The sequence below is a fragment of the Microbacterium sp. NPDC077391 genome, from assembly GCF_040686955.1.
Classification (GTDB): domain Bacteria; phylum Actinomycetota; class Actinomycetes; order Actinomycetales; family Microbacteriaceae; genus Microbacterium; species Microbacterium commune.
Map to the genome: position 1 here is coordinate 107,896 of NZ_JBFBMI010000004.1, position 54,750 is coordinate 162,645.

General features: G+C 67.9%; 64 protein-coding genes and 1 pseudogene (2 of these 65 cut by a window edge). 54 read left to right on the plus strand and 11 right to left on the minus strand.

The features are described from left to right. A protein-coding gene (locus AB0O65_RS11405) for an alpha/beta hydrolase (protein WP_363385242.1) crosses the window boundary here: on the plus strand, positions 1–689 show its 3' portion. 397 nt of this gene lie to the left of the window's left edge; the window shows 689 of its 1,086 coding nt (coding positions 398–1,086); its start codon lies off the left edge, out of view; it ends in the stop codon at positions 687–689. Here the strand turns inward: AB0O65_RS11405 and AB0O65_RS11410 are convergent. From AB0O65_RS11410 to AB0O65_RS11420, 3 genes are all read right to left on the minus strand, one after another. Continuing rightward, the gene (locus AB0O65_RS11410) at positions 598–1,242 is read right to left on the minus strand and encodes a GntR family transcriptional regulator (RefSeq protein WP_363385245.1); all 645 of its coding nucleotides are present in this window, start codon (positions 1,240–1,242) and stop codon (positions 598–600) included. The genes AB0O65_RS11405 and AB0O65_RS11410 overlap by 92 nt on opposite strands. 215 nt (positions 1,243–1,457) lie before the next feature. Then, positions 1,458–1,946 (minus strand): YajQ family cyclic di-GMP-binding protein, encoded by a 489-nt coding sequence (locus AB0O65_RS11415; protein WP_071640312.1) that lies wholly within the window; start codon positions 1,944–1,946, stop codon positions 1,458–1,460. 45 nt (positions 1,947–1,991) lie between these two features. Continuing rightward, a complete protein-coding gene (locus AB0O65_RS11420) occupies positions 1,992–3,344 on the minus strand; it encodes a protein kinase (RefSeq protein ID WP_363385248.1) in 1,353 nt (450 codons plus the stop codon). A 269-nt stretch (positions 3,345–3,613) separates the two neighbouring features. Between AB0O65_RS11420 and AB0O65_RS11425 the strand changes: the two genes are divergently transcribed. From AB0O65_RS11425 to map, 36 genes are all read left to right on the plus strand, one after another. After that, positions 3,614–4,867, plus strand: a complete 1,254-nt coding sequence (locus tag AB0O65_RS11425; protein ID WP_071640309.1) for a maltose ABC transporter substrate-binding protein — start codon at positions 3,614–3,616, stop codon at positions 4,865–4,867. A gap of 76 nt (positions 4,868–4,943) precedes the next feature. Beyond that, on the plus strand, positions 4,944–6,560 hold the full coding sequence (locus AB0O65_RS11430; protein WP_071640307.1) for an ABC transporter permease subunit: 1,617 nt from the start codon (positions 4,944–4,946) through the stop codon (positions 6,558–6,560). A gap of 1 nt (position 6,561) precedes the next feature. Next, positions 6,562–7,506: a sugar ABC transporter permease gene (locus tag AB0O65_RS11435; RefSeq protein ID WP_313480103.1), complete on the plus strand. Its 945-nt coding sequence runs from the start codon at positions 6,562–6,564 to the stop codon at positions 7,504–7,506. Between the two features lie 134 nt (positions 7,507–7,640). Beyond that, positions 7,641–9,560: a glycoside hydrolase family 13 protein gene (locus AB0O65_RS11440; protein WP_363385253.1), complete on the plus strand. Its 1,920-nt coding sequence runs from the start codon at positions 7,641–7,643 to the stop codon at positions 9,558–9,560. Continuing rightward, complete coding sequence (locus AB0O65_RS11445; RefSeq protein ID WP_071640301.1) at positions 9,557–10,342, plus strand: hypothetical protein; 786 nt, start codon at positions 9,557–9,559, stop codon at positions 10,340–10,342. The genes AB0O65_RS11440 and AB0O65_RS11445 overlap by 4 nt, the downstream gene beginning before the upstream one ends. A 73-nt stretch (positions 10,343–10,415) precedes the next feature. Continuing rightward, entirely contained in the window at positions 10,416–10,574 is a 159-nt protein-coding gene (locus AB0O65_RS11450; protein WP_177243762.1) for a hypothetical protein, read from the plus strand. 130 nt (positions 10,575–10,704) lie between these two features. Beyond that, positions 10,705–11,805, plus strand: a complete 1,101-nt coding sequence (locus AB0O65_RS11455; protein WP_363385256.1) for an ABC transporter — start codon at positions 10,705–10,707, stop codon at positions 11,803–11,805. 15 nt (positions 11,806–11,820) lie between these two features. After that, the gene (locus AB0O65_RS11460; RefSeq protein WP_071640297.1) at positions 11,821–12,312 is read left to right on the plus strand and encodes a hypothetical protein; all 492 of its coding nucleotides are present in this window, start codon (positions 11,821–11,823) and stop codon (positions 12,310–12,312) included. Between the two features lie 65 nt (positions 12,313–12,377). Continuing rightward, positions 12,378–13,025, plus strand: coding sequence for a spermidine/putrescine ABC transporter substrate-binding protein (locus tag AB0O65_RS11465; RefSeq protein ID WP_071640295.1), 648 nt, complete (start codon positions 12,378–12,380; stop codon positions 13,023–13,025). 211 nt (positions 13,026–13,236) lie between these two features. Beyond that, positions 13,237–13,605: a 30S ribosomal protein S12 gene (gene rpsL / locus AB0O65_RS11470; protein ID WP_018187369.1), complete on the plus strand. Its 369-nt coding sequence runs from the start codon at positions 13,237–13,239 to the stop codon at positions 13,603–13,605. 5 nt (positions 13,606–13,610) lie between these two features. Further along, a complete protein-coding gene (gene rpsG, locus AB0O65_RS11475; RefSeq protein WP_017201608.1) occupies positions 13,611–14,081 on the plus strand; it encodes a 30S ribosomal protein S7 in 471 nt (156 codons plus the stop codon). Positions 14,082–14,158: 77 nt separating this feature from the next. After that, positions 14,159–16,273 carry an elongation factor G gene (fusA, locus tag AB0O65_RS11480; protein WP_313480104.1) on the plus strand — a complete coding sequence of 705 codons (2,115 nt, stop codon included), beginning with the start codon at positions 14,159–14,161 and terminating at the stop codon, positions 16,271–16,273. 153 nt (positions 16,274–16,426) lie between these two features. Further along, the gene (tuf, locus tag AB0O65_RS11485; RefSeq protein ID WP_071640290.1) at positions 16,427–17,620 is read left to right on the plus strand and encodes an elongation factor Tu; all 1,194 of its coding nucleotides are present in this window, start codon (positions 16,427–16,429) and stop codon (positions 17,618–17,620) included. A gap of 445 nt (positions 17,621–18,065) precedes the next feature. Then, positions 18,066–18,374, plus strand: coding sequence for a 30S ribosomal protein S10 (rpsJ, locus tag AB0O65_RS11490; RefSeq protein ID WP_017201594.1), 309 nt, complete (start codon positions 18,066–18,068; stop codon positions 18,372–18,374). A gap of 8 nt (positions 18,375–18,382) precedes the next feature. After that, positions 18,383–19,042: a 50S ribosomal protein L3 gene (gene rplC / locus AB0O65_RS11495; protein WP_071640288.1), complete on the plus strand. Its 660-nt coding sequence runs from the start codon at positions 18,383–18,385 to the stop codon at positions 19,040–19,042. A gap of 4 nt (positions 19,043–19,046) precedes the next feature. Beyond that, positions 19,047–19,712, plus strand: a complete 666-nt coding sequence (gene rplD / locus AB0O65_RS11500) for a 50S ribosomal protein L4 (protein WP_363385262.1) — start codon at positions 19,047–19,049, stop codon at positions 19,710–19,712. After that, positions 19,709–20,029, plus strand: a complete 321-nt coding sequence (gene rplW, locus AB0O65_RS11505; protein ID WP_071640284.1) for a 50S ribosomal protein L23 — start codon at positions 19,709–19,711, stop codon at positions 20,027–20,029. Before rplD ends, rplW begins: the two co-directional genes overlap by 4 nt. Positions 20,030–20,049: 20 nt before the next feature. Next, positions 20,050–20,889 (plus strand): 50S ribosomal protein L2, encoded by an 840-nt coding sequence (rplB, locus tag AB0O65_RS11510; RefSeq protein WP_071640282.1) that lies wholly within the window; start codon positions 20,050–20,052, stop codon positions 20,887–20,889. Positions 20,890–20,901: 12 nt separating this feature from the next. Further along, positions 20,902–21,183 carry a 30S ribosomal protein S19 gene (rpsS, locus tag AB0O65_RS11515; RefSeq protein ID WP_071640280.1) on the plus strand — a complete coding sequence of 94 codons (282 nt, stop codon included), beginning with the start codon at positions 20,902–20,904 and terminating at the stop codon, positions 21,181–21,183. A gap of 38 nt (positions 21,184–21,221) precedes the next feature. After that, positions 21,222–21,623, plus strand: a complete 402-nt coding sequence (rplV, locus tag AB0O65_RS11520) for a 50S ribosomal protein L22 (protein WP_071640278.1) — start codon at positions 21,222–21,224, stop codon at positions 21,621–21,623. Beyond that, a complete protein-coding gene (gene rpsC, locus AB0O65_RS11525) occupies positions 21,623–22,387 on the plus strand; it encodes a 30S ribosomal protein S3 (RefSeq protein ID WP_071640276.1) in 765 nt (254 codons plus the stop codon). Before rplV ends, rpsC begins: the two co-directional genes overlap by 1 nt. Further along, positions 22,387–22,806, plus strand: coding sequence for a 50S ribosomal protein L16 (rplP, locus tag AB0O65_RS11530; RefSeq protein ID WP_071640274.1), 420 nt, complete (start codon positions 22,387–22,389; stop codon positions 22,804–22,806). The genes rpsC and rplP overlap by 1 nt, the downstream gene beginning before the upstream one ends. Continuing rightward, positions 22,806–23,120, plus strand: a complete 315-nt coding sequence (gene rpmC, locus AB0O65_RS11535) for a 50S ribosomal protein L29 (RefSeq protein WP_071640272.1) — start codon at positions 22,806–22,808, stop codon at positions 23,118–23,120. Before rplP ends, rpmC begins: the two co-directional genes overlap by 1 nt. Beyond that, a complete protein-coding gene (gene rpsQ / locus AB0O65_RS11540) occupies positions 23,120–23,434 on the plus strand; it encodes a 30S ribosomal protein S17 (RefSeq protein WP_071640270.1) in 315 nt (104 codons plus the stop codon). The genes rpmC and rpsQ overlap by 1 nt, the downstream gene beginning before the upstream one ends. Further along, positions 23,431–23,799, plus strand: coding sequence for a 50S ribosomal protein L14 (gene rplN / locus AB0O65_RS11545; protein ID WP_071640267.1), 369 nt, complete (start codon positions 23,431–23,433; stop codon positions 23,797–23,799). Before rpsQ ends, rplN begins: the two co-directional genes overlap by 4 nt. 2 nt (positions 23,800–23,801) lie before the next feature. Beyond that, positions 23,802–24,161 (plus strand): 50S ribosomal protein L24, encoded by a 360-nt coding sequence (gene rplX, locus AB0O65_RS11550; protein WP_191712775.1) that lies wholly within the window; start codon positions 23,802–23,804, stop codon positions 24,159–24,161. Then, positions 24,161–24,751 carry a 50S ribosomal protein L5 gene (gene rplE, locus AB0O65_RS11555; RefSeq protein WP_071640263.1) on the plus strand — a complete coding sequence of 197 codons (591 nt, stop codon included), beginning with the start codon at positions 24,161–24,163 and terminating at the stop codon, positions 24,749–24,751. The genes rplX and rplE overlap by 1 nt, the downstream gene beginning before the upstream one ends. A 162-nt stretch (positions 24,752–24,913) precedes the next feature. Further along, a complete protein-coding gene (gene rpsH / locus AB0O65_RS11560) occupies positions 24,914–25,312 on the plus strand; it encodes a 30S ribosomal protein S8 (protein ID WP_071640261.1) in 399 nt (132 codons plus the stop codon). Positions 25,313–25,318: 6 nt separating this feature from the next. After that, entirely contained in the window at positions 25,319–25,855 is a 537-nt protein-coding gene (gene rplF / locus AB0O65_RS11565; protein ID WP_071640259.1) for a 50S ribosomal protein L6, read from the plus strand. 2 nt (positions 25,856–25,857) lie between these two features. After that, entirely contained in the window at positions 25,858–26,217 is a 360-nt protein-coding gene (gene rplR, locus AB0O65_RS11570; protein WP_071640257.1) for a 50S ribosomal protein L18, read from the plus strand. Between the two features lie 20 nt (positions 26,218–26,237). Further along, positions 26,238–26,897, plus strand: a complete 660-nt coding sequence (gene rpsE, locus AB0O65_RS11575; RefSeq protein WP_256220971.1) for a 30S ribosomal protein S5 — start codon at positions 26,238–26,240, stop codon at positions 26,895–26,897. Next, positions 26,897–27,082: a 50S ribosomal protein L30 gene (gene rpmD / locus AB0O65_RS11580; RefSeq protein WP_071640253.1), complete on the plus strand. Its 186-nt coding sequence runs from the start codon at positions 26,897–26,899 to the stop codon at positions 27,080–27,082. The genes rpsE and rpmD overlap by 1 nt, the downstream gene beginning before the upstream one ends. After that, positions 27,082–27,663, plus strand: coding sequence for a 50S ribosomal protein L15 (gene rplO, locus AB0O65_RS11585; RefSeq protein ID WP_083428546.1), 582 nt, complete (start codon positions 27,082–27,084; stop codon positions 27,661–27,663). The genes rpmD and rplO overlap by 1 nt, the downstream gene beginning before the upstream one ends. Before the next feature lie 113 nt (positions 27,664–27,776). Next, a complete protein-coding gene (gene secY / locus AB0O65_RS11590) occupies positions 27,777–29,099 on the plus strand; it encodes a preprotein translocase subunit SecY (RefSeq protein ID WP_071640251.1) in 1,323 nt (440 codons plus the stop codon). Next, positions 29,096–29,716, plus strand: a complete 621-nt coding sequence (locus AB0O65_RS11595) for an adenylate kinase (protein ID WP_363385276.1) — start codon at positions 29,096–29,098, stop codon at positions 29,714–29,716. Before secY ends, AB0O65_RS11595 begins: the two co-directional genes overlap by 4 nt. A gap of 7 nt (positions 29,717–29,723) precedes the next feature. Further along, the gene (gene map / locus AB0O65_RS11600; RefSeq protein WP_313480170.1) at positions 29,724–30,572 is read left to right on the plus strand and encodes a type I methionyl aminopeptidase; all 849 of its coding nucleotides are present in this window, start codon (positions 29,724–29,726) and stop codon (positions 30,570–30,572) included. A 100-nt stretch (positions 30,573–30,672) separates the two neighbouring features. Here map and AB0O65_RS11605 read toward each other — a convergent pair whose 3' ends face one another. After that, positions 30,673–31,668, minus strand: coding sequence for a hypothetical protein (locus AB0O65_RS11605; RefSeq protein ID WP_363385279.1), 996 nt, complete (start codon positions 31,666–31,668; stop codon positions 30,673–30,675). Between the two features lie 381 nt (positions 31,669–32,049). On the opposite strand from AB0O65_RS11605, the gene AB0O65_RS11610 reads away from it, so the two are divergent. The 7 genes from AB0O65_RS11610 to rplQ all read left to right on the plus strand — a co-directional run bounded on the left by AB0O65_RS11610 (position 32,050) and on the right by rplQ (position 35,912). Then, on the plus strand, positions 32,050–32,709 hold the full coding sequence (locus tag AB0O65_RS11610; RefSeq protein ID WP_071644006.1) for a thioredoxin domain-containing protein: 660 nt from the start codon (positions 32,050–32,052) through the stop codon (positions 32,707–32,709). A gap of 152 nt (positions 32,710–32,861) precedes the next feature. Beyond that, entirely contained in the window at positions 32,862–33,083 is a 222-nt protein-coding gene (infA, locus tag AB0O65_RS11615) for a translation initiation factor IF-1 (RefSeq protein ID WP_017201569.1), read from the plus strand. A 65-nt stretch (positions 33,084–33,148) separates the two neighbouring features. Beyond that, the gene (gene rpmJ, locus AB0O65_RS11620; protein ID WP_071644008.1) at positions 33,149–33,265 is read left to right on the plus strand and encodes a 50S ribosomal protein L36; all 117 of its coding nucleotides are present in this window, start codon (positions 33,149–33,151) and stop codon (positions 33,263–33,265) included. A gap of 178 nt (positions 33,266–33,443) precedes the next feature. Then, on the plus strand, positions 33,444–33,818 hold the full coding sequence (gene rpsM / locus AB0O65_RS11625; RefSeq protein ID WP_071644010.1) for a 30S ribosomal protein S13: 375 nt from the start codon (positions 33,444–33,446) through the stop codon (positions 33,816–33,818). Positions 33,819–33,845: 27 nt separating this feature from the next. Then, positions 33,846–34,244 (plus strand): 30S ribosomal protein S11, encoded by a 399-nt coding sequence (rpsK, locus tag AB0O65_RS11630; RefSeq protein WP_071644012.1) that lies wholly within the window; start codon positions 33,846–33,848, stop codon positions 34,242–34,244. Between the two features lie 127 nt (positions 34,245–34,371). Beyond that, positions 34,372–35,361, plus strand: a complete 990-nt coding sequence (locus AB0O65_RS11635) for a DNA-directed RNA polymerase subunit alpha (RefSeq protein ID WP_271639530.1) — start codon at positions 34,372–34,374, stop codon at positions 35,359–35,361. A gap of 35 nt (positions 35,362–35,396) precedes the next feature. After that, positions 35,397–35,912, plus strand: a complete 516-nt coding sequence (gene rplQ, locus AB0O65_RS11640; protein ID WP_271639531.1) for a 50S ribosomal protein L17 — start codon at positions 35,397–35,399, stop codon at positions 35,910–35,912. A gap of 70 nt (positions 35,913–35,982) precedes the next feature. Here the strand turns inward: rplQ and AB0O65_RS11645 are convergent. Together AB0O65_RS11645 and AB0O65_RS11650 are read right to left on the minus strand one after the other, a co-directional pair. Continuing rightward, a pseudogene (locus AB0O65_RS11645) lies at positions 35,983–37,565 on the minus strand (AMP-binding protein). Positions 37,566–37,603: 38 nt separating this feature from the next. Further along, a complete protein-coding gene (locus AB0O65_RS11650; protein WP_363385284.1) occupies positions 37,604–38,872 on the minus strand; it encodes a PAS domain-containing protein in 1,269 nt (422 codons plus the stop codon). Between the two features lie 159 nt (positions 38,873–39,031). On the opposite strand from AB0O65_RS11650, the gene AB0O65_RS11655 reads away from it, so the two are divergent. The 8 genes from AB0O65_RS11655 (at position 39,032) to AB0O65_RS11690 (ending at position 45,511) form a co-directional block, all read left to right on the plus strand. After that, positions 39,032–40,048, plus strand: a complete 1,017-nt coding sequence (locus AB0O65_RS11655) for a tripartite tricarboxylate transporter substrate binding protein (protein ID WP_363385287.1) — start codon at positions 39,032–39,034, stop codon at positions 40,046–40,048. Position 40,049: 1 nt separating this feature from the next. Next, the gene (locus AB0O65_RS11660; protein ID WP_271639535.1) at positions 40,050–40,595 is read left to right on the plus strand and encodes a tripartite tricarboxylate transporter TctB family protein; all 546 of its coding nucleotides are present in this window, start codon (positions 40,050–40,052) and stop codon (positions 40,593–40,595) included. Beyond that, positions 40,595–42,142, plus strand: a complete 1,548-nt coding sequence (locus tag AB0O65_RS11665) for a tripartite tricarboxylate transporter permease (RefSeq protein WP_363385290.1) — start codon at positions 40,595–40,597, stop codon at positions 42,140–42,142. The genes AB0O65_RS11660 and AB0O65_RS11665 overlap by 1 nt, the downstream gene beginning before the upstream one ends. A gap of 69 nt (positions 42,143–42,211) precedes the next feature. Further along, positions 42,212–43,009 (plus strand): sulfite exporter TauE/SafE family protein, encoded by a 798-nt coding sequence (locus AB0O65_RS11670; RefSeq protein WP_271639537.1) that lies wholly within the window; start codon positions 42,212–42,214, stop codon positions 43,007–43,009. 58 nt (positions 43,010–43,067) lie between these two features. Then, positions 43,068–43,529 carry a MaoC family dehydratase N-terminal domain-containing protein gene (locus tag AB0O65_RS11675; RefSeq protein ID WP_271639538.1) on the plus strand — a complete coding sequence of 154 codons (462 nt, stop codon included), beginning with the start codon at positions 43,068–43,070 and terminating at the stop codon, positions 43,527–43,529. Beyond that, the gene (locus AB0O65_RS11680; RefSeq protein WP_271639539.1) at positions 43,529–43,930 is read left to right on the plus strand and encodes a MaoC/PaaZ C-terminal domain-containing protein; all 402 of its coding nucleotides are present in this window, start codon (positions 43,529–43,531) and stop codon (positions 43,928–43,930) included. The genes AB0O65_RS11675 and AB0O65_RS11680 overlap by 1 nt, the downstream gene beginning before the upstream one ends. Positions 43,931–43,946: 16 nt before the next feature. After that, positions 43,947–45,083 (plus strand): UDP-N-acetylmuramate dehydrogenase, encoded by a 1,137-nt coding sequence (locus AB0O65_RS11685; protein ID WP_363385505.1) that lies wholly within the window; start codon positions 43,947–43,949, stop codon positions 45,081–45,083. Between the two features lie 32 nt (positions 45,084–45,115). Beyond that, positions 45,116–45,511 carry a VOC family protein gene (locus tag AB0O65_RS11690; protein WP_363385295.1) on the plus strand — a complete coding sequence of 132 codons (396 nt, stop codon included), beginning with the start codon at positions 45,116–45,118 and terminating at the stop codon, positions 45,509–45,511. A 43-nt stretch (positions 45,512–45,554) separates the two neighbouring features. On the opposite strand, the gene AB0O65_RS11695 is transcribed toward AB0O65_RS11690, so the two are convergent. The 4 genes from AB0O65_RS11695 to aceB all read right to left on the minus strand — a co-directional run bounded on the left by AB0O65_RS11695 (position 45,555) and on the right by aceB (position 50,804). Then, a complete protein-coding gene (locus tag AB0O65_RS11695) occupies positions 45,555–46,772 on the minus strand; it encodes a pyridoxal phosphate-dependent aminotransferase (protein WP_363385298.1) in 1,218 nt (405 codons plus the stop codon). A 128-nt stretch (positions 46,773–46,900) separates the two neighbouring features. Further along, entirely contained in the window at positions 46,901–47,365 is a 465-nt protein-coding gene (rraA, locus tag AB0O65_RS11700; protein WP_363385301.1) for a ribonuclease E activity regulator RraA, read from the minus strand. 150 nt (positions 47,366–47,515) lie between these two features. Continuing rightward, positions 47,516–49,111: an isocitrate lyase gene (locus AB0O65_RS11705; RefSeq protein WP_363385304.1), complete on the minus strand. Its 1,596-nt coding sequence runs from the start codon at positions 49,109–49,111 to the stop codon at positions 47,516–47,518. Between the two features lie 28 nt (positions 49,112–49,139). Continuing rightward, positions 49,140–50,804, minus strand: coding sequence for a malate synthase A (aceB, locus tag AB0O65_RS11710; RefSeq protein ID WP_363385307.1), 1,665 nt, complete (start codon positions 50,802–50,804; stop codon positions 49,140–49,142). Between the two features lie 144 nt (positions 50,805–50,948). On the opposite strand from aceB, the gene AB0O65_RS11715 reads away from it, so the two are divergent. Further along, complete coding sequence (locus tag AB0O65_RS11715; protein WP_363385310.1) at positions 50,949–52,385, plus strand: helix-turn-helix domain-containing protein; 1,437 nt, start codon at positions 50,949–50,951, stop codon at positions 52,383–52,385. 10 nt (positions 52,386–52,395) lie between these two features. Here AB0O65_RS11715 and AB0O65_RS11720 read toward each other — a convergent pair whose 3' ends face one another. Continuing rightward, a complete protein-coding gene (locus AB0O65_RS11720; RefSeq protein WP_363385313.1) occupies positions 52,396–53,901 on the minus strand; it encodes a PucR family transcriptional regulator ligand-binding domain-containing protein in 1,506 nt (501 codons plus the stop codon). A 95-nt stretch (positions 53,902–53,996) separates the two neighbouring features. On the opposite strand from AB0O65_RS11720, the gene gabT reads away from it, so the two are divergent. Further along, positions 53,997–54,750, plus strand: partial view of a 4-aminobutyrate--2-oxoglutarate transaminase gene (gene gabT / locus AB0O65_RS11725; protein WP_363385316.1) — the 5' portion only. Its footprint extends 605 nt past the window's final position; the window shows 754 of its 1,359 coding nt (coding positions 1–754); its start codon is at positions 53,997–53,999; the stop codon falls past the right edge of the window.

Here is a 54,750-nt window from a genome sequence, read left to right on the forward strand (position 1 = left end):
GTCACTCCACAGGAGGGCTCATCCTCAGCCTGTGGGCATCGCGTCATCCGGGTCAGGTCGACGCCGTCGTGCTCAATGCGCCGTGGCTGGAGTTCCAGCTCGGCGCTGCTCGCGCGGCGATCACCCCGGTGGTCGAGCTGCAGGCCCGGCTGCGTCCGATGGAGGCGGCGCCTCAGGTCGACCTCGGCTTCTACACGAGGGCGCAGCGCGAAGTGGCGGATCCGGACGATCCGGTCGAGGTGAATCCGCTGTGGCGGCCGGAGCAGGCGATGACCGTGCACGCCGCCTGGCTGCGGGCGGTGCTCGCCGGGCACGCCGCCGTGTCACGGGGCCTGAACATCGAGGCGCCGATCTGCGTGCTCCTCTCGGCGCGGTCGGCGCTGCCCACCCGATGGTCCGATGAGCTGACGTCGGCGGACAGCGTGCTCGTGGTCGACGACATCGCCCGAGCCGCGCTCAAGCTCGGTCGCTCGGTGACCGTCGAGCGGATCGATGGCGCACTGCACGACGTCTTCCTCTCACGCCCAGACGCGCGCGCCGACGCGTACGCGCGCCTCGACCGCTGGGTGCGCGGGTGGGCGCACGCCGACGCCGCGCTCAGACGAGCCAGTACATCCGCCGACACGCCTGCTCGGCGGCATCCGCGTCGCCCCGTTGCAGCGCGTCTTCCAGCTCTGCGCACGCGCTGATCACCGACGGGCGTCGTTCGACCGGCACCTCGTGCGTCTTCAGCGCACGTGCGAGGGCGAGGCTGGCCTCGTCGATCACCGCCTGCTGCAGGGCGTTGCCCGTGCGGGCGGCCAGGTACTCGATCACGGCGCGCCGTGCGCTCGAGGTCGAGACCGGATCCGACACGTCGGCGGCCACGGCGCGGATGAGCCGGCCGACCGTCTTCACCTCGCCGGGCTTGAGACGCGGGCAGGCGAGGCGCACGATGAGACTCGCCTGCAGACCGGCGAAGATGTGCGCCGTCTCGACCTGATCTGGCGTGACCGACGACACCTCGGTGTATCTGCTCGGATACATCATGACGAGACCGATGCGCTCGAGTCGTTGCAGCGCCTCGCGCACGGGCGTGCGCGACACCGACAGCTCGGCGGCCAGCTCGCTGTCGCGGATCCGCGCCCCCGGGGCGAGCTCGCCGCTCACGATGCGCTCACCGATCAGATGGAACAGGCCCTCGGCGAGAAGCTGCTTCCTTGCCGCGATATCGACCCTCGGCGGTCGTTCGACGTCGATCATGTATCTCTCCCCAATACGCCTCACGGCGTCCCCGGGCTGCCCCATACAACCCATACACCGGCATTCTACTCAGCGGGTCCGACATGGCTCCGGCGGCGCTGTCCGCGCCGTCGCGGCGCGACCGTCAGGCGACGCGCACGGCGCTCGTCAGGGGGAGGGAGCACAAGAGCCGCGCTCACCCGGTGAGCGCGGCTCTCGGCTGAGACAGGAGCGTGTCAGCGGTAGTTGATGAACTGCAGGTCGATGTCGAGGTCGCTGCTCTTGAGCAGGGCGATCACAGCCTGCAGGTCGTCGCGGCTCTTCGACTGCACGCGCAGCTCGTCGCCCTGGATCTGGCTCTTCACGCCCTTGGGGCCCTCGTCGCGGATGATCTTGCCGATCTTCTTCGCGTTCTCACTCGAGATGCCGTCCTTCAGGCTCGACGTGAGGCGGTACTCCTTGCCGCTCGCGACCGGCTCACCCGACTCGAGGCTCTTCAGAGAGATGCCGCGCTTGATCAGCTTCGACTGGAACACGTCGAGCACGGCGTTCACGCGCTCCTCGGAGTTCGCGACGATCACGATCTGCTCGCCGCTCCACGAGATCGAGGCGCCGGTGCCCTTGAAGTCGTAGCGCTGCTCGATCTCCTTGCGTGCCTGGTTGAGAGCGTTGTCGGCCTCCTGGTGATCAACCTTGGAGACGATGTCGAACGAAGAGTCAGCCATGACTACCACCATAGAGCGTTGCCCCCCACAGCCGGGGGCTCCGCATCACTTGCCTTTTCCTTTGCCCTGCGAGGAGTCGCTCTTGCCCGCGGCCTTGCCGGAGTTCGTCTGCGGCGAGCTTCCCGAGTTGTTCCCCGGGCCCGCGTTCGGATTCCCGCTCGCGTTCTCCGCCACCGTGCTGCCCGCGGTCTTCACCTCGGTCTGAGCCGGTTGAGCCGGTTGAGCCGGCTCGACGGGCTCGACCGGTGTCTCGGCGATCGGCGTGGTGACCGGCTGCTCGGCATCCGGAGCGGCTGGCGTCTCCGCGACCTGCGCGGGGGTGACGGTCGGCGTCGGGTCGGAGCCGGCCGGCCAGGCCATCCATCCGCCGACGAGCACGGCGGCCGCGGCGGCAGAAGCGGCGAACAGTCCCATCGTCCGACGGCGCATCGGGCGACGCTCCTGCACATCGGGCGTGGTCGCCGACGCGATCTTCGGCGCCACCGGGGTCGCGATGGCGACCGCCGGCAGCGCCTTCGTCACCGCAGTGGGGTCGGTCGTCACTCCGGCGGTGTCATCACGGGCATCCGTCGACATGATCGACACCTCGTGCACCACCTCGGCGGCTGTCGGGCGCTGGTCTGGCTCGCTGTGGGTCATCCGACGCAGCAGCCGCACCCACTCGACGCCGAGTTCATCCGGGATGCTCGGCTCGCTGACCAGACGCGCGAGCGCGGTCTGCACGTCGCGGGTGCGCGGGAAGGCCGGCTCACCCGTGAGCGATTCGAGCAGCACCAGGCCGAGGGAGTAGATGTCGGCGGCAGGGGTGATCGGATCGGCCCGCACCTGCTCGGGTGCCATGTACGCGGCCGTGCCGATGGCGATCCCCGGTGAGGTGCGTCGCGCCTCGTCGGGGTGGAAGGCGATGCCGAAGTCGGTGAGCTTCGCCGTCCAGCCGTCGTTCGCGTCGGAGCGCGCCAGCAGCACGTTCGACGGTTTGACATCCCGGTGCACGATGCCGCGCCGGTGCACGACCCGCAGCGCGTCCGCGAGGTCGCGACCGATCGCGGCCGTCTCGCGCCGACTGAGGGGGCCCTGCAGGAGACGGGTGGCGAGCGTCGGCCCGTCGATGAACTCCATCACCAGGTAGCGAGGGTGGGGCAGGTCGAGGCTCGCGTCGTAAAGGGCGACGAGGGAAGGATGGGAGAGGGATGCCAGCAGCGCGGTCTCACTGTGCACCCGCTCGGACTCCAGGGGCATCTCGTCGTCGGCGCGCAGCAGCTTGATCGCGACCGTGCGGCGCAGCAGGGTGTCGTTGGCGCGGTACACCATCGAGGTTCCGCCCCTGCCCACGCAGCCGTCGAGTCGGTATCGGCCGTCGAGGAGGGGAGCAGTGGCCTCGTCGTCGATCGTGTCCATCGCAACTCCGCAATCCGGCACGGCTCGGGACGCCGTGACCCTGCTCACGCTAGGTGTCGTGCGCCCGATCGTCTTGTGCCTTGACGATGTGCGGCAGACGTGCAATAGAGGGCGAGCTTGAAAGCGTTTCCATGGCAGCGCTAGGGAATGGGTGTGGATCACATGTTGGTCTCGGTGATCTCGCCCATTGCGCACCGTCCTGGGAGGGATGCATACTGTAAGCGCTTGCAGTTTCCGCAGGCCACCCGCATCCAGAGAGGCACGCACCAATGAAGGTGACAAAGAGGAGCATCCTCGCGTTCGGCGCACTCGCCGCAACTTCCGCACTGGCCCTGGCCGGCTGCTCATCATCCACTCCCGCCGGCGACGACAACTCCGGTGACAGCGCCGAGCTGTCGGGCCAGATCACCGTGTGGGTCGACGCCGACCGCGCGGACGTCATGAAGGAGGCGGCGGCGGAGTTCACCGATGACACGGGCGTGAAGGTGGCGTTCGTGCAGAAGGAGTTCGGCGAGATCCGCGACCAGTTGGTGCAGCAGGCGCCCACGGGCAAGGGTCCGGACGTCGTCGTCGGCGCCCACGACTGGCTCGGCATCCTCGTCAGCAACGGCGTCGTCGCCCCCGTCGAACTGGGCGACCGCGCCGAGGAGTTCCAGCAGATCGCCCGCGACGCGTTCAGCTACGACGGGCAGCTCTACGGCGTGCCGTACGCCATCGAGAACATCGGCCTCATGCGCAACACCGACCTGGTCTCCGAGGCGCCCACCGACTTCGACGACATGATCGCGAAGGGCAAGGCGGCAGGCACGGAGTTCCCCTTCCTCGTCGGTCTCGACCCTGAGCAGTCCGACCCGTACCACCTGTACCCGTTCCAGACCTCCTTCGGCGCCCCCGTCTTCGGACAGAACTCCGACGGCAGCTACAACGCCGAAGACCTGCAGGTCGGCAACGACGGCGGCAAGAAGTTCGCCTCATGGCTGGCCGAGCAAGGCAAGGCCGGGGTGTTCAACACCAACATCACCGGTGACCTGGCCAAGGAGAACTTCCTCGCGGGCAAGTCCCCGTTCTTCCTCACCGGTCCGTGGAACGCTCCGGCAGCCACCGAGAAGGGGCTGAACATCGCGATCGACCCGATCCCGTCGGCCGGTGGCGAGGACGCGCAGCCGTTCGCCGGCGTGCAGGGCTTCTTCCTGAGCGCCGAGAGCAAGAACAAGCTCGCCGCGAACGAGTTCCTGCTCAACTACGTCGGCTCCGAGAAGGTGCAGACCGCGCTTTACGAGGTCGGAGGACGCGCACCCGCCCTGACCGCCGCGTTCGAGTCCGCCGTGAAGGACGACCCGATCACCGCCGGCTTCGGCGAGGTCGGCGCCAATGCCGTGCCGATGCCGAGCATCCCCGAGATGGGTTCGGTCTGGCAGTTCTGGGGCGTCACCGAGGCTGCCCTCATCAACAACAAGGGCGGCGACCCGACCGCTCTCTGGGAGAAGATGACCGCCGACATCCAGGGCGCCATCAGCAAGTGATCAGTCGACGGGGACGGCATCCCGCGACGGATGCCGTCCCCGTCCCTGCATCGACGATTCTCGACGAGGACGGATTATGACGATCACCCAGGACCCCGAGCACGGGGTCGTCGCTCCCCGGACGGCGCGCCAGCGCCGCGCCGCCCGCATCGCCGAGGCCGCCGCCGGCGGCTGGGGGCTGGTGCTCATGAAGATCGTCCTGCTCGGACTGATCCTCGCCCTCGCGGTCTTCGCCGCCTTCGTGCTCCTGCGCACCGACCTGTGGGTGCCCGCCGTCGTCGTGGTCGCGGCGGCGCTGCTCGCCGTCTGGGTGTACATGGGGCGCGGGCGCCTCCCGGGCAAGTATCTGATGCCCGGCCTGGTGTTCCTCTTCATCTTCCAGGTCTTCGCCGCCCTCTACACCGGCTACGTCGCATTCACGAACTACGGCACCGGCCACAACTCCGATAAGGACAGCGCCGTCAACGCTCTCATGCTGTCGGCGCAGGAGCGGGTGCCCGATTCGCCGGCCTACCGGCTCACCGTTCTCGACCAGCTGGGCGAGCTGTCGTTCCTCGTCACAGACCCCGACGGCGACGTGAGCATCGGCGGTCAGGACCGCCCGCTCGAAGAGGTCTCCGGAGCCGAGATGGACGGCGGCGAGGCCGTCGGCGTCGCCGGCTACACCACCCTGAAGTTCGGCGACATCGTCGCGAAGCAGGAGCAGATCGCAGACATGGCGGTTCCGCTCAGCGACGACCCCAATGACGGCGTGCTGCGCACGCCGGACGGCTCGTCGGCCTATGTCTACACCTCCAGGCTCGTCTACGACGAGAACGTCGGCACGATGACCGACACGAGCAGCGGGGTCGTCTATCGCGACATCGGCACAGGCGCATTCACGGCGGATGACGGCACCGAGCTCACGCCCGGATGGCAGATCAACGTCGGCTTCGACAACTTCGCGCGCGCATTCGCAGAGCAGTCCATCCGCGGGCCTTTCCTGCAGGTGCTCGTGTGGACCTTCGCCTTCGCCATCCTGTCGGTGCTCACGTGCTTCGCGCTCGGCCTCTTCCTCGCGATCGTGTTCAACGACCCGCGCATGAAGTCGAAGAAGTACTACCGGGTGCTGATGATCCTGCCCTACGCCTTCCCCGGTTTCCTGTCCGCGCTCGTCTGGGCCGGCATGATGAACCAGGAGTTCGGGTTCCTGAACGTGGTGGTGTTCGGCGGCGCCGACATCCCGTGGCTCACGAACGAGTGGCTGGCGAAGGCCAGCATCATCCTCGTCAACCTGTGGCTGGGCTTCCCCTACATGTTCCTGATCTGCACGGGAGCGCTGCAGTCGATCCCGGATGACGTGCAGGAGGCCGCACGCGTCGACGGAGCGAGCGCCTGGCAGATCTTCCGCTCCATCAAGCTGCCGCTGCTCCTGGTCGCGGTCGCCCCGCTGCTGATCTCGTCGTTCGCGTTCAACTTCAACAACTTCAGCCTCATCTACATGCTGACCGGCGGCGGTCCTCGAGATGTCACCGCCGGGGTGAACGTCGGCGCCACAGACATCCTGATCACCATGGTGTACAAGGTCGCGTTCGTCGGATCCACCTCCGACTACGGACTCGCCAGCGCCTTCTCGATCATCATCTTCATCCTCGTCGCAACCATCTCGGTCATCGCCTTCCGGCGGACCAAGGCCCTGGAGGATCTGAACTGACATGAGCACCACGCAGATCACCCCGCCGTCCACGAGCACGAGCGCGATCGTCACCGGAGCCGGCGTGCGCGGCGACAGCCCCGAACCGCGCCGACCGTTCAGGAAGTACTTCCGCGAGACGGGCTGGCGCCACCTGGTCGGCATCGTCGCCACCGTGTTCGCCCTGTTCCCGCTGCTGTACGTGTTCAGTGCCTCGCTGAATCCCGGCGGAACCCTGCTCACCGCCAACTCGCTGTTCAGCAGCTGGGACTTCGGAAGCTACATCCAGCTGTTCCAGAACCCGTCGCAGCCGTACGGTGCGTGGTTCATGAACACGCTGGTCATCGGCCTGACGACTTCGGTGCTGACCGTGCTGCTGGGAGCGCTGGCGGCCTACAGCTTCTCGCGGATGCGCTTCAAGGGCCGACGCTTCACGCTCACCTCGCTGCTCGTCGTGCAGATGTTCCCGCAGATGCTGGCGATGGTCGCCATCTTCCTGATCATGGTGACGATCAGCGACATCTTCCCGGCCATCGGGCTGAACACGCAGATCGGCCTGATCATGGTCTATCTGGGTGGCGCACTCGGCGCGAACACCTATCTCATGTACGGGTTCTTCAACACCGTCCCCGCATCCATCGACGAGGCGGCGAAGATCGACGGCGCCGGTCACGCCCGCATCTTCTTCACGATCATCCTGCGCCTGGTGGCGCCCATCCTCGCCGTCGTCGGCCTGCTCAGCTTCATCGGCACCTCGAGTGAGTTCGTGCTGGCGAGCGTCATCCTCATCGACCCCGACAAGCAGACCCTCGCGGTCGGTCTGTACCGATTCGTGGCGGACGAGTTCTCGAAGAACTGGAGCGTGTTCGCCGCCGGAGCGGTGCTCGCCGCGATCCTGCCGGTCGCACTGTTCCTCGCGCTGCAAAAGTACATCGTCGGCGGTCTCACCGCCGGCAGCGTGAAGTAGAGCAGGCGGCGGGCGCCGCGCCCGTGGGAGAATTCCTCTCGAACTGAAAACTCAAGGGCTCTGTCATGGCAGCCGGCCGTGCAACCACGTCGCTTCCGACGGGTTGCACCGTCGCACCCATGAAAGGCCCACCCATGTCGCTTCCGCTTCCTCATCACGACGGCTCGCCCCTGTACGTCTCGAACGACGCACCGCAGCTCGGAGAGACCGTCACGGTCCGGCTGCGCGTCCCTGCCGGATACGGCCCGCTGACGGCCGTGCGCACGCGCTCCAACCCCGATCACGAGCCGGTGTGGACGGATGCCGTGCGCATCGGCTCCGGCGACGGCTGGGACTGGTGGGAGGCGCCCGTCACCGTCGGCAACCGACGACACGGCTACCGCTTCGTCCTGGTTCACGAGGACGGCCGGGTCGAGTGGCTGAACCAGAGCGGCCTCCACCGACTCGAGACGCTGGATGCCGAGGACTTCGCGCTCGTCGCCCACCCGGCGCCTCCCGCGTGGCTGCGGGAGGCTGTGATGTACCAGATCTTCCCGGACCGGTTCGCCCGCTCGGCTCAGGCCGATGAGCATCCGGCACCGGAGTGGGCGATCCCCGCCGCGTGGAACGAACCCGTCGACCCCGTGCTTCCCGGACGCTCGCAGCAGTTCTACGGCGGCGACCTGCCTGGCATCGTCGAGCACCTCGACCACCTGGTGTCGCTCGGGGTGAACCTCGTGTATTTGACGCCGGTGTTCCCCGCCCGGTCCAACCACCGCTACGACGCCGCGAGCTTCGACTCGATCGATCCGCTGCTCGGCGGCGATGACGCGTACATCCGCCTGATCGAGGAGTGCCACGCCCGCGGCATCCGGGTGATCGGAGATCTCACCAGCAACCACTCCGGAGACCGCCACGAGTGGTTCCAGGAGGCCCTGGGCAGTCCCGGAGCGGCCACCGAGACGTTCTACTACTTCACCGACGAGAGCAACACCGACTACGAGAAGTGGCTGGGGACCCCCACGCTGCCCAAGTTCAACTGGGCCTCCGCGGCGCTGCGCGAGCGGTTCATCACCGCGGACGACTCGGTCGTCGCGAAGTGGCTGAAGCCGCCCTACTCGATCGACGGATGGCGCATCGACGTCGCGAACATGACCGGGCGTCTCGGAGACATCGATCTCAACGCCGAGGTGCGGCAGCTGCTGCGCGAGACGATGCTGCGCGTCGCCCCGGATGCCGTCCTGTTCGCCGAATCCACGAATGATGCCACCAGCGACCTGCAGGGCGACGGATGGCACGGAGCCATGACCTATCCCTCGTTCACCCGCCCGCTGTGGGGATGGCTGGGCGCGCCGACTCGTGAGCCGTATCTGACGGCGGAGGGGGAGCAGCGCACCGAGCCGTGGTTCTTCGGGCAGCCGATCGGCGGCATCCCGTCGTACACGGCAGCGGAGTTCGCAGGCGCGGTGACGCGATTCACGGCCGGCATCCCGTGGCGGGTCCGGATCGCCAACATGCAGCCGCTCGACACGCACGACACCGGCCGCTTCGCCACGCACGCGGCGCCGGGAAGCGTGCAGGTCGCCGTGGGGCTGTCGATGACTCTGCCCGGTCTGCCGGTCGTCTACGCCGGCGACGAGTTCGGGCTCACCGGCGCCGACGGCGAGGTCAGCCGCACGCCGATGCCATGGTCGCGGCAGGACGATCCCCTTCCCGCTGAGACGCTCAGGACCTATCAGGCGCTGGTGGGACTGCGCCGCGCGCACCCCGTGCTCGGCGACGGCGGAATGCGCTGGCTGCATGTCGATGACGAGACCGTCGTGTTCGTGCGAGAGGGTGAGGACGAGAGCGTGCTGGTGCTGGCGACCCGCGGCGGGGCAAACCTCGTGCTGGCTCCCGGCGCGGTTGCGGGGGCGTCGTCGGCCGAGAGGCGGTACGGCGATGCGGCGCTGGCCGTGACGCATGACGGAGTGGCGCTCGCCGCGGATGGCCCCGCCTTCGCCGCCTGGGCACTGCCCGGAGTGGCCGTGCCGGCCGCGTCGCGTGGTGCTGACCGGAGCGAGGCGCGCGCGTGACCGCACCGGAGCGGTTCGAGGCGCTCAGCGCCGGACTCGCCGACGGGGTCCGGCGACACGACGATCTGATCGGACTGGTGATGCTGGGATCGGCCTCCGAGCAGGCCCGGTTCCGGCGCGACGAGTGGTCGGATCACGACTTCTTCGCCCTCATCGAGCAGGGCCGCGGGCACGAGGTCCGGCCTGACCTGTCCTGGCTGCCGGACCGGGAGCGGATCGTGCTGACCGCCCGGGAGGGCGAGATCGGCTTCGTCGCCGTGTACGACGACGGGCACGTGTTCGAGTTCGCGCTCTCCGAGGCCACGGAACTCGGCGGGGCTGTCGCGGGCGACGCGACGGTGGTGGTCGACGACGCGGCGGGCACCACGGCGATGCTGCTCGACGCCGCGCGCCGCCGCGCGGACGATCTCGACCGGTTCGACCCGGCCAACGACGCGCGAATCGTCCTCGTGAAGCTGCTGATCGGGGTCGGGCGGGTGCGCCGCGGCGAGCGATTGAACGGCGGGTCGTTCATCCGGCAATGGGCCGTGCAGATGCTCGTGCGAACCATCCGAGGGCGCGAATCGGGGCGATCCACCGCGCTGCGCGACGCGATCGACCCGGTGCGGCGGTTCGAGCACGACTTCCCGGACTGGGCCGCCGAGATCGCGGACGCGCTCGCCGCGCCCGAGGAGGACGCGGCCAGGACTCTGTTCGGGATGCTGCGCCGTCTCGAACCCGGCTGGCCGCAGTTCCCCAGCGCGGCGGCGGATGCCGTGGCGGCGAGGCTCGGCTGGGAGTAGGACAGCGGGGAGCGGACGGCGACACGACCCGAGGGTCCCGAAGCAGGGCGAGTGCCGGGCGTACGGTGTGCATATGGCAGCACGGGTCGGAGGGCGCAATCTGGCGATCAGCTGGATCGTCGGCGCGCTGTGCGCAGGTGTCGTGACCGCTCTGCTCTGGCTGTCGCTTCCGGCTGGCCCCGGGCTGCTGTTCGTGGTCGGCCAGCTGCTCGACGGGACTGTGCCGAGATAGCGACAGGCCCGAGACAGCGTCAGTCCTGAGACGGCGGCCGCCCGATATCCGGGACACATCGGCACGCCTGCGCCGTGCGGATCACGCGCGGCGCTAGCCTCGGTGTGCATCTATCACGAGAGGCGACCACATGAGCGACCCCGAAGTTCCCAAGAACGAGCAGCACCACGACGTGGACGACGTCGTCGGCCGTGCCAACGAGGGACTCGACGCCGCCGCCGCTGCTCGCGCGGACGCGTCGAACCCGGCTGCCGAGGCGAAGCCCGCCGACCCCGACATGGAGGCGTTCGCGGCTGCTGAGCGCGACTACCCGGGTACCTTCGGCGCATCCGAGCCGGCCGACGCCGACCGCCACATCGACGCCGACCGCGACCGCCATGCCGATGCCGATGCCCGAGCCGACGCCGACCGCCGTGCAGACGTGGCCGATGCTGCCGCTGCTGAGGCCGCAGCCGCCGATGCCGACCGCGTCGATTCCCACCGCGAGGCGTCGGCAGACCACGCCGTGTCCGGCACCGCGTCCGCAGACGCCGATGCGCACGGCGCGACCCACGCCGACCGCGAGCACCACCCGACGGTCGCCGATACGGCCTATGCGCCCCACTCCCCATCCGCCGCCGAGACCCAGGTCGTGCCCGCCGAGCCGGTGGCGCCCCCTGCGGCGCCGCAGCCGATCTTCGTGCAGGCCCCCGAGCCGCCCCGCGAGCTGGGCAACCGCGGCGCCGCCGGCGCCATCGGCCTGGTGGCGACGGTCGCCTTCGCCATCCTCTACCTCGCCGCGATCCTCGGCTTCGGCGCACTGGGCGGCGACGTCACCCTCGAGAACGTCGGCACCGCCGCGCTCGAGACGCTGATGACGTGGTCGTTCTGGGTTCCGGTCGTCGTGTTCTTCCTGTCGTTCTGGCTGCTGGGCGCCTTCGTCAACCGTGCTCGCTGGGGCACGTGGGTCATCTTCGGCCTGTTCGTGGCCATCGCGACCTACGGCGGATACATCCTCGGCCAGCTCTTCCAGGCGCCGTTCTGGCGTGTCACCGCCACCGAGTCGGTCCAGCTGGTGAACGAGCAGCTGCTCGCACCGCTGGCCATCGCCTCGTTCATCTTCGCCCGTGAGCTGACGATCTGGTTCGGCGCCTGGGTCGCCCGCAGCGGAGCCAAGAAGAAGGCGCTCAACGCCGAGGCGCAGGCGGAGTACGAGCGCACGCTCGAAGCGGGTCCTGCCGCACTGCGATGAGCGTAGTCTGACGGCATGAGCCTCAGAGACCCCCGCGGCCCCGTGCCGGAGGGGGTCTCTGCGTTTCTCGCCGGGGTGGTGGGCGGGGTCTGCTTCGCCGCCTTCGCCATTCCCGGACTGGGGATGCTGTCGTACTTCGCCGACGTCGACATCATCTCCGTCGAGGGACTCACCCTCTGGCCGGGAGTGGCGGGCATGGCGGTCGCGATCGCCGTCTTCGCGCTGCTGCTGGCACCGCTGCTGCGAAGGCGGCTTCCGCCCTACGGCGCGATGGTCCTCGTGGCGCTGGCCACGGCGCTCGCGCATCTCGCGGCAGTCTGGCTGTCGGCCATGGCCGGGGGCTCCGGACTCGCGCACGCGTCGGCAGCCGCATCGCAGATCGTCGTCCGCGGCTCCAGCGTCGTCATCATCGTCGCCGCGCTGATCGCCGGATGGATCGCCGTGGCGCTGCGCCGCTCGCGGTCGGGCACGCCGCGGTGGCCGTGGGAGCGCGACGACGACGAGTGACGGCGGACGCGCCGCCACTGGCAGGAAAGCGCGCCTGGAGGGCATCCCGGCCCTACTCTGTATTCGTGGAGAGGTCGCTGGAATCCCTCGTCGACCAGGCCGTCGAGGCCTGGCTGCGCTGGGTGCCGCGCTGGGCTCCGGCCACGCACCGGGGCCGGGTGGCGCCCTGTCGTCGCTGCCTCGGCTCTCCCGTGCTCTCCGCCGTCGGCATCGGCGGCAACGTGCCGCACGGGGTGCAGCACGGGCTCTCGACGCGGATCAAGTCGATCGTCGACCAGGCCGTCGCCGAGTACACCGCGCGCAACCTGCCGATGCTCCAGGCCGAGCTCGACCACCAGGCGGCGAGGAACCGGTCGCGCGCCTACCGGCCGGCCGACGGTCTCGATCCCGAGTACGAGGGGATGCCGCTCGATCCCGACCCCGTTCCGGGCGCGCCGTTCCTGTTCACCGTCGCGGGCCTGGCCGACGAGGCGGCTGCCCAGCTGCCGCCTCTGCCCCCGCTCTCCGACGAGGCCAAGGCCGCGCTGCGTCAGGAAGTCGCGCTCGCTGACGAGTACGCCAACATGGTCGGACGAGAGATCTGCGGCCTGCTGCTGCGGCACCGACTGCACGTGCAGGCGGCGATCTCGCAGTACGTCGAGCCGCAGATCGAGGCGATGCTGGCCGAGCTCAGCGAAGCACTGGACTCGCCCTTCGACCCGGACACGCCGTAGCACAGCATCCGGTGCTCATTTGACCGCCGCCGCCCGTGGCGCGTACACTTGATCGGGTGTGTGCATCACTGTGCGCACGCAGGGCGCCGGCACCGTCGGTTCGCCCCCACGGCATACCCATCACACCAAAAGCCCGACTTCTCTGTCGAGCCGGTGGGTCATGATGTGAAACCCATCACGCTGTCACCGTGCAGCACTATGAGGAGAGAACGTGCCAACTATTCAGCAGTTGGTTCGCAAGGGACGCTCGCCCAAGGTCACCAAGACCAAGGCGCCCGCCCTGAAGGCGAACCCGCAGCAGGCCGGCGTGTGCACCCGCGTGTACACCACCACCCCGAAGAAGCCGAACTCGGCGATGCGCAAGGTCGCTCGTGTGAAGCTGCGCAACGGCACCGAGGTGACCGCCTACATCCCCGGTGAGGGCCACAACCTCCAGGAGCACTCGCTGGTGCTCGTCCGCGGTGGTCGTGTGAAGGACCTCCCCGGTGTCCGCTACAAGATCGTCCGCGGTGCGCTCGACACCCAGGCAGTCAAGAACCGTAAGCAGGCTCGTTCCCGCTACGGCGCGAAGAAGGGCTGAGTCAGATGCCTCGTAAAGGTCCCGCACCCAAGCGCCCCGTCGTCAACGACCCGGTCTACGGCGCCCCGATCGTCACCTCGCTGGTGAACAAGATCCTCGTCGACGGCAAGAAGTCGCTCGCCGAGTCCATCGTCTACGGCGCCCTCCGCGGTGTCGAGGCGAAGAACGGCCAGGACGCCGTCGCCACCCTCAAGAAGGCGCTCGACAACGTGCGCCCCACCCTCGAGGTCCGCAGCCGCCGCGTCGGCGGCTCGACCTACCAGGTTCCCGTCGAGGTCAAGCCGCACCGTGCGAACACCCTCGCGCTGCGCTGGCTGGTCAGCTACGCCAAGGGCCGTCGTGAGAAGACGATGACCGAGCGTCTGCAGAACGAGATCCTCGACGCGTCGAACGGTCTGGGTGCCGCGGTCAAGCGCCGCGAAGACACCCACAAGATGGCCGAGTCGAACCGCGCCTTCGCCCACTACCGCTGGTAAAGGGCTGAGCGGATGCCGCCACCGCGGCATCCGCTCCCACTCTCTGTTCGTTCCTGAACCATCCCGGAGGAACCCCCGTGGCACAAGAAGTGCTCACCGACCTGAGCAAGGTCCGCAACATCGGCATCATGGCGCACATCGATGCCGGCAAGACCACCACGACCGAGCGCATCCTGTTCTACACGGGTGTCAACCACAAGCTCGGCGAGACCCACGACGGCGCGTCGACGACGGACTGGATGGAGCAGGAGAAGGAGCGCGGCATCACGATCACGTCTGCCGCCGTGACCTGCTTCTGGAACAACAACCAGATCAACATCATCGACACCCCCGGTCACGTGGACTTCACCGTCGAGGTCGAGCGCTCGCTGCGCGTGCTCGACGGCGCTGTCGCCGTCTTCGACGGCAAGGAGGGCGTCGAGCCCCAGTCCGAGACCGTCTGGCGTCAGGCCGACAAGTACGACGTGCCCCGCATCTGCTTCGTCAACAAGATGGACAAGCTGGGCGCCGACTTCTACTACACCGTCGACACGATCGTGAACCGCCTGGGCGCCAAGCCGCTCGTGCTGCAGCTTCCGATCGGCTCCGAGAGCGACTTCATCGGTGTCGTCGACCTCATCGAGATGCGCGCGCTCGTGTGGCCCGGTGACTCCAAGGGTGACGTGACCATGGGCGCCTCGTACGAGGTGCAGGAGATCCCCGCCGACCTTCAGGAGAAGGCCGAGGAGTACCGCCAGCACCTGCTCGAGACCGTCGCCGAGACCGACGACGCGCTGCTCGAGAAGTTCTTCGGCGGCGAGGAGCTCTCGATCGCCGAGATCAAGGGCGCGATCCGCAAGATGGTCGTCGCGAACGAGATCTACCCGGTGCTCTGCGGCTCGGCGTTCAAGAACCGCGGCGTGCAGCCGATGCTGGACGCTGTCGTCGACTACCTCCCGAACCCCCTCGACGTCGGTGCCATCGAGGCGCACGACCCGAAGGACGAGGAGAAGGTCATCGAGCGTCACCCCGACGCCAACGACCCGTTCTCGGCCCTGGCCTTCAAGGTCGCCGTGCACCCGTTCTTCGGTCGCCTGACCTACGTGCGCGTGTACTCGGGTCACCTCGACTCGGGCTCTGCCGTGGTCAACTCGACCAAGGGCAAGAAGGAGCGCATCGGAAAGATCTTCCAGATGCACGCCAACAAGGAGAACCCGGTCGACTCGCTCACCGCGGGCAACATCTACGCCGTCATCGGCCTGAAGGACACCACCACCGGTGACACCCTCGCCGACCCGGCCGCCCCGGTCGTGCTCGAGTCGATGACGTTCCCGGAGCCGGTCATCGAGGTCGCCATCGAGCCGAAGACGAAGGCCGACCAGGAGAAGCTGGGTCTCGCGATCCAGAAGCTCGCTGAGGAGGACCCGACGTTCCGCACCGAGCTCAACCCCGAGACCGGTCAGACGACCATCAAGGGCATGGGCGAGCTGCACCTCGACATCCTCGTCGACCGCATGAAGCGCGAGTTCCGCGTCGAGGCGAACGTCGGAAAGCCCCAGGTGGCCTACCGCGAGACGATCAAGAAGACCGTCGAGAAGCACGACTACACCCACAAGAAGCAGACGGGTGGATCGGGCCAGTTCGCGAAGATCCAGTTCAACATCGAGCCGCTCGACCTCGACGGCGACAAGACGTACGAGTTCGTCAACGCCGTCACCGGCGGTCGCATCCCGCGCGAGTACATCGGCTCGATCGATGCCGGTTTCCAGGACGCGATGAACGTCGGCGTGCTGGCGGGCTACCCGATGGTGGGCGTCAAGGCGACCATCGTCGACGGTGCCGCTCACGACGTCGACTCCTCGGAGATGGCGTTCAAGATCGCCGGCTCGATGGGCTTCAAGGAGGCCGCACGTCGCGCCAACCCGGTGCTGCTCGAGCCGCTGATGGCCGTCGAGGTCCGTACTCCGGAGGAGTACATGGGCGACGTCATCGGCGACCTGAACTCGCGCCGCGGGCAGATCCAGTCGATGGAGGACGCACAGGGCGTCAAGGTGGTGCGCGCTTCGGTGCCGCTGTCCGAGATGTTCGGCTACATCGGCGACCTGCGCTCGAAGACCTCCGGCCGCGCCGTCTACTCCATGGAGTTCGACAGCTACGCTGAGGTTCCGCGCGCCGTCGCGGATGAGATCGTCCAGAAGGCCAAGGGCGAGTAAGCCCTTCACCGGATGCCGGGGTCTCGGCCCTGGCATCCGGTACCCCACAACTTCACATTCACTCTCTACTAAACTGAGAAACCGAAATCCGTAGGGAGCCGGTCACAATCCAGTGCCCGGCGATCTCTACACGAACGTCCTGAGGAGGACCCAGTGGCCAAGGCCAAGTTCGAGCGGACCAAGCCGCACGTCAACATCGGAACGATCGGTCACGTCGACCACGGCAAGACCACCCTGTCTGCCGCGATCTCGAAGGTGCTCGCCGACAAGTACCCGTCGGACACCAACGTCCAGCGTGACTTCGCCTCGATCGACTCGGCTCCCGAGGAGCGTCAGCGCGGCATCACCATCAACATCTCGCACATCGAGTACGAGACCCCGAAGCGTCACTACGCGCACGTCGACGCCCCCGGCCACGCCGACTACGTCAAGAACATGATCACCGGTGCTGCTCAGATGGACGGCGCGATCCTCGTGGTCGCCGCCACCGACGGCCCGATGGCTCAGACCCGCGAGCACGTTCTGCTCGCCAAACAGGTCGGCGTGCCGTACCTGATGGTCGCGCTGAACAAGTCGGACATGGTCGACGACGAGGAGATCCTGGAGCTCGTCGAGCTCGAGGTTCGCGAGCTGCTCTCGTCGCAGGGCTTCCCCGGCGACGACGCTCCCGTCATCAAGGTCTCGGCTCTCGGCGCCCTCAACGGCGAAGAGAAGTGGGTCGACTCGATCCTCGAGCTCATGCAGGCCGCTGACGACGCCATCCCGGACCCCGAGCGTGACCGCGACAAGCCGTTCCTCATGCCGATCGAGGACGTCTTCACGATTACCGGTCGTGGAACGGTCGTCACGGGCCGCGCCGAGCGCGGCACCCTCGCGATCAACTCCGAGGTCGAGATCGTCGGCATCCGCCCGACGCAGAAGACCACGGTCACCGGTATCGAGATGTTCCACAAGCAGCTCGACGAGGCCTGGGCCGGCGAGAACTGCGGTCTGCTGCTCCGCGGCACCAAGCGCGAGGACGTCGAGCGCGGCCAGGTCGTCGTGAAGCCGGGCTCGATCACCCCGCACACGGAGTTCGAGGGCACCGCGTACATCCTGTCGAAGGACGAGGGTGGCCGTCACAACCCCTTCTACACGAACTACCGCCCGCAGTTCTACTTCCGCACCACCGACGTCACCGGCGTCATCACGCTGCCCGAGGGCACCGAGATGGTCATGCCCGGTGACACCACCGACATGAAGGTGGACCTCATCCAGCCCATCGCCATGGAAGAGGGCCTCGGCTTCGCGATCCGTGAGGGTGGCCGCACCGTCGGCGCCGGCACGGTGACGAAGGTGCTCGCGTAAGCATCTGCTTCTCGGAAGAGGGGTCGGACCTTCGGGTCCGGCCCCTCTTCGCGTGTCCGCGGCGCGGGGCCTGAGCCGCGGGATCATGCGCGACACGCCCGGGTTTGCGGTGCCGGAATCCGCGTGGCAGAATAGTCAAGTTCCACATTTCTGCGCGCTTCATGATGCGCGGAATCACTGTCACGACAGTGCATAGACGGCGACATCCCAAGGATGCTGCAGGGTTCTAGGCCGCGGACAGCAGAACGTGCACTGAGCGAGGGCGATGCCCGAGACGACGTGCGAATCCCACTCGAAGACGCGAGCATCCGATGCTGGCGTCTTCATGGTGAAAAGAGAACAGCGGTGCGCAAGTGCCGAAGGCGCGATCAGCGCCATCGAGCGTCCAATGCCCCAGGGTCACCCGGTCCCGGATGGTACGACGCCTATAGAGAGAGAGCAGACAATGGCGGGACAGAAGATCCGCATTCGCCTGAAGTCGTATGACCACGAGGTCATCGACACGTCGGCACGAAAGATCGTCGACACCGTGACCCGTGCGGGCGCGACCGTCGTCGGCCCCGTGCCGCTTCCGACCGAGAAGAACGTCGTGTGCGTCATCCGGTCGCCCCACAAGTACAAGGACAGCCGCGAGCACTTCGAGATGCGCACCCACAAGCGTCTGATCGACATCGTCGACCCGACGCCGAAGGCTGTCGACTCGCTGATGCGTCTCGACCTGCCCGCCGATGTCAACATCGAGATCAAGCTCTGAGGTCCGCCATGGTTGACATCAACGCAAAGATTTCCAAGGGCATGCTCGGCACGAAGCTCGGCATGACCCAGGTGTGGAACGAGAACGGGAAGCTCATCCCCGTGACCGTCATCGAGCTGGCTCCGAACGTGGTCACCCAGGTTCGCACCCCCGAGAAGGACGGCTACAACGCCATCCAGATCGCCTACGGCCAGATCGACCCCCGCAAGGTCAACAAGCCGCTGACCGCCCACTTCGAGGCAGCCGGTGTCACCCCGCGTCGCCACGTCACCGAGATCCGCACCGCGGATGCCGCTGACTACTCGCTCGGCCAGGAGCTCACGCTCGACGGCGTGTTCGAGGCAGGCCAGCTGGTCGACGTCGTCGGCACCAGCAAGGGCAAGGGCACCGCCGGTGTCATGAAGCGTCACAACTTCGCCGGCGTCTCGGCCTCCCACGGTGCGCACCGCAACCACCGCAAGCCCGGCTCGATCGGCGCCTCGTCGACCCCGAGCCGCGTGTTCAAGGGCATGCGCATGGCCGGCCGCATGGGTGGCGAGCGCGTGACCGTCCTCAACCTCACGGTGCACGCCATCGACGCCGAGAAGGGACTCATGCTCGTCAAGGGCGCCGTCCCCGGTGCGCGTGGTCGTATCGTGTACGTCCGCAACGCAGTGAAGGGTGCCTGATCTCATGGCTGACTCCACTCTGTCAATCGACGTCCTGTCGGTCGACGGCAAGAAGGCCGGCTCTGTCGAGCTGCCCGCCTCGATCTTCGACGTCGAGACCAACGTCCCGCTGATCCACCAGGTCGTCGTCGCGCAGCTCGCCGCCGCGCGTCAGGGCACCCACGCCACGAAGACTCGTGGCGACGTGTCCGGCTCCGGCAGCAAGCCCTTCAAGCAGAAGGGCACGGGTAACGCCCGTCAGGGCTCGATCCGCATGCCGCAGCACCGCGGTGGTGGCACGGTCCACGGCCCGCAGCCGCGTGACTACTCGCAGCGCACCCCCAAGAAGATGATCGCCGCCGCCCTCCGTGGCGCGCTGAGCGACCGTCTGCGCGGCGAGCGTCTGCACGCGGTCGAGGCCTTCGTCGCCGACAGCACTCCTTCGACCAAGGCTGCGGCCGGCCTGCTGGCCTCCGTCGCTCCGTCGAAGAACGTGCTGGTCGTCATCGAGCGCTCCGACGAGCTGACCACGAAGAGCGTGCGCAACCTCGCGAACGTTCACCTGATCAGCTTCGACCAGCTGAACGCCTACGACGTCGTCGTCTCCGACGACATCGTCTTCACCAAGGCCGCACTCGAGGGCTTCATCGCCTCGAAGACGGGCGCGACCGCAGAGGAGGTCTCGGCATGACCGAGCAGAACGTTCTCGCCACGGCCCTGAACAAGGACCCGCGCGACATCATTCTCGGACCGGTCGTGTCCGAGAAGAGCTACAGCCTGATCGACGAGGGCAAGTACACCTTCCTCGTCGACCCGCGCGCCTCGAAGACCGAGATCAAGCTCGCCATCGAGAAGATCTTCGGCGTCAAGGTGGCCTCGGTCAACACGATCAACCGCGTCGGCAAGGCCCGCCGCACCCGCTTCGGCACCGGCAAGCGCAAGGACACCAAGCGCGCGATCGTGGCTCTGAAGTCGGGTTCCATCGACATCTTCACGGCAGTCGGCTGACCGGGGGATAAGGACAGATAATGGCTATTCGCAAGTACAAGCCCACGACCCCGGGTCGCCGCGGTTCGTCGGTGGCTGACTTCGCCGAGATCACCCGATCGACGCCTGAGAAGTCGCTGCTGCGCCCGCTCTCGAAGACCGGTGGTCGCAACAACCAGGGCCGCATCACGACCCGTCACATCGGTGGTGGCCACAAGCGCCAGTACCGTGTCATCGACTTCCGTCGCAATGACAAGGACGGCATCAACGCCAAGGTCGCGCACATCGAGTACGACCCCAACCGCACCGCGCGCATCGCGCTGCTGCACTACTTCGACGGCGAGAAGCGCTACATCCTCGCCCCGAACAAGCTGAAGCAGGGCGACGTCGTCGAGTCGGGTGCCGGCGCTGACATCAAGCCCGGCAACAACCTGCCGCTGAAGAACATCCCCACCGGTACCGTGATCCACGCCATCGAGCTGCGTCCCGGCGGCGGAGCGAAGATGGCTCGTTCGGCCGGCGCCTCGGTGCGCCTGGTCGCGAAGGACGGCCCCTACGCCCAGCTGCGTCTGCCCTCGGGCGAGATCCGCAACGTCGATGCGCGCTGCCGCGCGACCATCGGCGAGGTCGGCAACGCCGAGCAGTCGAACATCAACTGGGGCAAGGCCGGCCGCAAGCGCTGGAAGGGCGTCCGCCCGACCGTCCGCGGTGTCGCCATGAACCCGGTCGACCACCCGCACGGTGGTGGTGAGGGCAAGACCTCCGGTGGTCGTCACCCGGTTTCCCCGTGGGGTCAGGCTGAGGGTCGTACCCGTCACGCCAACAAGGAAAGTGACAAGTACATCGTCCGCCGCCGCAACGCTGGCAAGAAGCGCAAGTAGGAGTAGAGGAAGATGCCACGCAGTCTCAAGAAGGGCCCCTTCGTCGACGAGCACCTGCTTCGCAAGGTGGTCGGACAGAACGAGTCCGGTACGAAGAACGTCATCAAGACCTGGTCGCGTCGCTCGATGATCATCCCCGCAATGCTGGGACACACCATCGCCGTGCACGACGGTCGCAAGCACATCCCTGTGTTCGTGACCGAGACCATGGTCGGCCACAAGCTGGGCGAGTTCGCGCCCACCCGCACCTTCCGCGGCCACGAGAAGGACGACAAGAAGGGCCGTCGCCGCTGACGCGGTGACGCTCTGGACAGAAACAGAGGAGGAGAACAATGGTGGAATCCATCGCACGCGTCAAGCACATTCGCGTGACCCCTCAGAAGGCTCGTCGTGTCGTCGCGCTCATCAAGGGCAAGCAGGCGCAGGAAGCACTGGCCATTCTGAAGTTCGCACCGCAGGGTGCCAGCGAGCCGATCTACAAGCTCGTGCACTCCGCCATCGCCAACGCGTCGGTCAAGGCCGACCGTGACGGCGAATTCCTGGACGAGCAGGACCTGTACGTGAAGAACGCGTACGTCGACGAGGGCACCACGCTCAAGCGTTTCCGCCCCCGTGCTCAGGGTCGTGCCTCGCAGATCAAGAAGCGCACGAGCCACATCACGGTCGTGCTGGCCACCCCGGAGGCCGCTGACGCGGCCGCACCGGCGGCCAAGACGAAGAAGGCGAGCAAGTAATGGGCCAGAAGGTCAACCCGTACGGCTTCCGCCTCGGCATCACCACGGACCACGTGTCGCGTTGGTTCTCGGACTCGACGAAGCCGGGCCAGCGTTACGCCGACTACGTCGCCGAGGACATCAAGATCCGTCGTCTGCTGCAGACGCAGCTCGACCGCGCCGGCGTCTCGAACATCGAGATCGAGCGCACCCGCGACCGCGTGCGTGTGGACATCCACACCGCGCGTCCGGGCATCGTCATCGGCCGCCGTGGCGCCGAGGCCGAGCGCATCCGCGGTGACCTCGAGAAGCTCACCGGCAAGCAGATCCAGCTGAACATCCTCGAGGTCAAGAACCCCGAAGCCGACGCTCAGCTCGTCGCGCAGGGCATCGCCGAGCAGCTCTCTGCTCGTGTGGCGTTCCGTCGCGCGATGCGCAAGGGTCTGCAGGGCGCTCAGCGCGCCGGCGCCAAGGGCATCCGCATCCAGGTCTCCGGCCGCCTCGGCGGCGCGGAGATGAGCCGCTCGGAGTTCTACCGCGAGGGTCGTGTGCCGCTGCACACGCTGCGCGCGAACATCGACTACGGCTTCTACGAGGCGAAGACCACCTTCGGCCGCATCGGCGTGAAGGTCTGGATCTACAAGGGCGACCTCACCAACAAGGAGCTTGCTCGCGAGCAGGCCAACCAGAAGCCTTCGCGCGAGCGTGGCGACCGTCGTGGCCCCCGTGGCGACCGCGGTGACCGTCGCAACGAGGCTCCCGTCGCAGAAGGAGCGTCTGCCTGATGCTTATCCCTCGCAAGGTCAAGTACCGCAAGCAGCACCACCCGAAGCGTTCGGGCCAGGCCACCGGTGGCACCAAGGTGTCGTTCGGTGAGTTCGGCATCCAGGCGCTGACCCCCGCCTACGTGACCAACCGTCAGATCGAGTCCGCTCGTATCGCGATGACCCGTCACATCAAGCGTGGTGGAAAGGTGTGGATCAACATCTACCCCGACCGCCCGCTCACCAAGAAGCCCGCTGAGACCCGCATGGGTTCGGGTAAGGGCTCGCCCGAGTGGTGGGTCGCCAACGTCAAGCCGGGCCGCGTCCTCTTCGAGGTCGCGGGCGTCAGCGAGGAACTCGCTCGCGAGGCGCTCACCCGGGCCATTCACAAGCTGCCGCTCAAGGCACGCATCATCAAGCGCGAGGAGGGCGACGCGTAATGGCGATCGGCACCAAGGAGCTCGCACCGAGCGAGCTCGACACGTTCGAAGACCAGCGCCTCGTCGAGGAGCTGCGCAAGGCCAAGGAGGAGCTGTTCAACCTCCGTTTCCAGTCGGCCACCGGCCAGCTGGAGAGCCACGGCCGCATCCGCGCCGTCAAGCGCGACATCGCGCGCCTTTACACCGTGATCCGCGAGCGCGAGCTGGGCATCCGTGCGACGCCCGCTCCGGTCGAGGCTCCGGCCAAGAAGGCGTCCAAGGCGAAGGCGAAGAAGGCCGACGAGGCTGAGGCGCCGAAGGAGGAGGCCGAGTAATGGCTGAGAAGAAGGCTGCTGACGCCGTCGAGCACGGCGAGCACGACGTCCGCGACGCAGACGCGCGCGGATACCGCAAGTCGCGCCGTGGCTACGTCGTCAGCGACAAGATGGACAAGACCATCGTCGTCGAGGTCGAGGACCGCGTGAAGCACCCGCTTTACGGCAAGGTCATCCGCGTCACCTCGAAGGTCAAGGCGCACGACGAGAACAACACCGCCGGCATCGGCGACCTCGTTCTCATCAACGAGACCCGCCCGCTGAGCGCCACCAAGCGCTGGCGTCTGGTGGAGATCCTGGAGAAGGCAAAGTGATCCAGACCGAGTCCCGCGTCAAGGTCGCCGACAACACCGGCGCCAAGGAGCTGCTCACAATCCGCGTTCTCGGTGGTTCCAGCCGCCGCTACGCCGGTCTGGGCGACACCATCGTCGCGACCGTCAAGGACGCGATTCCCGGCGGCAACGTCAAGAAGGGCGATGTGGTCAAGGCCGTCATCGTCCGCACCGTCAAGTCGACGCGTCGTCCCGACGGTTCGTACATCAAGTTCGACGAGAACGCCGCCGTGATCCTGAAGAACGACGGGGAGCCCCGCGGCACCCGCATCTTCGGACCGGTCGGTCGTGAGCTTCGCGACAAGAAGTTCATGAAGATCGTCTCGCTCGCCCCGGAGGTCATCTGATCATGGCGAAAATCAAGAAGGGTGACCTGGTTCAGGTCATCAGCGGCCGCAAGCAGGACAAGGGCGGCGACCGCGGCAAGCAGGGCAAGGTCCTCGAGGTCCTCGTCGGGCAGAACCGCGTCGTCGTGGAGGGTGTCAACTTCGTCACCCGCCACAGCCGTGTCGGCCAGACCCAGCGCGGCACCAAGACCGGTGGCATCGAGACCGTCGAGGCCCCGATCCACATCTCCAACGTCGCTCTCGTCGACCCCTCGACCAAGAAGCCGACCCGCGTCGGCCACCGCGTCGAGGAGCAGGTCAAGGACGGCGTGAAGCGCACGGTCCGCGTGCGCTACGCGAAGAAGTCAGGTAAGGACCTCTGATGGCAACGGCAACTGCTGCTGAGACTGGCAAGACCCAGCCTCGCCTGAAGCAGAAGTACAACACCGAGATCAAGAAGGCTCTGCAGGAGCAGTTCGGCTACGCGAACGTCATGCAGATCCCCGGCCTGGTGAAGGTCGTCGTCAACACCGGTGTCGGTGAGGCGGCTCGTGACTCCAAGGTGATCGAGGGCGCCATCGACGACCTCACCAAGATCACCGGTCAGAAGCCGATCGTCACCAAGGCCCGCAAGTCCATCGCGCAGTTCAAGCTGCGCGAGGGCCAGGCCATCGGTGCGCACGTCACCCTCCGTGGCGACCGTGCGTGGGAGTTCGTCGACCGCCTCGTCAACCTGGCGCTGCCGCGCATCCGCGACTTCCGCGGTCTGTCGGCCGACCAGTTCGACGGCAACGGCAACTACACCTTCGGTCTCCAGGAGCAGAGCGTGTTCCACGAGATCGACCAGGACAAGATCGACCGCGTCCGCGGCTTCGACATCACCGTGGTCACGACGGCCAAGACGGACGACGAGGGTCGCGCACTCCTGCGCGCGCTCGGCTTCCCGTTCAAGGCCGCCGACGCCCCCGCCTGATCGAAGCGCCGCGCGCTTCGGGATGCGGGGAGGGATGCTGCACGGCATCCCTCCCCGCATCCCGTACAATTGAAGATTGTGCGTCCGCTCGGGCGCGACTCTCATCGAAGGCCGTCTGCCGTGTAACGGCAGCCGGAACCTCATGATCGAAGGAAACCAGATATGACGATGACAGACCCGGTCGCAGACATGCTGACCCGTCTGCGCAACGCGAACTCGGCCCACCACGACTCCGTGACCATGCCGTCGAGCAAGCTCAAGACGAACATCGCCGAGATCCTCCAGCAGGAGGGCTACATCGCCGGCTTCGAGGTCACCGACGCCCGCGTCGGCAGCAACCTCACCCTCTCGCTCAAGTACGGTCCCAACCGTGAGCGCTCCATCGCCGGCATCAAGCGCGTGTCGAAGCCCGGTCTGCGCGTCTACGCGAAGTCGACCGAGCTGCCCAAGGTCCTCGGCGGCCTGGGCGTTGCCATCCTGTCCACCTCCTCCGGTCTCCTCACCGACCGTCAGGCTGAGCAGAAGGGCGTGGGCGGAGAAGTTCTCGCCTACGTGTGGTGATCTGACATGTCGCGAATCGGACGACTTCCCATCGACATCCCCTCCGGCGTGACCGTCTCGGTCGACGGCCGCGAGGTCGCAGTCAAGGGCCCCAAGGGCGAGCTGTCGCTCACCCTGGCCAACCCCATCGAGGTCACGGTCGAGGAGAACCAGGTTCTCGTCACCCGCCCGGACGACGAGCGCGAGTCGCGCTCGCTGCACGGTCTGACCCGTACCCTCATCAGCAACAACATCATCGGCGTCACCCAGGGCTACACCAAGGGTCTCGAGGTCGTCGGCACCGGTTACCGCGTGCAGCAGAAGGGCAACTCGATCGAGTTCGCTCTCGGCTTCTCGCACCCGGTCCTGGTCGACCCGCCCGCAGGCATCACCCTGACGGTCGAGGGCACCAACAAGGTGACCGTGAGTGGCATCGACAAGCAGGCTGTCGGCGAGGCCGCTGCCAACATCCGCAAGATCCGCAAGCCCGAGCCGTACAAGGGCAAGGGTGTGCGCTACGCCGGCGAGGTCGTGCGTCGCAAGGCCGGAAAGGCTGGTAAGTAACCATGGCTGTCAAGTCCAAGTCCGCCGCCCGCGCGCGTCGCCACGCACGTCTTCGCAAGAAGATCGTCGGCTCCGACGTCCGCCCGCGTCTCGTCGTCAACCGCTCCGCGCGCCACGTGTTCGTGCAGCTCGTCGACGACGCCAAGGGCCACACGGTGGCTTCCGCTTCCACGCTCGAGACCGAGCTGCGCTCCTTCGACGGTGACAAGACCGCCAAGGCCCGCAAGGTCGGCGAGCTCGTCGCTGAGCGCGCGAAGGCCGCCGGCGTTTCCGAGGCAGTGTTCGACCGTGGCGGCAACCGCTACGCCGGTCGTGTCGCAGCCATCGCCGAAGGCGCCCGTGAAGGGGGGCTGGCACTGTGAGTGACATCAAGGAGAACGAAGTGACCGAAACCGCTCCTGCCGAGGCTCAGGCCGAGCCGCAGCGTGAGCAGCGCGACAACCGCCGTGGCGGTCGCGACCGTGGCCAGAGCCGCGACCGCAACTCGCGCGACCGCGGGGACAACCAGTTCCTGGAGCGCGTCGTCACCATCAACCGCGTCTCGAAGGTCGTGAAGGGTGGTCGTCGCTTCAGCTTCACCGCTCTCGTGGTCGTCGGTGACGGCAACGGTCTGGTCGGCGTCGGCTACGGCAAGGCCCGCGAGGTCCCCCTGGCGATCTCGAAGGGCGTCGAAGAGGCCAAGCGCAACTTCTTCCGCGTTCCGCGCGTCGGCTCGACCATCCCGCACCCCGTGCAGGGTGAGGCCGCCGCAGGTGTGGTGCTGCTTCGTCCGGCCGCTGCCGGTACCGGTGTCATCGCCGGCGGTCCGGTTCGCGCCGTGCTCGAGTGCGCGGGCATCCACGACGTCCTGTCGAAGTCGCTCGGCTCGTCGAACACGATCAACATCGTGCACGCCACGGTCGAGGCGCTCAAGGGCCTCGAGGAGCCGCGCGCCGTCGCCGCCCGTCGTGGTCTCGACTACGACGCCGTCGTGCCGGAGATCATCATCCGCAACGAGGCGAAGGCCGCTGCCGCCGCCGCAGCGCAGAAGGTAGGTGCCTGATGGCTGAGCGCCTCAAGGTCACGCAGATCAAGTCCAAGGTGAGCGAGAAGCAGAACCAGCGCGACACGCTGCGTTCGCTCGGTCTCAAGCGGATCGGCGACTCGGTCGTTCGTCCCGACGACGCTCAGACCCGCGGCTACGTCCGCGCCGTCGCGCACCTCGTCAAGGTTGAGGAGATCGACTAATGGCTGAGAAGAACGAAACCGTCGAGGCCGAGAAGGCCCCGAAGTCCGCCGCCAAGAAGCCGGCTGCCGCCAAGGCCGCTCCGGCCAAGGCTGCCGACAAGAAGGCTCCGGCCAAGAAGGATGCCGAGGCTCCGGCCGCGCGTCCGTCTGTCCTGAAGGTGCACCACCTGCGTCCGGTCCCCGGCGCTCACACCGCGAAGACCCGTGTCGGTCGCGGTGAGGGCTCGAAGGGCAAGACGGCCGGTCGTGGAACCAAGGGCACCAAGGCGCGCAACACCGTGCGCGCCGGCTTCGAGGGTGGGCAGATGCCGCTGCACATGCGCACCCCGAAGCTGCGCGGGTTCAAGAACCCGTTCCGCGTCGAGTACCAGGTCGTGAACCTGGCCAAGCTCGCGGAGCTGTACCCGCAGGGTGGCGATGTCACCGTCAGCGACCTGGTCGCCAAGGGTGCCGTGCGCAAGAACGAGAAGGTCAAGGTCCTCGGCGACGGCGACATCTCGGTCAAGCTGACCGTGTCGGTCGACAAGGTCTCCGGCAGCGCCGAGCAGAAGATCGTCGCCGCCGGCGGTTCGGTCAACTGATCAGGCTGCAGTGAACGCTGGGAGGGGTCGGAGATCATCCGGCCCCTCCTTTGCGTTACCCTGGACTTTCGGCCGTCCTTCCACGTTCGGCAATCCCTTCAGGAGGAACGCCCTTGTTTAGCGCCATCGCGCGAATCTTCCGCACGCCTGACCTGCGGCAGAAGATCCTTTTCACCATCGGCATCATCGCTCTGTACCGTCTGGGCTCGAACGTGCCGGCTCCTTTCGTGAACTTCCCGAACGTCGAGCAGTGCCTCGCGGCCAACGCCGGCACCGACGGACTGCTCGGACTGGTCAACCTCTTCTCCGGCGGTGCGCTGCTGCAGCTGTCGATCTTCGCCCTCGGCGTGATGCCCTACATCACCGCGACGATCATCACGCAGCTGCTGCGCGTCGTCATCCCGCACTTCGAGACCCTCCACCAGGAGGGCCAGGCGGGCCAGAGCAAGCTCACCCAGTACACCCGCTACCTCACGATCGCGCTCGCACTGCTGCAGTCTGCGACCGTGGTGACCGTGGCGCGCAGCGGGCAGCTGTTCGGTCAGACCGACGTCGCAGCCTGCAACAACCTGCTGACCAACGACGTGTGGTGGGCGCAGGCGCTCATCATCATCGCGATGACCGCGGGAACGGGTCTGATCATGTGGATGGCCGAGCTCGTCACCGAGCGCGGCATCGGCAACGGCATGTCGCTGCTCATCTTCACCTCCATCGCCGCCACCTTCCCGTCGTCGATGTGGGCGATCTGGGAGGCGAAGGGCTTCGAGACGTTCCTGCTGGTGATGATCATCGGCATCGTCGTGATGTCGCTGATCGTGTACGTCGAGCAGTCGCAGCGCCGCGTGCCCGTGCAGTACGCCAAGCGCATGGTCGGCCGCCGCACCTACGGGGGCACGAACACGTACATCCCGATCAAGGTCAACATGGCGGGTGTGATCCCGATCATCTTCGCCTCGTCGCTGCTGTACGTGCCGATGCTCGTCGCGCAGTTCAACACCCCTGCCGACGGCAGCGAGCCGCCCGCGTGGGTGGCGTGGATCCTGGCGAACATGGCATCCGGCGACCAGCCGCTGTACATGGCCGCGTACTTCCTGCTGATCATCGGCTTCACGTACTTCTACGTCGCGATCACGTTCAACCCGGTCGAGGTCGCCGACAACATGAAGAAGTACGGCGGGTTCATCCCCGGCATCCGCGCCGGGCGTCCGACCGCGGAGTACCTCGACTACGTCATCACCCGCATCACGTTCCCCGGTTCGCTCTACCTGGGCCTCGTCGCGCTGATTCCGCTGATCGCGCTGGCGACGGTGCAGGCCAACCAGAACTTCCCGTTCGGTGGCGCCTCGATCCTCATCATCGTGGGTGTCGGCCTCGAGACGGTGAAGCAGATCGACGCGCAGCTGCAGCAGCGCCACTACGAAGGGCTCCTCCGATGACACTTCGACAGGCTCAGGACGACCTCGCTTCCGCTCGTCTTCTGATCGTCGGCCCGCAGGGCTCCGGCAAGGGCACCCAGGGCATCCGCGTCGCCGAGGCGCTGAACATCCCCGTCGTGTCGACCGGCGACATCTTCCGCGCCAACATCAAGGAGGGCACCGAGCTGGGGCAGAAGGTCACCGCGATCCTCGACGCCGGCGACCTGGTGCCCGACGAGCTGACCAGCGAGATCGTCCGCGACCGCCTGTCGCAGGACGACGCGCAGGGCGGCTTCCTGCTCGACGGCTACCCCCGCAACACCGCGCAGGTGCATCACCTCGACGCGTTCCTCGGCGAGCACGACGCGTCGCTCGACGCGGTCATCCTGCTCGACGTGCCCCGCGCGGAGAGCATCGCGCGCCTCAGCCTGCGTGCTGTGGAGCAGGGCCGCTCCGATGACACGGAGGAGGCCATCGCGCACCGTCTCGACATCTACGAGCACGAGACCGCTCCGATCATCTCGATGTACGAGGAGCGCGGCATCGTCGATCGCATCGACGGCGTCGGCTCCCTCGACGAGATCACCGCGCGCATCTCGGCTGCCCTCGCCGCGCGCGGCATTGGGCAGCTGGTCTGACCTGTCGATGTTCCGCAAGTCGATCTACAAGACGCCCGCCCAGCTGCGCTCGATGCTCGAGCCGGGGCTGATCACCGCCGCGGCTCTCGACGCGATCCGTCCGCTGGTGCGGGCGGGGATGACGACCGCGGAGCTGGATGCCGTGGCCGAGCGCACCATCCTCGATCGCGGTGCGGAATCGAACTTCCAGCTCGTGCGCGGGTATCGCCACACGACGTGCATCTCGGTCAACGAGCAGGTCGTGCACGGCATCCCTGGCGACCGGGTGCTCGAGCCGGGCGACATCGTCTCGATCGACTGCGGCGCCCAGTTCAAGGGCTGGAACGGCGACAGCGCGGTGACCTTCGTGGTTCCCGATGAGTCCCGGCCGGAGCTCGTGGCGCGCCGGGAGGAGCTCTCCCGGGTCACCGAGGGGTCCATGTGGGCGGGCATCGCCGCCATGGCATCCGCATCCCATCTCGGCGACCTCGGAGCGGCCATCCAGGACTACATCGAGGCGCAGGGACCCTCAGAGGTGTCGGGAGAGACCTACGGCATCCTGCGCGAGTACGTCGGGCACGGCATCGGGCGCAAGATGCACGAGGCGCCCAGCGTGTTCAACTACCGCACTCCCGATGCCGGGGCCGAGATCCGCCCCGGGCTCGTGCTCGCCATCGAGCCGATGGTCACGGCCGGGGGAGAGGCGACGTTCATCGAGGACGACGACTGGACGGTCTCGACGATCGACGGCTCCGACGGATCGCACTGGGAGCACAGCGTGGCTCGTCACGAGGGCGGCATCTGGGTGCTCACCGCGCCCGACGGCGGCGCCGCCGGCCTCGCGCCCTTCGGCGTGACCCCCGTCCCCATCCCGTAGCCCCGAACCCTGTCGGCTCGGGGCCCGGCTTCGCGTCGCCGGCTGGGCTGAGAAACCACTTCTCGCGTGGGAAACCACATCCAGCGTGGGAAACCACGTCTCAAGTGGTTTCTCGCGCTCGATATGGTTTCTCGCGCGGCCGGGATTTGAGGCTGGCCAGCTTCGCCGTCTCGCGCGGATGCTTGAGAGGCACACCAGCCGCACGCAGCGCCGTGACGAGCGGCGTGATCTTCCAGACATCGCTCAGGTCCCAACGCGCGAAGGCATGTCCATGTCGCCGCAGCCTGTCCTCTCTGCGCTTCTCGTTTCGCAGGTGCTGCTCCGCCTTCCTCGGGTCGTCGAAGTCATACTTCCCCCACCCGTCCGCTTCACCTATGGCGCCCACCGAGGGGAACAGGAAGTCGACGCGGTCATCTTCGCCCTCATAGTGGAACTCCCGCTGCAGCTCCGGATGCTCGAAACCGCACCAGCCGATGACAGCTCGGCTCACGCTCTCCGCCGGAGACTCCGCACGATCATCGGCGTGGTCGAGTACCCAGTTCATCCGACCGCGGCCGCGCCGGTTCCGTTGTGACAGCCCGAGATCCCGCATCCCCCTGACGCTGGTGAACCCCTGCTGCTTGGGCGAGATCGCCGCGTCGGCGACCGCGAGCCCCTGCGCGAGGGGGAGCACGCGCATCAGGTCTATGGCGGTGTCGACTGGAGAGGTGGTCAGCGCGCCGCGGACGTCGCCGACCGCACGCGGGTCTGCGCCGGTGTGCACCGCGACGTCGCCGAAGCGCCGGGACGCCGAGCGGTCCGCGTCGTAGACGTGGATGTCTTTGGGTTCGTTGAAGTAGGGCAGCCCGAGCAGCACGGCGGCGGACTCGAGGCAGAGGACGGCGTCGGGATGCTTGCGGACGAACGCGTGGACCCGGACGGCGTATCGCTGCCAACCGGGAAGCTTCTCGTACGCCGCGCGTGCGACGTAGATCCCGGCGCGCACGCGTGCGTACTGTCGCACGCCGAGGCCGATGCCGAGCATCCGCGCCTCCGACGCCGTCAGAAGAGCGAGTGGCGACTGATTGATCGCTCGGTGGTCGAGGGTGATGGTCATACGACTCGAGGATGCCTGGTTGGCTCTGGCCGCGCAGACGAATCCGGCGATCTGTGGAGCATTCGGACGGAAGCGCTGCCTGTGCAGGGTGAGTGCGGCCGAAGCAGAAACCCCTTCGTGCGTGAGAAACCTCTTCCTGCGTGAGAACCCACCGCTGCGCTGGTTTCTCATGCGGAATCTGGTTTCTCGCGCTGGATCTGGTTTATGGGGCAGGGGAGGCGGCGGAGGAGGGGGAGGCGGAGGGGGGCGGCCACCGGCAGGCGGCTCGCCGAAAGGAAGGGCGGAAGGCCGAAGGGCCCGCCGCCCGAAGGCTCACATGGCAGGCATAGCGTGCGCGGGGGAGAATGGACGCGACAATTTTGTGCTGAAGATCGGACTGTCATGGCCCACGCCCAGAGCAAGCCCAACTGGTTCGCCATCGGAATCTCCGCCGCCGTCGTCATCGTGCTTGTCGCGCTGGGCGCGGTCGTCGTCTGGTTGAACAACCAGGCCACCGACGCGGGGCCGGCTCCGAAGGGCGAGATCGTCAACTCCGAGACCGGGGCCATCAGCTTCGGCGAGGGCGAGGACGTCGTCTCGACCTACATCGACTTCATGTGCCCGGCGTGCAACTCGTTCGAGCAGGCGTACGGCCAGCAGCTGCAGGAGGCCGCAGCGTCCGACCAGCTGACCCTCGAGGTGCACCCGATCGCGATCCTCGACCACCTCTCGCAGGGTACGGACTACTCGTCACGCGCAGCGGCGGCAATGTACTGCGTCGCCGAGAACAACCCCGACAAGGCGCTCGACTTCATGAACGCGCTGTTCGCGAACCAGCCTCAGGAGAACTCGACCGGCCTGACCGACGATCAGCTGAAGGAGATCGCCGACCAGGTGGGCGCCGACAAGGCGGCGGAGTGCATCGACGACGGCACCTACCTGAAGTACGGCGCCGCGCAGGCCAAGGCGCACGAGATCACGGGCACTCCGACGGTCGAGATCAACGGCAAGCGTCTCGACATCAGCGAGATCAACACCGAGCTCCCCAAGGTGCTGCCCTGATCGAGCCGGGCTTCATTTGCCGCAGGGCCGCCAAGGGTATATCTTAGTTCTTTGGTGCCTTGTGCCTTGTTCCGGCGTGTCCGAACAGGTCGCACCACACTCATCACCCACCCACCGCAGATCGACCGATCTGCAGAAGCGTCAGCGAGGCTATGGCTAAGAAAGACGGTGTCATCGAGATCGAGGGCGTCATTTCCGAGGCGCTGCCCAACGCGATGTTCCGCGTTGAGCTCAGCAACGGACACAAGGTGCTCGCCACGATCTCCGGAAAGATGCGGCAGAACTACATCCGCATCATCCCCGAGGACCGCGTGGTCGTGGAGCTCTCGCCCTACGATCTGACCCGCGGTCGGATCGTCTACCGCTACCGCTGATCGGTCGAGAAGTAACACCCCAGGCGTTCCCGCCTGCCCGGTGAAGACAGCGAACAGGAAACATCATGAAGGTCAACCCCAGCGTCAAGCCCATCTGCGACCACTGCCGCGTGATCCGTCGTCACGGTCGCGTCATGGTCATCTGCAAGTCGAACCCGCGTCACAAGCAGCGCCAGGGCTGAGCAGGGGTCGGGCCACGTGCTTCGGCATCGGGCCCGGCAGCTGAAGAACTGAATATCGAAAACAGGCAGCATCGGATGCCGCGGCTCGCCCCTCACGGGCGATCGCGGCGGACACCTCGGGGCGGAGGCCCGGGACCGGATGCTGCTCCACACCTCCACAACACTCCAGGAGAACCGCATGGCACGTCTTGCCGGCGTTGACATCCCGCGCGACAAGCGCGTGGTGATCGCCCTCACCTACATCTACGGCATCGGCCGCACCCGTTCCGTCGAGATCCTCCAGGCGACCGAGATCGACGAGTCGATCCGCGTCAAGGACCTCACCGACGAGCAGCTCATCGCACTGCGCGATCACATCGAAGGCAACTACAAGGTGGAGGGTGACCTGCGCCGCGAGGTCGCCGCCGACATCCGCCGCAAGGTCGAGATCGGCTCCTACGAGGGTCTGCGTCACCGCCGCGGCCTTCCGGTCCGCGGTCAGCGCACCAAGACCAACGCGCGTACCCGCAAGGGCCCGAAGCGCACCGTCGCCGGCAAGAAGAAGGCCCGCTAAGCGGCCAGGGAATAGGAGAACACTTTCATGGCTGCACCCAAGGCCGCCGCGCGCAAGCCGCGCCGCAAGGAAAAGAAGAACATCGCGCTGGGCCAGGCCCACATCAAGTCGACGTTCAACAACACCATCGTCTCGATCACCGACCCGTCCGGCGCTGTCATCAGCTGGGCCTCGTCGGGTGGCGTGGGCTTCAAGGGCTCGCGCAAGTCGACGCCGTACGCCGCCGGCATGGCCGCGGAGTCCGCTGCCCGCCAGGCGGCAGAGCACGGCGTCAAGAAGGTCGACGTCTTCGTGAAGGGTCCGGGCTCCGGCCGCGAGACCGCGATCCGCTCGCTGCAGGCCGCCGGCCTCGAGGTGGGGTCCATCCAGGACGTCACGCCTCAGGCCCACAACGGCTGCCGCCCGCCGAAGCGCCGTCGCGTCTGATCTCGCAGTCTGCCCTTCCTGAGCCCACGCGGCACGGGAGAGGCGGACTCGCCCCCAGATTCCCCACAACTTCAGACCTCACCCCACACATGTCATATAGCGGGCATGTGATCGAAAGGAACACATAGTGCTCATTGCACAGCGTCCCACTCTCAACGAGGAAAAGATCTCCGAGAACCGCAGCCGGTTCATCATCGAGCCCCTGGAGCCCGGTTTCGGATACACGATCGGCAACGCTCTGCGTCGCAGCCTTCTCTCGTCGATCCCCGGCGCATCGGTCACCACCATTCGCATCGACGGCGTGCTGCACGAGTTCAGCACGATCCCCGGTGTGAAGGAGGACGTCACCGAGATCATCCTCAACATCAAGCAGCTGGTCGTCTCCAGCGAGCGCGACGAGCCCATCACCGCGTACCTGCGCAAGACGGGCGCCGGCGAGGTCACCGCAGCCGACATCTCCGCTCCGGCGGGCGTCGAGGTGCACAACCCCGACCTGGTCATCGCGACGCTCAACGACACCGCTCGCTTCGAGCTCGAGCTGACCATCGAGCGCGGCCGCGGCTACGTCTCGGCAGCACAGAACCGCAACGAGTACGCAGAGGCCGGTCAGATCCCGGTCGACTCGATCTACTCGCCGGTCCTCAAGGTCAGCTACCGCGTCGACGCCACCCGTGCCGGTGAGCGCACCGACTTCGACAAGCTCGTGCTGGACGTCGAGACCAAGTCGTCGATCCTCCCGCGCGACGCCGTCGCCTCCGCAGCCAAGACCCTCACCGAGCTGTTCGGCCTCGCCCGCGAGCTGAACGTCGAGGCCGAGGGCATCGAGATCGGCCCGGCGCCGGTCGAGGCTGTGCTCTCCAGCGAGCTCTCCATGCCGATCGAGGACCTCGATCTGTCGGTGCGCTCGTACAACTGCCTCAAGCGCGAGGGCATCAACACCGTTTCGGAGCTGGTCGCCCTCTCGGAGACGCAGCTGATGAACATCCGCAATTTCGGACAGAAGTCGGTCGACGAGGTGCGCGACAAGCTCGTCTCGCTCGGTCTGTCGCTGAAGGATTCGGTGCCCGGTTTCGACGGCGCCCACTTCTACAGCGCAGGCGAAGACGAGTCCTTCTGAAACCCGACATCTTTCTGACCAGGAGCTAGACGATTATGCCCAAGCCCACCAAGGGTCCCCGCCTCGGAGGCGGCCCCGCACACGAGCGCCTTCTTCTCGCGAACCTCGCGGCAGCGCTGTTCACCCACAAGTCGATCAAGACGACCGAGACCAAGGCGAAGCGCCTGCGTCCGCTCGCCGAGCGCCTGATCACGCTCGGCAAGCGCGGCGACCTGCACGCGCGTCGTCGTGCGCTCACCGTGCTGCGCTCGAACAAGGACGCCGCGCACGTGCTGTTCAACGAGATCGCTCCGCTGGTCGCCGACCGTCAGGGTGGCTACACCCGCATCACGAAGGTCGGCAACCGCAAGGGTGACAACGCCCCCATGGCCGTGATCGAGCTCGTCCTCGAGCCCGTCACCCCGAAGCGCAAGGCTGCGAAGCCCGCCGCTAAGGCCGAGGCGCCCAAGGCCGAGAAGGTCGAGGAGGCTCCCGTCGAGGAGACCACCGAGGCTCCGGTCGAGACCGCCGAGGAGACCACCGAGGCTCCCGCCGAGGAGAAGGCCGAGTAAGTCCTTCCCTCCGCATGAAGAAGCCCGCCGCCCCTTCCGGGGTGGCGGGCTTCTTCATGCGGCACGCAGGTCAACCGGCCTGTCGTGCGCGCAGATCCTTCCGCAGGATCTTGCCGGATGCCGACTTCGGGATGCCGTCGATGAACTCCACCTGCCGCACCTTCTCGTGCGGTGCGACCTTCGACGCCACGAACGTCATGACATCCTCCGCAGTGAGCGTCGCATCCTGCTGCGCGACGACGAACGCCTTCGGCACCTCCTGGCCGTCCTCGTCCTGAGCGCCGATCACGGCCGCGTCCGCGACCAGCGGATGCTCGAGCAGCACCGCCTCGAGCACCGCCGGCGCCACCTGGTAGCCCTTGTACTTGATCAGCTCCTTGAGGCGGTCGACGATCCGGAACGTGCCGTCGGAAGCAGCCGTCGCGATGTCTCCGGTGTGCAGCCATCCATCGGCATCGAGCATCTCGGCCGTGGCATCCGGTCGGTTGAGGTAGCCGACCATGACCTGCGGCCCGCGCACCCACAGCTCGCCGGGGGCGCTGTGGCCGTCGGCGGGAACCTGCACGTCCGCACCCGTGTCGGGATCGACGAGTCGTGCCTCGGTGTTCGGCACGAGCGGCCGATCGACGACTTGTCGATCTCAGGACGCCCTGCCGGGATCAGGTTGACGGCCGGGCTGGTCTCGGTCATTCCGTAGCCCTGCACCACCTCGCAGCCGAGGCGGGCCGCGACGGCGGCGGCGAGTCCGCCGTCGAGCGGAGCCGCGCCCGAGAAGATCACCTTGACCGCCGACAAATCGTACTGATCGACGACGGGATGCTTGGCCAGGGCGACGGCGATCGGCGGCGCGACGAACACCCATGTCGTGCGATGCTCGGAGATGATGCGCAGGAACTCGAGAAGGTCGAACTTCGGCATGGTGACGAGCCCCGCGCGCTGACGCAGCGCGAAGTTCAGCAGCACGGTCATGCCGTAGATGTGGAAGAACGGCAGCACGGCGAGCACGCGATCGGTGTCGTCGACGCTCAGCATCGCCCGGGCCTGGGCGACGTTGGCGATGAGGTTGCGGTGGGTGAGCATGACGCCCTTGGGTCGCCCCGTCGTGCCCGACGAGTAGGGCAGCACAGCGAGATGGGTCGCCGGGTCGAACGACACGTCGGGGGCGGCGTGTCCCTCGCCGAGCAGATCGCGCAGACCCGGATGCCCGGCCGCGCCGTCGAGCACGATCAGGTGGTCGTCGGCGATGCCGCGCTGCGTCGCCGCAGCCCTCGCGCCGGCGAGCAGGGGCGACACCGTCACCAGCCACTCCGCGCCGGCATCGGCCAGCTGGTTCGCGATCTCGTCTGCTGTGTAGAGGGAGTTGATCGTGGTGGCGGTGGCTCCGGCACGCAGGATGCCGTGGAACACCGTGGCGAATGCCGGGACGTTCGGGCAGAGCACCCCCACCCGGTCGCCGACGGCGATGCCACGGGCGGCCAGGGCGCCCGCGAACAGCCCGATCTGTGCGATCAGCTGGCGGTAGGTGGTCTCGCCGCCGGTCGTGCCGTCGACGATCGCGACGGTGTCGAGCGTCGACTCGTCGAGGTCGGAGAACAGGTAATCGTAGATCGACACCGCCGGGATCTCGACGTCGGGCAGAGGGCTGCGAAGCATGTGATCTCCTTCGATCAGAGCGGGCGGCTTGCTGGGCGTCAGTCTCGCACGGTCTGAGACACCGTCTCAATGATCCGATAGCGGGTGCCGGGGCGCCCCTTGGTTGAATAGTCCAGCGTGCGCACGGCACGGCCGGTGCTCGCGAGGTGCTCGAGATAGCGCCGCGCGCTCACCCTCGACATCCCGAGCACCTCGCCGAGCTCGGCGGCTGACGTGTCGGGGTGCTCGTCCAGAGCGGTGACGACTCGGTCGAGGGTCTCGGCGCTGAGGCCCTTGGGAAGGCCGGCACGGCGTCGGAAGGCGATGATGGCGTCGGCCGCCTCGACCCGGCGCACGACATCGTGCAGCTCGGTGTGATCGCGTAGCAGCAGAGTGGCATCCACCGCCTCGCCGCCCTGCCGCGCACCGGTGCCGCGGGCGACCAGCACGTGACTGCCGACGATCACCGGACGACCCGCGTCCTCACCGTCACGGAGCACCGCGCGCAGCTCGTCGTCGAGCACATCGGCCGCACGAGCGCCGGTGAGCTCGCTCGCCTCCGCTCCCAGCAGCCGGGCCGCGGCATCGTTCGCCAAGGTGATGGTGCCTGAGGCGTCGACCGTGATGACACCCTCGCTGAGGCCGTGCAGCGTCGTCTCCTGATTGCGCACGAGCGCGGTGATCTCGTGCGGCTCGAGCAGGTGGATACGCCGTCTGATCACCGAGGTCACCCACGCCGAGCCGAAGAGCCCCAGCACGACTGCGGCCAGCATCGCGCCGATGATCCAGGTGAGATTCCCGACGAACTCGCCTGTGCCCTGCGACTCGAGGATGCCGACCGAGACCGTGCCGATCACATCGGAGCCGTCGAACACCGGCACCTTCACACGCCATGACGGGCCGAGCGTGCCGGTCTGCGTGCCCATGTAGATCTCGCCCGAGAGCGGCACCGAGGCATCGGTCGAGACCTTCTGCCCGATCCGCTCCGGATTCGGATGAGAGAAGCGGATGCCGTTCGCGTCGGCGACGACGACATACGTGAGATCGGATGCCCGGCGGATGGTCTCGGCGAGCGGCTGCACGGTCGCCGACGGGTTCGCGTCGTCGAACGCATCGAGCACCACGGGCATCGACGCGATCGACTGCGCCACCGCGAGCATGCGGTCTTCGTATGCGTCGCGAACCGTGTGCGCCTGGATGATGCCGGCCGTCACGCCGGCGATGAGCGTCACGACCGAGACGATCAGCGCCTGCAGCAGGATCAGCTGCACCCGCAGCGTCATCCCGCTGTGCGTCATCTGCGACGCGCGCATCATCCTCGAGGCCACCAGACCATTCTCGCCGAGCCGGGGAGCGGGGCAACGGCCGCTCGCGGGGCATGCGAGACCAATAGTTTCGAAAGCCCGACCAATGATTTCAGAAGCAGATCCGGTGTCCCTCCGGTGCATACGGTTGCCAGCATCCCTACACCGCTCAAGGAGGAGCGCATGAAGAAGTCACGCTCAGCTCTGGTCGCCATCGCCGCAGTCGCGGCACTGGCTCTCGCCGGATGCTCGTCGCAGAATGCCGCACCCGCATCGGATTCCGACGCGAAGGGCGACGCATCGTCGTTCACGGACGTCTCGCTCATCGTCCCCGCAGATCCGGGTGGCGGATGGGATCAGACGGGTCGGGCGATGGCGAAGGTGCTCACCGACGGCGACATCGTCGGATCGGCTCCGGTCACGAACGTCGGCGGCGCCGGCGGCACCGTCGGCCTCGCGCAGCTCGCGAACCAGAAGGATCCGGCAACGCTCATGGTCATGGGGCTGGTGATGGTCGGCGCGATCGAGACGAATGCCTCGAAGGCGCGCCTCGAGGACACCACGCCCATCGCCCGCCTCACCGACGAACCTCTCGTGGTCGTCGTGCCCGAGAGCTCGAAGTACGACACCCTCGAGGATCTCGTCGACGACATCGTCGAAAAGGGCCAGGAGATCACGGTCACCGGCGGCTCCGCGGGTGGCGCCGACCACATCCTCGCCGGTCTGCTGCTCGAAGAGGCCGGCGTCGACGGGGCCGACATCCCGGCGAAGCTGAACTACACGCCGAACTCCGGCGGTGGCGAGGCCGTCTCGCTGCTCGTCGGCAACAAGGTGGCCGCAGGCATCTCGGGAGTGGGAGAGTTCCTGCAGTACATCGAGGACGGCTCGATGCGCGCGCTCGCCGTCTCGTCGGCGGAACCCGTCGAATCGCTGCCCGACGTGCCCACCATCACCGACGCCGGGTACGACCTCGTGCTGACGAACTGGCGAGGCGTGGTCGCCCCCGGCGACATCTCCGACGCCGACCGTGACGAACTCGAGCGCATCGTGACCGAGATGCACGAGTCGAAGGCGTGGACGTCGGAGCTCGAGACGAAGGGGTGGGCGGATGCCTTCCTCGCGGGCGACGAGTTCGACGCCTTCCTCGAAGAGAGCATCGCCGACGTCACCGGGACGCTCGAGAACATCGGACTGATCTGACATGAACGCCCCGCACCCCGGGGCGACTGAGCGGGCCGAGGAGACTCGGCCCGCTCAGCGGGTTCCCGTCGGAGAACTCGTCTTCGCCCTGCTCATGCTCGCCCTCGGCGCGTTCGCGCTCATCGGGGCCTTCTCGATCCACGTTCCCGTCGGCGTGAAAGTCGGTCCGACGATCTTCCCGATCTTCGTGTCGATCGTGCTGCTCGGCTCTGCGGTCGCTGTGCTCGTCTCGGTGCTGCGTGGAAACCGCGCCGAGCTCGAAGAGGGAGAGGACATCGACCCCGAGGCGAAGACCGACTGGCTCACCCTCGCGAAGATCGTGGGGGCCGTCGTCGCGCATCTGCTGCTCATCGACCTCATCGGGTGGGCGCCGGCGGCGGCGCTGCTCTTCGGGATCGTCGCGTGGTCGCTGGGCGCCAGGCGCTGGTGGCTCGCCTTCATCATCGGCCTGGCGCTGAGCCTCGTCGTGCAGGTCGTCTTCGGCGGACTGATGGGGCTCTCGCTGCCCTGGGGACCGGCGCTCGGATGGCTCGGAGGGATGTTCTGATGGACAGCTGGACTCTTCTTCTCGAGGGCTTCGCGACCGCGCTGCAGCCGCAGTACCTCGTCTTCGCGTTCTTCGGTGTGCTGGTCGGCACGGCCGTCGGGGTGCTGCCCGGCATCGGACCGGCCATGACGGTGGCGCTGCTGCTGCCGCTGACCTACACCCTCGACCCGACGGCCGCTCTCATCACCTTCGCCGGCATCTACTACGGCGGGATGTACGGCGGCTCGACCACCAGCATCCTGCTCAACACCCCGGGCGAGTCCGCCTCGATCGTGACCGCGATCGAGGGCAACAGGATGGCCAAGCTCGGCCGCGGCGCGGCCGCGCTCGCGACAGCGGCGATCGGCTCGTTCATCGCCGGCACGATCGCGACCGTGGGCCTCACGCTGCTCGCCCCGGTGCTGGCCCAGTTCGCGGTGAACCTCGGCCCTGCCGACTACGTCGCGCTCATCGTCATCGCGTTCGTCACCGTCGGCGCACTGATCGGCAGCTCGGTGCCGCGAGGCATGACGTCGCTCGGCGTCGGCCTCTTCCTGGGCCTGGTCGGCACCGACACGCTGACCGCTCAGCAGCGCTACACGCTGGGGCTGCTGCCCCTGTCGGACGGCATCGACATCGTGCTCGTCGCCGTCGGCCTGTTCGCCGTCGGAGAGACGCTGTACATCGCCGCGCGTCTGCGACACGGCGGGATCGACGTCATCCCGGTCACCGGCGGGTGGCGCAGCTGGATGACGAAGAGCGACTGGAAGCGCTCGTGGAAGCCGTGGCTGCGCGGCACCGCGATCGGCTTCCCGATCGGCACCATCCCGGCGGGCGGCGCCGACGTCGCGACCTTCCTCTCGTACGCCACCGAGCGCAAGCTGTCGAAGCACAAGAAGGAGTTCGGACACGGCGCCATCGAGGGCGTCGCCGGACCCGAATCGGCCAACAACGCCGCAGCGGCCGGGGTCCTCGTGCCGTTGCTGACGCTGGGGCTGCCGACCACGGCGACCGCGGCGATCATCCTGGTCGCCTTCCAGGCGTACGGTCTGCAGCCCGGGCCGCAGCTGTTCCAGACCCAGCCCGCTCTGGTGTGGGCGCTGGTGGCGAGCCTGTACCTCGGCAACGTCATCCTCATCGTGCTGAACCTGCCGCTGGTGGGGATGTGGGTGAAGCTGCTGCAGATCCCGCGCCCCTATCTCTACGCGGGCATCCTGCTGTTCGCCGCCTTCGGCGCCTACGCGCTGAACTTCGCGGTCGTCGACATCCTCATCCTCGCGCTCATCGGCGTGCTCGGGTACTTCATGCGCCGCTTCGGGTACCCCGTGGCTCCGCTGGTCGTCGGCATGATCCTGGGCCCGATGGGGGAGGAGTATCTGCGCAAGGCGCTGCAGCTGAGCCAGGGCGACCTGTCGACGCTGGTCGCGCAGCCGTTCGCGGCCACCGCGTACGCGGTGCTCGCGGTGCTGGTCGCGGGCGGACTCTGGCTGCGGCGGCGACAGCGCCGCTACGAGCAGGCGCTGACCGAGTCGATCGCCGTTCCGATCAAGGCCGACCAGGAGGTCTGAGCCGAGAGGGCCGGATGCCGAGCGGGCTCGGCTCAGGAGCGCGGGGCCGCCGGCGATAGTCTGAACTGCGTGAACGCAGAGCACCAGGCCATCACCCGGGGGCCCCGCGCCTACCTCTCCTTCATCGGCATCGGGCTTGCAGCGGGCCTGCTCTCGGGGCTGTTCGGGGTGGGAGGCGGCACGGTGATCGTGCCGCTGCTGGTGCTGCTGCTCAGCTTCGGTCAGCGGATCTCAGCCGGCACGTCGTTGGCGGCGATCGTCCCGACCGCGAGCGTCGGCGTCATCTCGTACGCGATGTCGGGCTCGGTGGCATGGCTCCCCGCGCTGATCCTCGCCGCCGGCGCGGTGGTGGGTGCGCAGATCGGCTCGCGGCTGCTGCCCCGCGTCTCGCAGACAGCCCTGCGCTGGGGCTTCGTCGCCTTCCTGCTCGTCGTCATCGTGAGCCTCTTCATCGTGATCCCCTCACGGGCCGCCGAATTCGAGCTCGGCTGGCTCAACGGCATCGCGCTCGTGGCGGTCGGCGTGGTCACCGGCGTCATCGCGGGACTGATCGGCGTGGGCGGCGGGGTGGTCGTCGTCCCCGTTCTCATGCTCGGCTTCGGCACGAGTGACCTCGTCGCCAAGGGCACCTCCCTGCTGATGATGATCCCGACAGCCGTCTCTGGGACCATCGGCAATCTGCGTCACCACAACGTCGACCTGGTGGCGGCCGCCCTGATCGGCGTCTCCGCCTGCACGACGACCGCGCTCGGCGCCTGGCTCGCGACGATGATCGACCCCTTCGCCGGCAACATCCTCTTCGCGGCGTATCTCGTCGTGATCGCCGTGCAGATGGCGCTGAAGGCACTGCGGTCGCGCACCCGCTGAGGCATTCGCACGGCCCGCCAGGCAGAGCGCGTTCAGGGCTCCCCGTTAGGATCGTGGGGTGCCCGTGAACAGTGAACTGGTCGGCAGGGAGTTCCCGCCGACGGCCCCGTACCTCGTCGGCCGTGAGAAGGTGCGCGAGTTCGCCCGCGCCGTCTTCGCCGACGCCCCGCAGCACATCGATGTCGACGCGGCTCGTGCCGCAGGCTACTCCGATGTCGTGGCGCCGCCCACATTCCCGATGGTGATCCAGGACCTGACTCTGCAGCAGCTGCTCAGCGAGCCCGACTCGGGCATCGTCCTCGCGCGCACGATCCACGCCGAGCAGCGCTTCCGGTACACGCGACCGATCGTCGCCGGAGACGAGCTCACCGCGCAGCTGGCCGTCACGGGCATCCGGTCGATGGGCGGCAACGCGATGATCACGAGCGAGGCGAGCATCACCGATGCCGCGGGCGCGCACGTCGTCACGGCCGTCAGCGTGCTGTTGGTCGGCTCCGACAGCGAAGGGGAGGCCGCGTGATGGCCGAGTTCACGGTCGGTGACGTCATCGCCGAGCGCATCGTGCACCTCACCCGCGAATCGCTCGTGCGCTACGCCGGCGCCTCCGGCGACTTCAACCCGATCCATTACCGCGATGACGTGGCCGCCGCGGTGGGCCTCCCCGGCGTACTCGCGCACGGGATGCTGACCATGGGCATCGCCTCGTCGGTCGTGCTCTCCGCTCTGCCCGCCGACACGCGCGTGGTCGACTACGGCGTCCGCTTCACCAAGCCGGTCGTGGTCGACGCCGAAGCGGGCGCCGACGTGCAGATCGTCGCGAAGGTCGGCGCCGTCGACGAGGTCGCTGCGCGCATCGATCTCACCGTGAAGGCGGCCGAGACGACCGTGCTCGTGAAGGCCCAGCTGCGGGTCGCGCTCTGACATGGCATCCGCCGACGTGATCGAGGTCACCCCCGTCGCCCTGCGCGAGCTCACCACGCTGCGCACCGGCGCGGCCCCGCAGCGGATGCTCGAGGCGCGCACCCGCGAACAGCTGCTTGCCGCGCTGCAGGATGTCTGGGCAGCCGGTGAGGACTGGTTCGTGCTGGGAGGCGGATCGAACCTGTTCGTCGGCGATGCGCCCTTCGAGGGCACGGTGATCCGTGTGCTCACCGAGGGCATCGAAGAGCTGCCGTCGCCGCACGAGGGCCGCGTCCGGCTGCGCGTGCAGGCCGGACACAACTGGGATGCCCTGGTCGCCTACACCGTCGAGCGCGGTTACGCCGGCATCGAGGCGATGAGCGGAATCCCCGGCACCGTCGGCGCCGCTCCGGTGCAGAACGTGGGGGCGTACGGGCAGGAGATCCAGGAGACGCTCGTCGAGGTCGAGCTGATCGACGAGCACGAACACACCCCCGTCGTGCTGCCGGCGGCCGATCTCGGCCTGGGCTTTCGCACCTCCGTGCTCAAGCACCACTACGGCGAGGCCGAGGGCCGGCGCGCCGTGATCGTCTCGGTGACCCTCGACCTCGCCGTCACGGGCGATGCGGGGCGCGTGGTGCGCGGCGAGCAGCTGCGCCGAGCCCTGGGACTGGAGGGCTACGAGGCCGTTCCGCTCGCCTGGGTGCGCTCCCGGATCCTCGAGACGCGCGCCGCGAAGGGCATGCTGCTCGACGCCGACGACCCCGACACGTGGAGCGCCGGCTCGTTCTTCCAGAATGCGATCGTGCCCGAGCCCGTGGCGCGGACCCTCCCGCCGGAGTGCCCGCGGTGGCCCGTCGAGCCGGATCTCGACTCGGTGACCGTCATCCCGCTGGATTCGTACTACGGACTCGCACCGCGGGAGGAGAAGCCCGTCGCCTCGGTGAAGGTCAGCGCCGCATGGCTGATCGAGAACACCGGCATCCGCAAGGGATTCCGTCTGCCGCAGTCCCGCGCGGGGCTGTCGACCAAGCACGCGCTCGCGCTCAGCAACAGGGGCGGCGCGACCGCGGCCGAGCTGAGCGAGCTGGCCAGGTTCATCCAGAGCCGCGTGCACGCCGAGTTCGGCCTGCTGCTGCAGCCCGAGCCGGTGCTCGTCGGCGTCGACCTGTAGATCGAACGGGGCACCGCGCGTACACTCGCCGGATGGCCGGACTGATCCCGTATCTGCTCTTCCCCGGCAGCGCCGCAGAGGCGCTGTCGTTCTACGCATCGGTGTTCGGCGGTGAGACGCGGCTGTTCACCTATGCCGAGGCGGGGCGCGCCGACGGTCCCGGCGACGCGATCGCGCATGGCATGCTCGACGGCCCGATCGAGCTGGCGGCGGCGGATGCCGCGGCCGGCGAGAGCACGGTGTCGATGAACGGCATGTTCTTCTCGCTTCTGGGTGCCGCGGAGCCTGAGACGCTCGCGGCGTGGTTCGACGCGCTCGCCGAGGGCGGCAGCATCATCGACCCGCTGCAGAAGCGCCCGTGGGGCGACCACGACGGCACGCTCGTCGACCGCTTCGGCGTGCCCTGGCTCATCGGATACCAGGGCTGACGGCAGACCCCGGTATCGAGTGTCGAGTAGCCGGTGACCGACCTCAGACCGAGAAGAGGCGCTGCAGGCGCTGCACGCCCTCGAGCAGCTGGTCATCTCCCAGTGCGTACGACAGGCGCAGGTAGCCCGAGGGGCCGAAGGCCTCGCCCGGCACGACGGCTACCTCGGCCTCGTCGAGGATGAAGTCGGCGAGCTCGAGCGAGGTGGTCGGCGTCACGGTGCTGCCGTCGCGCCGCGTCCAGGTGCGGCCGAGCAGACCCTGCACGTCGGGGTAGACGTAGAAGGCGCCGGTCGGGGTGGGCACGACCATCCCCTCGATCTTCGACAGCTCCGCCACGATCAGCTTGCGACGGCGATCGAACGCCTCGCGCATCTTCTCGGCTTCGTCCTGCGGGCCGTTCAGAGCCGCGATCGCGCCGCGCTGGGCGACGTTGTTGACGTTGCTCGACAGGTGCGACTGCAGGTTCGCGGCGACCTTGATGGCGTCCGCGGGTCCCACCATCCAGCCGACCCGCCAGCCGGTCATCGCGTAGGTCTTCGCGACGCCGTTGACGAGGATGGTCTGGTTCGCGATCGCGGGCAGCGCCTCGACGATCGAGGTGGCCTTCGCACCCTCATACGTCAGGTTCTGGTAGATCTCGTCGCTGATGACCCAGATGCCGTGCTCGAGCGCCCACTCGGCGATCGCCTTCGTCTCGTCGGCGGTGTAGACCGAGCCCGTCGGGTTCGACGGCGAGACGAACACGAGCACGGTGGTGCGCTCGGTGCGCGCGGCCTCGAGCTGCTCGACGGTGACCTTGTACTCCTGGTCTGCGCCCGCGAACACCTCGACGGGCACGCCGTCGGCCAGCTGGATCGCCTCGGGATAGGTCGTCCAGTACGGTGCGGGCAGCAGCACCTCGTCGCCGGGGTTCACGACCGCCTGGAACGCCTGATACACCGACTGCTTGCCGCCGTTGGTGACGATGATCTGCGACGGCGAGACCTCCAGGCCCGAGTCGCGCAGCGTCTTCGCGGCGATCGCCTCGCGCAGCTCGGGAAGACCCGCGGCGGGGGTGTAGCGGTAGTTCGCCGGGTCGGCGAGGGCCTTCGCCGCCGCATCCACGATGAACTGCGGCGTCGCGAAGTCGGGCTCGCCGGCGGCATACGAGATGACGGGCTTGCCCTCGGCCTTGAGGGCCTTGGCCTTGGCATCCACCTTCAGAGTGGCGGATTCGGCGATGGCGGACAGTTTGCGGGAGAGAGGGGCGCGTTCGGTCACGCCTCCGATCGTACTCGCGGCGGCGGGCGCCGCACCGGTCGGATTCGCAGGCGAGAAACCGCGAAACCGCGCGATCCGGAGAAATCGGGATTCTTGCTGGGTCGGGTGCGCGATGCCCGATGCCGTGCTCAGTGCTCGACGAGCACGCCGTCGTCGTCGGCGTACACTCGCGCACCCGGGCGGAAGGTGACGCCGCCGAACTCGACCGTGACGTCGGCCTCGCCGGTGCCCTGCTTGCCGCTCTTGCGCGGATTGGTGCCGAGCGCCTTCACGCCGAGTGGCATGGCCGATATCGCGACGCTGTCGCGGATGCAGCCGTGGATGACGACGCCGGCCCAGCCGTTGTCGATCGCGAGCTGCGCGATCATGTCGCCCATCAGCGCCGTGCCGTACGACCCGTCGCCGTCGACGACGAGCACGGCGCCCTCGCCGGGGGACGAGAGCAGCGACTTCAGCAGCGCGTTGTCCTGGAAGCACCGCACCGTGCGGATCGGGCCTTCGAATGAGCTGCGCCCGCCGAACGAGCGCAGCTGAAGGGACAGGGACTGCAGGTCGTCGCCGTGTACGTCGTAGAGGTCAGCGGTGGATGTCATGACTCACTCCTATCAGGGACCCTCGTCGGGCTCACATATGGGGCCCCTGAGCCTGCCGAAGGGCGGTTTCGACATTCTCAGAGGCCCAAGGCGTGCGCTTCGACAGGCTCAGCGTCCCAGGATGGGGCCCTGAGCCCGCCGAAGGGCGGGTCAGCTGAACTGGTTCATGGTGTTGTGCTGGCCGCCCGCCTTCAGCGCGGCCTCTCCCGCGAAGTACTCCTTGTGGTTGTCGCCCAGGTCGGAGCCGGCCATGTTCTGGTGCTTCACGGTGGCGATGCCGCCGCGGATCTCCCGCCGCTGCACCCCCTTCACGTACGCGAGCATGCCCTCGTCGCCGAAGTAGCCCTTCGCGAGGTCGTCGGTCGAGAGAGCCGCCGTGTGGTACGTCGGCAGCGTGATGAGGTGGTGGAAGATGCCCGCCCGCGCGGACCCGTCGCGCTGGAAGGTGCGGATCCTCTCGTCGGCCAGCGCCGCGAGCTCGGTGTCGTCGTACTCGACGCTCATCAGCCTGTCGCGGTCGTACGCCGACACGTCCTCGCCCCGCTCGGCGAGCAGGTCGTACGCCTGCTGGCGGAAGTTCAGCGTCCAGTTGAACGACGGGCTGTTGTTGTAGACCAGCTTCGCGTTCGGGACCACCTCGCGGATGCGGTCGACCATCTCCGCGATCTGCTCGACGTGCGGCTTCTCGGTCTCGATCCACAGCAGATCGGCGCCGTGCTGCAGCGAGGTGATGCAGTCGAGCACGACGCGGTCGGCGCCGCTGCCCGCGCGGAACTGATACAGATTGCTGGCCAGCCGCTTCGGGCGCAGCAGCCGGCCGTCGCGCTTGATCACGACATCGCCGTCGCCGAGGTCGGCCGGTGCGATCTCCTCGACGTCGAGGAACGAGTTGTACTGATCTCCCAGGTCGCCCGGCTGGCGCGAGACGGCGATCTTCTGCGTGAGGCCGGCGCCGAGCGAGTCGGTGCGCGCGACGATGATGCCATTGTCGATCCCGAGCTCGAGGAACGCGTAGCGGACCGCGTTGATCTTGGCGATGAAGTCCTCGTGCGGCACGGTGACCTTGCCGTCCTGATGACCGCACTGCTTCTCGTCCGAGACCTGGTTCTCGATCTGGATGGCGCAGGCGCCGGCCTCGATCATCTTCTTCGCGAGCAGGTACGTCGCCTCGGGGTTGCCGAAGCCGGCGTCGATGTCGGCGATGATCGGCACGACATGGGTCTCGTGCTCGTCGATCTGCGACCGGATGAACTCCGCGGCCGTCTCGTCGCCGGCAGCCCGAGCGTCGTCGAGCTGGGTGAACAGCAGGTCGAGCTCACGGGCATCCGCCTGCCGGAGGAACGTGTACAGCTCTTCGATCAGCGCGGGGACCGCGGTCTTCTCGTGCATCGACTGGTCGGGGAGCGGGCCGAACTCGGAACGGAGGGCCGCGACCATCCAGCCCGACAGGTACAGGTAGCGCTTGTTCGTCGACTTCAGGTGCTTCTTGATGGAGATCATCTTCTGCTGCCCGATGAAGCCGTGCCAGACGCCGAGCGACTGGGTGAACGCCGAGGAGTCGGCGTCGTACTCCTGCATGTCGCGGCGCATGATGTCGGCCGTGTACTGCGCGATCTCCAGCCCGGTGCGGAACCGGTTCTGCGCGCGCATGCGCGCTGCCGACTCGGGGTCGATGGCGGCCCAGCCCGCGCCCTGCGCGTGCGTGAGCTGCCGGATGGCATCGATGTCGTCCTGGTAGCGGGTCATGGCATGTCCTTCGTGTGGGGAGGGATGGTCAGTCGTTGTCGGTCAGGTAGCGCGAGTACGCCGGCAGGGTGAGGAACGCGGGGAACTCGGGGCGCAGAGTCACCTCGCGGAAGATCTCTGCGGCATCGTCGAACCGGTCGCCCTCGTATCGCGCCGCCTGGGCGAGCACATCGCGGATCAGGCCTTCGACATGGTCGACGGTGATCGCCGTGCCCTCCTGGGTGCGGCGATCCTGGTGGATCCACTGCCACACCTGCGAACGGCTGATCTCGGCGGTCGCGGCGTCTTCCATCAGGCCGTCGATGGCGACCGCGCCCTGCCCGCGCAGCCACGCCTCGAGGTAGCGGATGGCCACCGAGACGTTCTCGCGCACGCCGGCATCGGTCACCGGCCGGCCGATGCGCAGGTCGAGCAGCTGCGCCGCCGTCACCTCGACGTCGTCGCGCCGGCGGTGGAGCTGGTGCGGGCGCTCGCCGAGCACCGCGTCGAACTCGGCCCTCGCGACGGCGACGAGGTCGGGGTGTGCGACCCAGGTGCCGTCGAACCCGTCGCCGGCTTCGCGGCGCTTGTCTGCGGCGACCTTCTGCAGCGCGTGCTCCGTGGCCGCGGCGTCGCGTCGGTTCGGGATGAAGGCGCTCATACCGCCGATCGCGTGCGCTCCGCGCCGGTGGCAGGTCTTCACCAGCAGCTCGGTGTACGCCCGCATGAACGGCACCGTCATGGTGACCTCGCTGCGGTCGGGCAGCACGAACCGCGCGCCGCGCCCGCGGTAGTTCTTGATGATCGAGAAGATGTAGTCCCAGCGGCCGGCGTTCAGGCCCGCGCAGTGGTCGCGCAGCTCGTAGAGGATCTCGTCCATCTCGAAGGCTGCCGGCAGCGTCTCGATCAGCACCGTCGCGCGGATGGTGCCGTGCGGGATCCCGATGTACTCCTCGCTGAACGAGAACACGTCGTTCCACAGCCGGGCCTCTTCGCGGGACTCGATCTTGGCGATGTAGAAGTACGGGCCCCGCCCCGCGTCGATCAGCGCCCGGGCGTTGTGGAAGAAGTACAGCCCGAAGTCGATCAGGGATGCGGATGCCGCCAGCCGGCGGCCCGTGCGGTCGGTGAACTCGACGTGCTTCTCGGGCAGGTGCCAGCCGCGGGGGCGCATCACGATGGTGGGCGTCTGCTCGGCGGTGACCCGGTATGCGCGGCCGTCGGCGCTGGTGTGGGTGAGCTCGCCGCGGATCGCGTCGCGCAGCGTCAGCTGGCCGCCGATGATGTTGCGCCACGTCGGGCTGGTGGCGTCCTCCAGGTCGGCCAGCCACACGCTGGCACCGGAGTTGAGGGCGTTGATCGTCATCTTCGGATCCGTGGGCCCGGTGATCTCGACCCGGCGGTCTTCGAGACCGGGCCCAGCTCCGGCGACCCGCCAGTCGGCGTCGTCGCGGATGTGCGCGGTGTCGTCGCGGAAGCGCGGGTCGTGGCCGTTGCCGATCTCGAACCGACGGCGCATCCGATCGGCGAGGCGATCGTGGCGCCGCCCGCCGAAGCGGTGGTGCAGCTCGGTGAGGAACGCGATGGCCTCCGCGGTCAGGATCTCGTCCTGGCGGGCAAGGCGTGGTCCGGTGATGTGCAGGGTCGGGCCGAGGTCGGCGGAGACGGCAGCGGCGGCGGTACGCGCGGGGGCGGTTGCAGGGGCAGTGCTCATGGTCGTTCTCCTCCGTGAGATGTTCGGTCGGCCAGGCGGCTGACGGGGGGCGTGGCATCCACTGTGCGTGAAGAAATACACCCCTGATGGCCGAATGGTCGGAGAAGTTCGGATGAATTTCTGTTTCTGTGACAGACTGCGTTCATGATCGACGACTCCGACGCGCTCACCATCGGCCGCCGCATCCGGCAGCTGCGCCTCGCCCGCGGCATGACGCTGGAAGATCTCGCCGCGCGCATCGGCCGCGCGCCGAGCCAGGTGTCGATGTTCGAGACGGGCAAGCGCGAGCCGAAGCTCACCCTCCTGCAGACGATCGCCAGGGTGCTCGACACGACCCTGGACGGGCTGCTCGAGGGCGAGCCCCTCGATGAGCGCGCGACCCGCGAGATCGCGCTCGAGCGCGCCATGAAGGGCCAGACGTTCCAGGCTCTGGGCATTCCGTCGTTCCGGATCGGCAAGTCGCTCTCGAATGACGTGATCGACGCGATGCTCGCGCTGCACGGCGAGATCGAGCGGCTGCGCGACGAGCGCGCCGCGACGCCGGAGGAGGCTCGCCGCGCCAACCTCGAGCTGCGCCATCTCATGCGCCGACAGGACAACTACTTCGCCGAGCTCGAAGCGCAGGCGCGCGAGATCCTCGACGCGGTGGGTCACCCGGGCGGGCCGCTGACCCAGCGCACCGCGTCGGAGATCGCGGCCCACCTCGGCTTCACGCTGCACTACGCGCCCGACCTGCCGCAGTCCACGCGCAGCGTCGCCGATCTCGCGCACGGTCGGCTGTACCTCTCCAGCAGCGTTCCGGCGAAGGGCGACGCGCGCACGGCCGTGCTGCAGGCGCTGTCGAGCCGCATCCTCGGTCACTCCGAGCCGCGCAGCTACGCCGAGTTCCTGCGCCAGCGCGTCGAGACGAACTACCTCACCGGCGCCCTGCTCGTGCCCGAATCCCACGTCGTGCCGGTGCTGCAGGACGCCAAGGAGCGACGCGCCATCTCCATTGAAGACGTCCGCGACGCGTACTCGGTCTCGTACGAGACCGCCGCGCACCGCTTCACCAACCTGGCGACCCGGCACCTCGGCATCCCGGTTCATTTCCTCAAGGTGCACGAGTCGGGCACCATCACCAAAGCGTACGAGAACGACGACGTGAACTTCCCGACCGACCGCCTCGGCTCGATCGAGGGGCAGATGTGCTGCCGCCGGTGGACGAGCCGCGAGGTGTTCGACGTCGACGACCGCTTCAACCCGTACTACCAGTACACCGACACGGGCAACGGCACTTACTGGTGCACGGCGCGCGTCGAGCCGTCGAGCGAGGGCCTGCACTCGGTGAGCGTGGGTGTGCGTTTCGACGACACGAAATGGTTCGTCGGCCGCGACACGCCCAACCGCGGCGTGTCGAAGCACTCCGTCGAGACGTGCTGCCGGCGCGCGCCCGCCGAGCTCGAGCGGCGCTGGCGCGATCAGTCGTGGCCGAACGTGCGCACGCCGCGCACCCTGCTGGCGACGCTGCCGACCGGGTCGTTCCCGGGCGTCGACACGACCGATGTGTACGAATTCCTCGAGGCGCACGCACCGCGCTGAGGTCGCGCTGTCAGCCGGCCGCGCGCAGCGTCGCCCACAGCTCCGCCCGCGCCGGGAACGAGGTGAGGTCGGTGCCGAGCAGGACAGCAGCCTGCGCGATGCGGCTGCGCAGCGTGTGGCGATGGATGCCGAGGGTCGCCGCGGTCTGCTCTGCGCGCGCGTCCTGCTCGAGCCAGACCCGCAGGGTGCGCTCGAGCTCCGCCCCGGTCGTCGCGTCGTGCGTGCGCAGCGGCGCGAGCCTCGTGCGCGCCAGGGTCCGCGTCTCGGCCGAGACGAGCGCGTCGAGCACTCCGCCGGATTCGACGTCGTGATACTCGATCACGCCGTCCCCGCCGGAACGCTGCAGAGCGGTCGTCGCCTGCGCATGCGCATGCGAGAACGCGCTGTACTCGGCCGGCTCGGAGACGCCGATCCGGATGCCGAATCGCCCCGCCACCTGGTCGAGCAGCGCTCTGGAGGATGCCCCCAGGCAGATCGTCAGCCCGTCGGCGTCCTCCGCCACGAACGACACCGTGCCGCCGACCGCGCGCTGCCGCTCGAACCAGCCGACGATCGCCTCGACCGGCGCGTCGGCGGCGGTCGCGACGACCATCGGCGCCGGGGGCAGGGCTCCGAGCGTGCGCCGGGCGAGGGTCGGATCATCCGCCCGCAGCGAGGCGAGCAGCTGAGTGTGCATGCGGCGGCGCCCGCGGGCGAGCTGCTCGCTCTGCTCGAGCGCCAGGCCCGCCATGGCGATCACGGTCGTGATCACGGCGCGCGCCTCGGCGTCGATGGGGCGCAGATCGACCGCGATGACGCCCTTCAGCTGCGAGCTGCGACCGAGGGTGTACAGCGTCACGGTGCGCTCGCCCTCCTCGAGCGAGCGCGTCGCGGTCGTCCCTCGGCCGAGCAGCTCGGCGACGGCATCCGCCACCGCATCCGCGCCGCCGGCGAGAGAGGCCGGATGCTCCTGAGCGATCGTCCCGCTCGAGTCGAACAGCCCCACCCAGCAGCCCATCCGCCGAGCGAGCTCGGCGAGGGTCGCCTCCAGGCCGCGCGGCCGCAGCGCCGCGACGGCGAGAGCGCGCTGCACCTCGAGCGCCCAGGTGCGCCGAGCGTACGCGTGCGACGCCATCGCCTCCGCGTGTGCTCGGGCGACGGCGAGGAACGGGATGTCGTACGGCACGTCGAACAGCGCGAGCCCCGACGCCGCACACGCGGCGACGAGCTCGTCGGGCGGTCCCACCCGGTGCACACCCGAGCCGAAACCCAGCGCTCGCACGCCGCGGTGCACGAGACGGGCGACGTAGTCGCCGACCCCGCGCTCGTCGTGGTCGGCGAACTGGCTGCCGGTGGTCATCAGCACGAGATCATCGGCGAGGAACGGCGTCGGGTCGACCAGATCCGAGCTGTGCACGCCGCGCACGGGGCGGTCGAGTGCCCCGTCGGCGAGGGAGCGCTCGGCGGACACCAGGCTCAGGCGCAGATCCCCGTTTCCCAGCAGCGTGCGCAGCGTCGGCGGGGTGGCGATCTCCACGGGATCTCCTCATGTTGTACAACGCGGCGAATGGATGATCAGAAGTGTACGCTGCGGCGAATGCGTCCCGTCGGGCCGAGTCGTAGCCTCGCCTCATGACCCTCATCGACGAGACCTCCACGATTCCCGCAGGCGGACCCACCCTCGAGCAGGTCCGTCGTGTCGTCACCGACCTGCCCGGTCCGCGCTCCGCCGCGATCCTCGCCCGCAAGGCCGACGCCGTCGCCGCCGGAGTCGCGCACTCGATGCCCGTCTCGGTCGTCGCCGCCGGCGGCGGTGTCGTCGTCGACGCCGACGGCAACTCGCTCATCGATCTCGGGTCCGGCATCGCCGTGACGAGCGTGGGCAACGCCCACCCGAAGGTGGCAGCCGCCGTCGCCGCCCAGGCCGCGCAGTTCACGCACACCTGCTTCATGGTCTCGCCGTACGAGTCGTACGTCGACGTCGCCGAGGCGCTCAACCGCCTCACCCCCGGCGACTTCGCGAAGAAGACGGCGCTGTTCAACTCGGGTGCCGAGGCTGTCGAGAACGCGATCAAGATCGCCCGCAAGCACACCGGACGCCAGGCCGTCGTCGCCTTCGACCACGGCTACCACGGCCGCACCAACCTCACCATGGCGCTGACCGCGAAGTCGATGCCCTACAAGTCCGGATTCGGACCGTTCGCCCCCGAGGTCTACCGCGTTCCGGGCTCGTACCCGTACCGCGACGGGCTCACCGGCGCCGAGGCGGCCGCGCGCGCCATCACCCTCATCGAGAAGCAGATCGGTGCCGACAACCTCGCCGCCGTGATCATCGAGCCGATCCAGGGCGAGGGCGGCTTCATCGTCCCGGCAGACGGATTCCTCG

What these genes read in the sequence shown, in the direction of transcription:
- rplQ (WP_271639531.1), top strand. Translation starts at nt 35,397, where the DNA reads ATGCCCAAGCCCACCAAGGGTCCCCGCCTCGGAGGCGGCCCCGCACAC.
- rplR (WP_071640257.1), top strand. Translation starts at nt 25,858, where the DNA reads ATGGCTGTCAAGTCCAAGTCCGCCGCCCGCGCGCGTCGCCACGCACGT.
- rplW (WP_071640284.1), top strand. Translation starts at nt 19,709, where the DNA reads ATGACCGAGCAGAACGTTCTCGCCACGGCCCTGAACAAGGACCCGCGC.
- AB0O65_RS11665 (WP_363385290.1), top strand. Translation starts at nt 40,595, where the DNA reads ATGGACAGCTGGACTCTTCTTCTCGAGGGCTTCGCGACCGCGCTGCAG.
- AB0O65_RS11455 (WP_363385256.1), top strand. Translation starts at nt 10,705, where the DNA reads ATGAGCGACCCCGAAGTTCCCAAGAACGAGCAGCACCACGACGTGGAC.
- AB0O65_RS11410 (WP_363385245.1), bottom strand. Translation starts at nt 1,242, where the DNA reads ATGATCGACGTCGAACGACCGCCGAGGGTCGATATCGCGGCAAGGAAG.
- rplB (WP_071640282.1), top strand. Translation starts at nt 20,050, where the DNA reads ATGGCTATTCGCAAGTACAAGCCCACGACCCCGGGTCGCCGCGGTTCG.
- AB0O65_RS11595 (WP_363385276.1), top strand. Translation starts at nt 29,096, where the DNA reads ATGACACTTCGACAGGCTCAGGACGACCTCGCTTCCGCTCGTCTTCTG.
- rplD (WP_363385262.1), top strand. Translation starts at nt 19,047, where the DNA reads ATGGCTGACTCCACTCTGTCAATCGACGTCCTGTCGGTCGACGGCAAG.
- AB0O65_RS11655 (WP_363385287.1), top strand. Translation starts at nt 39,032, where the DNA reads ATGAAGAAGTCACGCTCAGCTCTGGTCGCCATCGCCGCAGTCGCGGCA.
- AB0O65_RS11415 (WP_071640312.1), bottom strand. Translation starts at nt 1,946, where the DNA reads ATGGCTGACTCTTCGTTCGACATCGTCTCCAAGGTTGATCACCAGGAG.
- AB0O65_RS11690 (WP_363385295.1), top strand. Translation starts at nt 45,116, where the DNA reads ATGGCCGGACTGATCCCGTATCTGCTCTTCCCCGGCAGCGCCGCAGAG.
- rpsJ (WP_017201594.1), top strand. Translation starts at nt 18,066, where the DNA reads ATGGCGGGACAGAAGATCCGCATTCGCCTGAAGTCGTATGACCACGAG.
- rplX (WP_191712775.1), top strand. Translation starts at nt 23,802, where the DNA reads ATGGCGAAAATCAAGAAGGGTGACCTGGTTCAGGTCATCAGCGGCCGC.
- rplC (WP_071640288.1), top strand. Translation starts at nt 18,383, where the DNA reads ATGGTTGACATCAACGCAAAGATTTCCAAGGGCATGCTCGGCACGAAG.
- AB0O65_RS11680 (WP_271639539.1), top strand. Translation starts at nt 43,529, where the DNA reads ATGGCCGAGTTCACGGTCGGTGACGTCATCGCCGAGCGCATCGTGCAC.
- rpsG (WP_017201608.1), top strand. Translation starts at nt 13,611, where the DNA reads ATGCCTCGTAAAGGTCCCGCACCCAAGCGCCCCGTCGTCAACGACCCG.
- AB0O65_RS11430 (WP_071640307.1), top strand. Translation starts at nt 4,944, where the DNA reads ATGACGATCACCCAGGACCCCGAGCACGGGGTCGTCGCTCCCCGGACG.
- AB0O65_RS11605 (WP_363385279.1), bottom strand. Translation starts at nt 31,668, where the DNA reads ATGACCATCACCCTCGACCACCGAGCGATCAATCAGTCGCCACTCGCT.
- AB0O65_RS11420 (WP_363385248.1), bottom strand. Translation starts at nt 3,344, where the DNA reads ATGGACACGATCGACGACGAGGCCACTGCTCCCCTCCTCGACGGCCGA.
- rpsM (WP_071644010.1), top strand. Translation starts at nt 33,444, where the DNA reads ATGGCACGTCTTGCCGGCGTTGACATCCCGCGCGACAAGCGCGTGGTG.
- AB0O65_RS11435 (WP_313480103.1), top strand. Translation starts at nt 6,562, where the DNA reads ATGAGCACCACGCAGATCACCCCGCCGTCCACGAGCACGAGCGCGATC.
- rpsC (WP_071640276.1), top strand. Translation starts at nt 21,623, where the DNA reads ATGGGCCAGAAGGTCAACCCGTACGGCTTCCGCCTCGGCATCACCACG.
- rpsH (WP_071640261.1), top strand. Translation starts at nt 24,914, where the DNA reads ATGACGATGACAGACCCGGTCGCAGACATGCTGACCCGTCTGCGCAAC.
- AB0O65_RS11440 (WP_363385253.1), top strand. Translation starts at nt 7,641, where the DNA reads ATGTCGCTTCCGCTTCCTCATCACGACGGCTCGCCCCTGTACGTCTCG.
- map (WP_313480170.1), top strand. Translation starts at nt 29,724, where the DNA reads ATGTTCCGCAAGTCGATCTACAAGACGCCCGCCCAGCTGCGCTCGATG.
- rplO (WP_083428546.1), top strand. Translation starts at nt 27,082, where the DNA reads ATGGCTGAGAAGAACGAAACCGTCGAGGCCGAGAAGGCCCCGAAGTCC.
- AB0O65_RS11660 (WP_271639535.1), top strand. Translation starts at nt 40,050, where the DNA reads ATGAACGCCCCGCACCCCGGGGCGACTGAGCGGGCCGAGGAGACTCGG.
- rpsQ (WP_071640270.1), top strand. Translation starts at nt 23,120, where the DNA reads ATGGCTGAGAAGAAGGCTGCTGACGCCGTCGAGCACGGCGAGCACGAC.
- rplE (WP_071640263.1), top strand. Translation starts at nt 24,161, where the DNA reads ATGGCAACGGCAACTGCTGCTGAGACTGGCAAGACCCAGCCTCGCCTG.
- AB0O65_RS11425 (WP_071640309.1), top strand. Translation starts at nt 3,614, where the DNA reads ATGAAGGTGACAAAGAGGAGCATCCTCGCGTTCGGCGCACTCGCCGCA.
- rpsK (WP_071644012.1), top strand. Translation starts at nt 33,846, where the DNA reads ATGGCTGCACCCAAGGCCGCCGCGCGCAAGCCGCGCCGCAAGGAAAAG.
- AB0O65_RS11610 (WP_071644006.1), top strand. Translation starts at nt 32,050, where the DNA reads ATGGCCCACGCCCAGAGCAAGCCCAACTGGTTCGCCATCGGAATCTCC.
- AB0O65_RS11450 (WP_177243762.1), top strand. Translation starts at nt 10,416, where the DNA reads ATGGCAGCACGGGTCGGAGGGCGCAATCTGGCGATCAGCTGGATCGTC.
- rpmJ (WP_071644008.1), top strand. Translation starts at nt 33,149, where the DNA reads ATGAAGGTCAACCCCAGCGTCAAGCCCATCTGCGACCACTGCCGCGTG.
- rpsS (WP_071640280.1), top strand. Translation starts at nt 20,902, where the DNA reads ATGCCACGCAGTCTCAAGAAGGGCCCCTTCGTCGACGAGCACCTGCTT.
- AB0O65_RS11460 (WP_071640297.1), top strand. Translation starts at nt 11,821, where the DNA reads ATGAGCCTCAGAGACCCCCGCGGCCCCGTGCCGGAGGGGGTCTCTGCG.
- AB0O65_RS11715 (WP_363385310.1), top strand. Translation starts at nt 50,949, where the DNA reads ATGATCGACGACTCCGACGCGCTCACCATCGGCCGCCGCATCCGGCAG.
- rplP (WP_071640274.1), top strand. Translation starts at nt 22,387, where the DNA reads ATGCTTATCCCTCGCAAGGTCAAGTACCGCAAGCAGCACCACCCGAAG.
- infA (WP_017201569.1), top strand. Translation starts at nt 32,862, where the DNA reads ATGGCTAAGAAAGACGGTGTCATCGAGATCGAGGGCGTCATTTCCGAG.
- aceB (WP_363385307.1), bottom strand. Translation starts at nt 50,804, where the DNA reads ATGAGCACTGCCCCTGCAACCGCCCCCGCGCGTACCGCCGCCGCTGCC.
- AB0O65_RS11705 (WP_363385304.1), bottom strand. Translation starts at nt 49,111, where the DNA reads ATGACCCGCTACCAGGACGACATCGATGCCATCCGGCAGCTCACGCAC.
- rplF (WP_071640259.1), top strand. Translation starts at nt 25,319, where the DNA reads ATGTCGCGAATCGGACGACTTCCCATCGACATCCCCTCCGGCGTGACC.
- rraA (WP_363385301.1), bottom strand. Translation starts at nt 47,365, where the DNA reads ATGACATCCACCGCTGACCTCTACGACGTACACGGCGACGACCTGCAG.
- rpmC (WP_071640272.1), top strand. Translation starts at nt 22,806, where the DNA reads ATGGCGATCGGCACCAAGGAGCTCGCACCGAGCGAGCTCGACACGTTC.
- rpmD (WP_071640253.1), top strand. Translation starts at nt 26,897, where the DNA reads ATGGCTGAGCGCCTCAAGGTCACGCAGATCAAGTCCAAGGTGAGCGAG.
- rplV (WP_071640278.1), top strand. Translation starts at nt 21,222, where the DNA reads ATGGTGGAATCCATCGCACGCGTCAAGCACATTCGCGTGACCCCTCAG.